Origin of the sequence: Streptomyces sp. CBMA291 (assembly GCF_014596525.1) — a bacterium.
Taxonomy (GTDB): Bacteria; Actinomycetota; Actinomycetes; order Streptomycetales; family Streptomycetaceae; genus Streptomyces.
Genome location: NZ_MSJP01000096.1, coordinates 1 through 57,671 on the forward strand (window position 1 = coordinate 1; position 57,671 = coordinate 57,671).

The following is a 57,671-nucleotide window of genomic DNA, read 5'->3' on the forward strand; positions in this document are numbered from 1 at the left end:
GATCGCCCAGGCCCAGGCGTCGAGCGTCCCGCGCGGCACGCGCACGCCCTGGTGCACCACGGCCGTCTCCTCGGGGCGGCCGGGCAGCGGTCCGGTGACGAGGGGCAGCGGCGGCAGCGCCCGGGGCCGGACACCGGGTCCCGCGCGGCCCACGTCCTTCGCCTCCCGAGGCCACAGCGGTCCGTCGGGGTCCCGGTCCAGCTCGGTCAGGCAGCGACGCAGGTCCGCGGCGATCCCGCGCACGGTGGCCGTGTCGAACAGGGCGATGGCGAAGTCGAGGGCGAGCGTCGGGCCCCCGGGCCGCTCCCGGAGGTCGAGGGTCAGCTCGTACTTGGTGTGCGCGTGGCCGGACGGCAGTGGGCCGCAGACCAGTCCGGGGCCCAGATCGGGCAGGGCGGGCTCGCCTTCTCCCACGCTGATCTGCACCGGGGTCAGCGGCGGTCGGCTCAGGTCGCGCCCGGGGTGGAGGGCGGAGACCAGCGCGTCGAAGGGGACTCCCGCGTCCCGGAAGGCCGTGAGGGACGCGGCGCGGACCCGGCGCAGGAGTTCCCGCCAGGACCCGGCACCGGTGGTGTCGACGCGGACGACGACGGTGTCGATCAGCATGGCCACCTGGCCGGCCGTGGCGGCGTCCCGGCCGCCCCAGGGGGTGGCGAACAGGAAGTCCCGCTGTCCTGAGCGGCGGCCGAGGGCGACCGCGAGGACCGCGGCGGCGGCCATGAAGGCGGTGACCCCTTCGGAGCGTGCGAGCGTGCGCAGCAGCCCGGGGTCGATCCCCTCCAGCGGGACGGGGCAGGTGGCGCCCGAGGTGTCCTGCACCGGCCCGCGCGGCCGGTCGTGCGGGAGCAGGACGTCGACGGGGGCGCCGCGCAGACGCTCGGTGGCGGCGCGAACCGCCTCCGCCGTACGGTCGGACGCGGTCTCCGCCCACTGGTCCGCACCCGGCGGGACCGGGTCCGGGAGCCCGCCGGTCCCGCCTTCGGCTCCGGCCCGGTACGCCTCGCCGAGTTCGCCGACGAGGACCGCCAGCGACTGGGCGTCCACGGCGATGTGATGGGCGCACAGGACGATGACGGCGCCCTCGTCGGTGGCGATCACCTCGGCTCGTACGGGAGCTTCCTCGGCGAGGTCGAACGGGGCCCGGCACAGGGCGGCCGTGCGTTCGGCCACGGTCGGCGCCCGCTCCGGCAGCGCCGCCGTCCGCAGGTCGAGCCGGGTGACGACGGGTCCCGGCAGCCCGGTCGAACACATCACGTCGCCGCTCTCCGCGTCGAGGAAGAACCGGGCGCGCAGCCCCGGGTGCCGGTCCAGGACGCTCTGGAGCGCCTGGGCGAGCAGGTCCCGGTCGAGTGCGCCGCCACGTACGGAGAAGACGAGGGGCACGAGGTACGCGGAGCGCAGTTCGGGAACCTGGTCGAGGAACCAGAGGCGACGCTCGACGGGACGGGCGGGACGCGGCCCGTCCCCGGGTTCCCCGCCGGAGCCGCCGGAGCCGCCGGAGCCGCCGGTGCCGTCGGCGGCCGTCCCCGGTGCGGGCGCCGCGAGGAGGCGGGCGAGCCCGGCGGCCGAGGGGTCGGCGAGGAAGTCGCGCAGCGCGGGCTGACCTGCCCGCTCGCGGGAGGCGTCCGCGATGAGCCGCGCGGCGGCCATGGACGCCCCGCCGAGCATGAAGAAGTCGGCGTCGGGGGCGAGCCGGGGGTCGTCGGGCGGCTCGGGCAGATGGGCGAGGAACAGCCGCACGGCCTGAGCGAGTCCGTCCTCCGGCGCGTCCGCCGCGCCGTCGCCGCCCGGCAGCGGGCGCCGGTCGGCGTCCCGCAGAGCGTGCGTGTCGACCTTGCCGTTGCCGTTCAGGGGCAGGGCGTCCACGAGCCACAGTGCGGCCGGCAGGACGGCGGCGGGCAGCCACTGGCGCAGCTCGGCGAGGACGGCGGAGCGTACGGGCGCCGCGCCCGGCTCCGGTTCGAGGTAGCCGACCAGTCGGTCGGGGCCCTCCAGGACGACGGCGGCGGTGCGTACGCCGGGACAGCGCTCCAGCAGGGCACGGACCTCGCCGGTCTCCACGCGGTTGCCGCGGATCTTCACCTGCTGGTCGTCGCGTCCCAGGAAGACGAGACCGCCGTCGGGTCGCCGCGCCCCGCGGTCGCCGGTGCGGTACATCCGGGCCCCGGGCTCGTGCGGCCACGGGTCCGGCAGGAAGCGGCGGGCGCTCAGGCCGGGACGCCCGAGGTAGCCGGTGCCGACTCCGGCGCCGGCGATGAAGAGTTCGCCGGGCGCGCCGTCCGGCACGGGTTCGAGGTCGGCGTCCAGGACGTAGACCCGGGTGCCGGGCAGTGCCAGGCCGATGCCCGGTTCGGCCGGACTGTCGGGGTCGACCCGGGCGAAGGTGGTGGTGGCCGGGCACTCGGCGACGCCCCAGACGTGGCGGACGTCGCAGCCGAGGGCGCGCCGGGTCTCGGCGGCGAGTTCCCGGGTGAGCGCCTCACCGCCGCAGGAGACGGTCCGCAGCCGGGTGGCCGTGCCGGGGGCGAGAGCCGAGAGGGCGGCCCTGAGCGCGCTGGGGGTCATGAGGGCGACGTCGGCGCCGGTCAGGTCGGGGCCGAGCAGGGCGGGATCGCGGCGCTGCGCGTCCGTGGCGAGGATCAGCCGGGCCCCGGTGATCAGGGTGGTGGCGACGATCATGGTGGCGGCGTCGAAGGCCACGGAGACGGCGCACAGCACCCGGTCGTCCGGGGTGAGCTGGTCGTACCAGGACCAGCGCAGGGCGCTGTGCAGCAGGGCGTCGTGGTCGACGAGTACGCCCTTGGGGCGGCCGGTGCTGCCGGAGGTGTACAGGACGCAGGCCGTGTCGCGTCCGCCGGGCGCGGCGTCGAACGGCTCGGCGACGGTGCCGCGCAGCGCGTCGACGTCGATCAGCGGCAGCCCGGCGCCGAGGCCGCGCGCGGTGGCGAGGCCGCCCGCGTCGACCAGCGCGGTGCGGGCGGCGGTGTCCTCGCCGAGGAAGGCCACCCGCCCGGCGGGCAGGTCGATGTCGACGGGCAGATAGGCGGCCCCGGAGCGCAGCACGCCGAGCCAGGCCGCCACCAGACCGGGGCCCCGGGAGGTGACGACGGGGACGATGTCGCCGCGGCCGACGCCGTCGGCGCGCAGCCGGGCGGCCACGGCCCAGGCCCAGCGGTCGATCTCCGGCCAGGCGGTGCGGGTGTCGCCGCAGTGGACGCCGTGCCCGTCGGGCGCCGCGCCGAGGCGCTCGTCGACGAGGCCGAGGAAGGTGACGGCGCTCATCCGCGGCGGCCCTCCGGGGTGCCGGACACGGCTCCGTCCGCGTGGTCCGGGCCGTCCGTACGGTTCCTCCGGGCGGCCGTGAACAGCTCGCGGGTGGCCGTGACGGAGGCGCGGACGAGTTCGTAGGCGCGCTCGGGTTCGTTGAAGGGCCCGACCTCGACCGCGAGGAGGGCGTCGCGGGAGGCTACGTCGGAGACGAGTTCCCCGGCGAAGGCGGCCAGGTCCGCGACGCCCGCGCCGGGCGGCAGGTGTTCGTGGAACTTCCCGTTGGAGTCGGAGAAGTCGATGCTGTCGATCCGGCCGGCCAGCCGTGCGAGTTCGGCGGCCGGGGTGCCGCGGACTGCCATGTGCGAGGTGTCCACATTGGCGAGCAGGGCCGGCGATCCGACGTCGGCGAGCATCCGGTCCAGGCTGTGGGGGTCGTTGACGAAGGAGTTCCCCAGCGGTTCGAGCTCGATGCTCAGCACGACCTCGCGGCGTTCGGCGTACGCGCACAGGCGCCGCAGCGTGTCCACTTCGAGCTGCCATTGCAGGGCGTTGGGCCACATGCCGCGCCAGATCCACTCGCCGAGGAGGATCTTCATGCGTCGGGCACCCCATTCGACCGTGAGGTCGAGCTGCTTCTTCGCCCATTCCAGGTTGAATTCCCGCACGGCGTCGCGGGGATCGCTCAGCCCGAATGCGTGACAGCCGGTGATGAGGATCGGCGTGCCCGCCTTCTCGGCGTCCTCGGCCAGTTGTCTTCGCCGTTCCCCGGGCATTCCGTGGGCCTCTTCGGTGACGCTGATCCAGGAGGCTCCGGCTTCGGCGGCGGCCCGCCACGCGTCGACGCCCTTCCAGCGGCTTCCGCTGAACGCCTGGTTGGCCAGCAGCCCGATGCTCGGGGTCCACGCCCTGTCGGTGTCCGTCATCGAGCTCTCACTTCCCTGCCGTGGGTGTGGTGCGCCTGAGGTGATCCGCGACGAGGTCGATCGGGGGTGCCGCCGGGCCGGCCGGTTCCGCGCCGGGCAGCCGCAGCCGCGCGAGGACGGCGCCGGGGGCGTCGAGGGCGGCGGACAGCAGGCCGAGGAAGGTGTCGCGGACACCTTCGGCGGTGGTGCGGTCGTAGAGGGCGGTGGCGTAGCCGAGAGTGCCGGTGAAGCGTCCGCCGGAGTCCTCCAGGACGACCGCGAGTTCGAGGGCGGCCGCCTGGGTGGGCAACGCGAGGGAGGACACCGGCAGTTGTCTGCCGCCGACGCGGGGCGGGGTGTTGAGCATGACGAATCCGACCTGGACGAGCGGGTTGCCGGTGCGGTCGGAGGCGCCGAGGGCCGTGGCGAGCCGGCCCAGCGGCACGTCCGCGTGCCGGAGCAGTTCGCGGAACTCGGCGCGGGTCGCGGCCCACGCCTCCGTGACGGTGCGGCCGGGCGGGACGTCGCAGCGCAGCGGCACGGTGTTGACGAAGAAGCCCGCGGTGCCGTCGAGGCGCGGGTCGGGCCGGTTGACCAGGATGGTGCCCAGCATGAAGCGGTGCTCGCCGCTCCAGCGCCGTACGGTCTCCTGGAACACGGTGAGGAGGAGAACGTACGGGGTGATGCGGGCCTCTCTGGCCCGTTGCCGCACGAGGGCCCCGAGGGCGTCGTCCAGAACGAACGTGAGTTCCTCCCCGCTGCCTTCGTCGCTCTCCTCGCGTACGGCCGGGGGGACGCCGAGGCGCAGGACGGTGGGCAGGGCGCCGAGCCGTCGGGCGCGCGCGGCGACCCGCTCGCGGTGCTCCGGGGTGGCGTGGAGTTCGCGCTCCCAGTGGGCGAAGTCGGTGTACGGGAGCCCTGGTTCGGGGAGTTCGGGGTCCCGGCCGGCGCGGAAGGCGTCGTAGGCGGTCCACAGCTCGTCAAAGAGCAGGGCGAGCGACCAGCCGTCGACGGCGATGTGATGCAGGCAGACGAGGAGCAGGTCGCCGTCGGGCAGTCCCTGCCAGAGCGCGACCCGCAGGGGGCGCTCCCGGTCGAGCGCGAACGGTTCGGCCGCCGCGGCCCGCGCTTCCCGGCGGGCCCGCCCGGTCGCGTCGGAGGCGCCGGACAGGTCGGTGACGGCGACGGGCACGGTCGTGGCCGGGGTGACGGCCTGGACGGGCGCTCCGTCGCGTACCGGGTAGTGGGTGCGCAGGATCGGATGGCGCGCCACCAGGGTGTCCACGGCGTACTGGAGAGCCGGGCGTTCCAGCGGTTCGGGGCAGGGCACCAGCAGGGGTACGTGGTACGCGGCGGAGCCGGGCTGGGCCTGGTGGAGGAACCAGAGGCCCTCCTGGGCGCTGGACAGGGGCGCTTCGGCGGCGCCTCGGTGCACCAGCGCGGGCGGCGTCCCGGTACCGGTGCTCATCGGGAGCCGTCCGCGGCACCGGCCGTGGCACCGGTCGCGGGGGCGTCCAGTTCGGCGAGAGTCTCGGCGAAGAGCAGGTCGGCCGGGTTGAGGTCGGCTCCGCAGCGGGCGCGGAGCCGGGAAGTGGCCTGGAGGGCGAGGATCGAGTTGCCGCCCAGCTCCAGGAAGTTGTCGTCCGGGCCGATCCCGTTCATGCCGAGGAGGTCGGCGAGGACGGCGTACAGCTCGGTGAGCACACCCCCCGCGCTGTCCGACGCGCCGTCGGATCCGGAGGACGCGTCGGCGGTTCCCGGGCCGGTCGCGGTGCGCGGGTTCTCTTCGGCGAGGGCAAGGAGACGGGCGCGGTCGGTCTTGCCGTTGGCGGTGAGCGGGACGGCGGACAGGGTGAGCCAGCGGGTGGGCACCATGTAGCCGGGCAGCCGTTCCCCCAGCAGGCGGGCCAGGCGGGCAGGCAGGTCGTCGGCGCCGCCGGGGCCGGTCGGCAGCACGAAGGCCACGAGGGCTCCGGCGGCGGCCTCGCCGGTCTTCTCGACGACGGCGGCGGACACCAGACCGGTGCCGAGCAGGGCCCGCTCCACCTCCTCCGGTTCGATGCGGAAGCCTCTGAGCTTCACCTGGCGGTCGGTACGGCCCGCGAACTCCAGTTCGCCGTCGGGGAGCAGCCGGACCCGGTCGCCGCTGCGGTAGGCGCGCTCGCCGTCGGGGAGCACGAGGAAGCGCTCGTCCGTCAGTCCGGGCGCGTCGAGGTAGCCGGCCGCGAGCTGCGGCCCGGAGATGTACAGCTCGCCGGTCTCTCCGGGAGCGACCTCGTTCCGCTCCTCGTCGAGGACGCGCAGCCGGGTCTGCTGTACGGGCGGGCCGAGCGGTACACGGGCGCGGCCGGCGAGGTTCTCGGCGGTACAGAGACGCGCGGTGGCGAAGGTGGTGGTCTCGGTGGGCCCGTAGACGTGGATCAGGTGCCGCGGTGGTTTGTGGTCGAGGACGCGGCGGACCCGTTCGATGTCCAGGGCCTCGCCGCCGACCAGCACGTTGTCCAGGCCGTGGAAGGCGTCGGGGGCCTCGCGGGCGATGCTGTCGAAGAGCGAGGTGGTCAGGAACATGGTGCCGATGGAGCGGTCGGAGAGCAGGTCCGCCCACTCCTGAATAGGCAGGTTCATGACATCTGACAGCACGACGGCGGTGGCTCCGGCGGCGAGGGTGTTCCACACCTCGAACGTGGTGGCGTCGAAGGCGGGGCTGGCGAGGGCGGCGACCCGGTCGCCGGGCCCCAGCCGACAGTAGGCGGGCTCATGGGTGAAGGAGCGCACGGCCCCGTGGGTGATCACGGCGCCCTTGGGCCGACCGGTGGAGCCGGAGGTGTATCCCACGTAGAGCGGCATGTCCGCCTCGACGCGCGCCATGTCCGGGACCGGCGCGTCCGGGGCGGTGTCCGGGACGGGGACGCGCGGCGGCCCCACGGGGAGCGCCCCGGCCGCCTCCTCGTCGGCGACCACGACGGCGGGGCGGGCCTCCTCGGCGATCAGAGCGAGACGGGAGGCGGGAGCCTGGACGTCGAGGGGCACATACGCGGCGCCCAGCCGGGCCACCCCGAGCAGAGCCGTCACGAGCCGGGCGGAACGCGGCAGGGCGACGGCCACCCGGTCGCCGGACCCGACGCCCCGGTCCGCCAAAGCCGCCGCCAGCCAGCCTGAGCGCTCCCAAAGCTCCTCGTAGGTCAGGGACGTGCCGTCCGCGTCGATCACGGCGAGGTCCGCCGACCGCTGCGAAGCATGTGCGAGAACAGCCTCGTGAACAGAGAAAAATGGCACGTCAATGCGTTGGTCCATGACTCCCTTTCCGACCGCCGTCGAACTGTCATACGGGCTCGTTGATCATTCTCATCACAGCCACGGAGCCGGAGTCAACGGACGTTTTCCGGCCAGGAATTCGATCATGAATTTCTCTGATCGATAATCGATTGGTCGGCGTCACGGGGACGCCGATCCTGTGGCCAGGCCCCATATTCGATGGTGGCGGTGGGTGGCTTCGAAGACGCCGACACCACATGAGGAATGCGAACAAGCCCGTAGGCGTGGCTTCTTCGAGGCATTGCTCACTGATGCCGAAGGATTGGGCGAGAGAGATGACCGAATCCCGGCGTGGGCACGGACTCCTCGGCATCGCTACCTGCTCGGTGACCCTCGGGGGGGCGGGCGTCGGCACTTGATACGGATCCTCGAATTCCGTGCCGGATGGTCGACGGGCAGGCGGAGCCGTGGGGCGCGGGGTCGGCTGCGGCGCCGTGAAACAGAAGTGCCCCCGGACCGAAGGGCGGCCGGGGGCACTTCTCATGGTCCGGTTACGGAGTGGGTGCGGTGAATCCGGCGAGGTCGACCCAGTAGCCGTCGTCCTCCATCAAGCGCTGTTCCTTGATGAAGGCGCCGAACGGCTGCATCGACTGGGTGTTCTGCCACGTCGACATCGAGGACCGACCACACGGCTCGTTCCACGTCGGTGCCGTGGCATCCGGGCGCAGGCGAAGCGACATGGTGCCGTCGGCGTTGCGCTTGACATACGTCTGTATGCACTCCGCGCCGCTGTAAGTGACCGGGTTGGGGCCCGCCGAGTTTCCGGCGCTCTGGGCGGCGTTGGCGAACACGAACTCGTCACAGCTCTTGCCGTCGGTCTGCGGCTTGCCTGAATCCAGGCTCCACAGGTCGCTGAAGTCACCGGTGCCGTTGTAGGCCTTCCACTTCCTGCTACAGATGAGCTGACGGTTGCGATCCGACTGGATCTTGCCCGAGCCGTCGACGGACATCTTGTTGCCCAGGTAGGTGAGCGACTTGCCGCTGCTGCGCTGACCCCACTTGATGTTGGTCTTGCGCCACATCATGTCGATGTGTGCCGCGGCCCCGGGGAACTTCTTGGAGTTCATGACATAGGTCGGCTTGTAGCCGGGGAACACACAGCCGGCGCTCGCCCCGGGGACCTCGCTGTCACAGCGGATGATCAACTGGCCACTCTCGAATTCGGTCGGATTCACGACCGAAGTGTTGTTGACCTTACCGCCGAGAGACAGGTACGGGGTGATCGAGTTCCTGGTGGAGGCGCTGGGCGACCACTTGAACCGCGTCGTGACCGTCCGTCGGACCGTGTCGCCCTTGGCGAAGGTCTTCGACCCGTTCCAGTCGACGCTGGTGATGTCGCAGTAACCGCGGCACTTGGCCGCGTAGTCGAAGGTGGCGGAGTTCACCGAGCCGTCCATCGACTTCAGCCGGATCGTGGCGACCTGGAAGAACTCGGCACTCTTCGGGTCGAGGTAGTACGTGATGTCGACGTCGAAACCCGCGCTTCCGAGCGGGACGACCGGCACGGTGTTCGAGTACTCCGTCATCCCGTAGTCGCTGTGGATACAGGCGGTGGTGCGCTTGCGGCTGAGGGAGTGGTTGACCGTCGAGCATGACGCGGTGCCCAGGGATGCCATCGGCGCCACCGTGGCGGAATTCGCCGAGGAGCCGCGGGCCGCGGAGAAGAGGCCGTTGGTGACGTCCTCGTCCGGCTCGACCGGCGACGGATCCGGAGCGGTCGGGTCGGCCGTCATGTTGCCGGTCAGCGCCTGACCTTCGTACGTGCCCGGCACGAACGCCACCGCGTCGAAGGCGATGTCCGCCGACCCGTTGCCGCCGTTGAAGTTGTCGAGCCGCACCTCGGGGATCTGGTCGCCGAATTCATAGGCGCCCAGGTCCACCCACTTGTTGGACTGGTTCGCCGTCTGCGAGATCGGCACCTCCTCTTCCCCGTCGGGCGTCTGGATCCGGTACACGGCGTTGGTGGTCTGCGCCCCGTGGTCGGGTATGTGCACGAAGATCTGCGCCTGGCGCGTGGTGTTGGTCAGCGGAGCGTTCAGCTTCCACGTACCGGTCACCTTCAGACGCTCGGCGTCGGCCGGATTCGCCTCGGGCGAGCGGGTGTGCGTGAACCAGAAGTGGTTGCCGTAGCCCGCGCCGATCTGATGCGTGTCGATCTTGCCCGGATACGTGGTGACGGTGGTCGGGTTGTCCGTACCGTCGTTGGTGAGATCCATCTGGGTGTCCCACGGGACATACGTGAAGCCGAACGTGCCGCTCGACTTCACCGCCCCGCATCCCCGCTTGGCGTCCACACCGGCGGGGATGGTCCCGTCCGCCAGATCGTCGACCACCAGGGCGTTGGCGGGCAGAGACGTGGTGGAGCAGTTCGGCGGGTAGGACCCGGCATCCGGCTGCTCGCCGTAGGACGTCGTGAAGCGGTGCACACCGTTGCCGCACTTGGCCCCCGTGGTGCAGTTCTTCCACTGCGCCTCGGTGACCGGCTGGTTCCACCAGCAGTGCAGCCAGTGCGGGTTGGTCTTGCTGTCGCCCGCGTCCAGGGTGCAGGCACCCATGCCCTGGTCGTTGGAGTCGTTGTCGCCGATCTTGGCCGGGTTGCAGTTGTTCGACGCGTTGCAGAACAGGTCGATCGGAGGCTTGGCGCTCGCGCGGTCCGCGTTGGTGGTCCACCATGCGGCGCGATAGCCCGCCTGGAAGTCACCCGGGGCGAACATCGCCGAGATCGGGCGCGCCGCCCAGCCGATCACCTTCTCCTCGTACGGCCAGTCCTGCGGGTGCGCGGCGTGGCTGTAGTCGTCCTTGGAGGAGTCGGTGGCGTGCTGAAGGAACGGCACCCGGTTGGCCTTCCACAGGGGGTTGGCCGGGTTGTTCGTCCAGCCCACGCCCGAGTGTCCCGCGGAGTCGGCGGTGCCGTAGAAGCCGGAGTTGTACGCCCAGAGGGCGAAGAACCAGCTCTCGATCCACTTGGGGTGGCCGCCGTTGATCTTCATGCCGGCGTTGTACGTCTGGTTCCACTTCTCCGACAGGATCCGCACGCCGGCCGCGATGTTCGCGGTGTAGTCCAGCGCGACCGCTTCCTGGGCGACCGTGGACAGGGCGGTCTCGCCCGGCTTGGTCTTGCCCGCCAGACGCATGCCGTCGGTGGCCTGGGTGATGCCGTAACCACAGTCGGCATCGGCCCAGTTGACGCGCCACGGGTCGAGCTGCTCGCCGGAGGCGGCGTGGCCGACGCCGTAGTAGTTGCCGATCAGCGAGTTGGCGGTGACACCGGGCACGGCGAAGCGGGTGGCCTGCCACATGTTGGATTCCTGCGCGGTGATGCCCAGCATCACCTGTGCCGGAATGTGCCACTTGTCGGTGACGTCGGGGTCCTCGTTGTCGAGCGTGCCGTTGGGGTCACCCGCGAGGACGGTCGGCGGGAAGAGGCCCTGGGGCTGATAGCCGCCGGCGATGCCGGTGTTCTTCCAGTTGCTGGCGCGGTAGAAGTTCAGCTGGCCGACGACGGCCTGGTCCACGGCCCATTCGACCTGGCGCGGTGTGGGCTGGAACGCCTGCTTCTTCACGTCGTTGCGGGCCACCGCGCAGTACCGTTCCCCGCTGTCTTCGCTGGGGCTGTCGGCCTGTGCGGTCAGGGCCTGGGTGCGCGCGGTCTGCGTGGACAGGCCGACGGTGCGCTTCCCGCCCGTGTCCGGGCCGGAACCGACCGGGCCGCCGGTGCGGAGAGCGGGGGACAGGGCGTGGCCCTGTGCCTCGTCGCCCACGCGGTGCGCGCCGGGGCGCAGGTCCAGGGTCACGGACTTGCCCGAGTCCAGCATGCGCAGGGCCGTACGGGCGGAGCGCGGCTTGGCGGCGTCCTCCGGGTTGACCAGGGTGGTCTTCCCATCGGACCACGTGGTGGTCAGGGCCGCCTGGGCGTGGCTGGAGATCGCCGCGCCCTTGGGGAGCTTGCCGGGGTTGTGCACCCGCTTGGGCAGGGCCTTGGACGTGGCGTCACCGGTGACGAACACCTCGCCGCGTGCCGAGCGGGTCAGGTCCCAGGCGTGCAGCCCGCCGGAGGCGACGGTGACGGGCTCGGTCTTCTTGCCCACCTTCACCTTCGTACGGTCCAGGTGCTTGGCCCAGGCGACCGGCTTGTCGGACGCCTTCTTGTCCAACTCGCGGTCGATGAAGGTGATACCGCCGTCGGCGTCGGCGGTGACCTGGAACGGCACCGTGGTGGTGGATGCCAGGGTCTTCTCGGCCGTGCCGTTGATCCGTACCAGCTTGTTGCCGTGGGCGGCGACGATGCCCGCGTCGGTGGGGATCGCCGAGGTGACCTGGCCAGCGAGCGTGACCGGCTTCGACTCCTTGCCGGTGGCCGCGTCGACGGTGATCAGACGGGTCTGCTGCTTTTCGTCACCGTCATGGGTGAGCTGGGTGAACACCGCCTGATCACCCTGGCCGCAGCCGGGCGAGAAGTAGGCGAGCGACGACTGGAACGGCAGCTTGGTGACCTCGCCCGAGGTCAGGTCGACCACCGCGGTGAAGGCACCGCGCACCATCAGCTCGGGCTTGTTGGTGAACATCCGCGGCGCGTACGAGACGGCCGCGTACCTGCCGGACTCGGTGACGCAGTGGTTGCCGATCCAGGTGTCCGAGGCGAAACCGTCCTCGAACAGACTGGCCACCGTACGGAGTTGATAGCCGTCCTTCTCCTTGCCCGCAAGGAGGTGGAAGCCGGTGCCGTCACCGGTCGTGGTGACGGCGGCGTCCGCGGATTTCTCGTAGCCCTTGCCGAGCAAGTCGGCGCGGTCCTTCACGGGGATCGCGGAGGGCTCCGGGGATGACATCTTCTGTTGCTGGGTGGTGTCGCTCCACCCCTGCGCCGCGCCCTTGGGCGGCTTCGGTTGCTCGGCCTGCGCGGGCAGGGTCAGCGGTAGCGCCAGCGCGGTGGTCACCGCAAGGGTGATCGGCACGCGCAGACGCGTACGTATCTGTCTCAACTGGGTTCCTTCTCTTGTTACTTGACGGCCTTCGCGGCCGCAAGGACCTCGCCCATGCGCTTCTTGATGGCGGCAAGCTGGTCCTTGTTCTCCTCGATCAGCCGCTTCTGGACGGCCGACTCCTCCTTGAACCAGACCTCGATCAGACGGGTCTGCTCCTTGCAGTCGATGTCGTCCAGCGCAAGCTCGATCGCGTTCTTGGTGGTGCCGTCGCCGTTGCCGTCGGCGTAGCCCTGCTCCATCGCCCGGTACGGATCGGCGGCTTTGCGGCCCTTGTCCTTCATGCAGGCCGACCAGCTCTTGAGGGCCTTCTCGACCGGCTTCAGCGGTCGGGACTCGGAGAGGCTTGTCGAGGCGAGCCCGGAGACAAAGCCCGCATCCCCTTCGTTCACCTTGAGCCGCCGCTTCGACCAGCCGGCGCAGCCGCCCTCGTGCAGCTTCTTTCCGTTGTGCTCGGCGCGTGCGGGCTCCGGGACCCCGCCGAAATGGCCGTCGGCGCCCTTGGCACCCGTGGCGCCCGCGGGCGGGGCGAACTCGGGCTTCTTCCTCCCGGTCAGGACCTCCACCTCGATGTCCGAAAGCCCCTCCTCGGCGGATTCGAGGCTCCGGGTCAGCTCCTTCGGCAGCCCGTACCCGTACTTCTGTGCCTGTGCGCGGTCACTGAGGCCGTAACGCCGTTCGATCGAGACGGCGTTGCTGTAGGGCGGCGGGTTCGCGCCGGGACGCGGAAGATCGACGGTCAGCCCGTACTCGGACATGCACCGCGTCTGAAGGGTGCGCAGCGCGGTGTCGACGGCGACCTGATCCGCATAGGAGGACAGGTAGGACTCAAGCGGCAGCTCCAGGCCCTTGACCAACCCGGACGTGGGCTTCTCCGCAGGCCAGTTGGCCTGGTCGATCGGCGCCTTTTCCTTCGCCGAGTCGGAGGCCGGTCCGGACGTGGAGCAGGCACCGAGCGAAATTGCCGCGAGCATGACAGTGGTGGCGACGGTCGTTCGCCTGAGGACGTGCATGGGGTTTTCCTTCTCTACGTGACGTGAGGTGGTCCACGTGCGTGGCGCATGCCGGCCGCGCTCCTTGCGCTCGGCGGCGCAGCGCCTCCACCGGCGTGATGCGGGAAGCTCTCCAGGCCGGATACAGGCCGGCCGGCAGACCAGTCGCCAGGCCGATGGCGGGCGCGGTTGTCACCGTCACGGAATGGATGCCGGGCGCCCCGTCCCGGGCGATCGCGACTCCAACAACAGTCAGCGTGCCAAGGGAGGCACCAACGAGGCCCCCGGGACCCCAAGGTCGCGGATTTCGTGAGGAACTGAGTGGTGATGCGCCGACCGCGTGCTCCCAGCGCACGCCGCAGCCCGATCTCACTCGTGCGTTCCAGCACTGCCACGAGTGTGGTTCCGGCGATGCCGACGGCTCCTACGGCGAGGCAGATCGCCGCAAGGAGGAGAATAAGACCGTCGGCTGAGTCTCGACGGTTGAGATACCGACCTGGGCAGCGGCCCCTGCCTCAACGACTGCCGCACGCCGGCGGATTCTGTCGTGCGCGACAGAAGGATTCCTGCCCTGGGCCATCGCGGGACCGGCGGCATCAAGGGCGCCTGAGGAGGCGGCAACGACTTGGATGTCCTGCCCACCGCGTGAGAATCCGACGGGTGCCGAACCCACGGAGTCGCCGTCCTGCGACCGAACGGGCCAGTACACCCCGGCATGTTCCACGCCGTTGAGGCGCCCTGCCTGCTGTTCCCCATCAGTCGGGAATGCGAGATCCACAAACTCGTCGTGGTCTTTTGTAAAGCCCTCGAAGGTCACTTCCGTCGTGCTCAGGGCGCTGAAACGCTCGCCGATCCGCGACGAGGCCGTTGATGTCAATCCCAGGAGGACCGCGAAGGCACCCACTCCCAGAACCGTCCCCACGGACGTGACCAATGAGCGTGCGGGACGTTGCAGCATGCCGTAACTCGTCTCCGCCCTTACGTCTCGTACGGAGAATCGCGTGACGGGTATGGACCGAGCGTTGTGGCGACCTCGGCGCAGTCGCACCCTTGGCATGAGTCTGCGCCTCACTCCCTACCTCCTCCGTGAGTCGTCCGCCGCGGGTAGTGATCGTTCGTTCGCCTTGCTGGGCCACTGTTCAGATCGTGCGTAATGAAAAGAATGGCCATGCCAGTCCCGTGCAAACGTGCGACAACTCCACAATGGAGGTGGAAGTTGAGGTATCGAGATTGCCGGTTGGTTCATGGCAAAATAGGTACCGCCTGCATCGGGTCAACCCCAAAGGCAGGCAGACGGCTTTCTTTGATTTCACCCAAGCCGAGGGGGATCGTGCGCATCTGAGCGATAGCTGCACGGCGAGCGTCAACACTCGCATGAGTTGCGATACAGGTCGCACGAGCCCCCCCGGACCTGCTGAAATCCATGTGGATCACCCTACACTCCGGGGCGGCCAATTCAAGATCCATAAAGCTGACCTGTCGTGCGATCAGGGGCATACGGGATGACTGCCGCTCTGCGGCGTCGCCCTGATGGGCCCTCAACCATGGAATTCCGAACTCGCGCAATTCCGATCTGTCCTTGCCGAAACAGGGCACCACTACGTCATCCCGACTTGTCGTAGCAGTCCGGCGCAGATTGCCCATATCGAGCCATGGGGAAGATTCGGATGCGCGAGTTTCATAACGTGGTACCCCTGTGCGGCTACTGCCATGACCTTGAGAAGGCGGGCCAGATCGACAGGAAGCCGCTCAGGCGGTACAAGTCGAACCCCGGGCTCTTGAACTCTCGCCAACTCTCGCTATGGGGACTACGAGCAAAGGGTGTTGACCGTGTTCGGGGCCGATCAGGGCGACATCGACACCTTCACTGATGGACCGTATGTCGTCCTGCCTCAAGGGCGTGAACCGGATCTCTGGTGCCTCATCCACGACCGGATGACCGAGGCGGTAGTGAAGCAGGGCGATGACTGCGGCAGAGGGATTGTTGCTGGTGACGTGACCTTTCGATTTGCGGAGGATGGCCACGATCTGGCCAGAAGTCTGCGGGACGCGCACCCAATTGACTGACTAGCTCGTGCACGGTAAGTCGCAAGACGCCGAGCCGCAGGTGGTCGATCACGGTTGGATGGTGGGAATCGTGACTCGCACAGCGATCGTGATCAGTCGTCGGATCACGGGTCTATCGGCCGACGTGATCGCTGAACGTGTCGCGGATCTGGGCCCGTCAGGTCATGAGCGTCACCAGACAAGGCTGACCTCTCCGCCGCGGAAGCGGGCTGTGGGTGCTGACCTAGGCACCGGCTAGTGTTCATCGACCGGCTCCTGGCCACGCTCTTCCCTCTCCTTCACGGAGTCACTCATGACGTGCTGGCCTGCTGGTTCGGCGTGAACCGTTCCACCATCACCCGTGCCATCGGCGAAGTGCGGCTGTTACTCGCCGGGCGGGGGTGCCGAGCTGCCGTCACGCGCGCTCCGCGCGCCATCCGAACCGCTCGGGGCCCTCCAGCTACACCGGCGTGAGGGCGTCATAGACCTCGCGTATCTTCATGCCGAGCTGTTGGGTCGAGCTGCTTCCGACGCGGTCTGTACGTATCGCGGTGATCGTGTCGCGGCCGACGCGGAGAGCAGCGTCGTACCGGGCGCTGAAGACGCTGTAAGCGTCTCGACGGGCCTGTCGCCGCCACTGCGCCCGCTGTGCCCGACCAGTGAAGTGAGCGGCACCGGCTGTTCCGAGGATCCCGATCGCGGCGCCCGCAAGTGCCGCGATGCCCTGCTCCATGCGCACATTGGAGCGCGACAGGGATCGCGGGGCCGTGGCGTTCCGGAATTTCGGAACGGCACGCTGTATGCCAGCACACGGCGACGTTCGTTCAGGAGCCCGTGGTGTCTCGATGACGTCCTGGCGGTCTGCGCGTTCCCTGAGAGTGGCGGCGAGCCGACGGGGGGGGCGCCCGGCCCTCCTCGCTCGGTCCAGATGCGGATCATCTCCCAGAAGGCCGCCTCACGGCGGCGGGCGCCGCATTGCGACCCGGCGGCCAGGGGAAGTGGGCAGCGTGCCGACGCAGCATGGTGAACGCGGGCGTCGCTCCGGGAGGCCTGCAGGCCGCAGGAGGTTCCTGGCCCCCTCCGTCGCCCCCTGTACGTCATCCTTCGTCTGCCTCGCGGGCCGGTTGCCCTCTCGCCATAGACCAGTGGGTTGGAAAAACAGATTCAGTGGGCGGACCTGCGGAGTCGTCAGGCCGGTACGAGCATGACCACCTTTCCAAAGTGAGTTTGCTTTCCCAACTCACATCTCTATAGTGAGTCCTGTTTTCCAACTATCTGGATCGGGCAGTCCCCTTGGCTCGATCGAACGAGGAGACCGGAATGAGGACTTCACCACCCGACAGCGCGTGTGTCACCGATGAGGCGGTGACACGGATCGACCCCCCATGGAGGTCCCGGGCGGGCACCCACGGGGGCCGTGTCGCGGCGGCGGCGCTCACGGCCGTGCGGGAACAGGCTGTCGGGCAAGGCCGCCCGCTCCGCGCCCTGACCGGAGACTTCCGCGCCCCTGTCGACATCCGTCCGCTCCGCCTGTCCCTCACCGGTCCCCGAGCGGGGCATCGGGCCTCGACCTGCCCGCCAGGCTCGTGGTCTTCGCCCGGCAGGTGGAGGTGCGGCCCGTCACCGAGACGCTGCCCCTCACCGGAGGTGAGCTGGTCGAGCGGTTGGCCTGCGTACGGTTCACCGCCGGGCGGTCGCTGGACGACGCCGCGGTTGTCAACCTCACCGATGTCCTCCCGCCCTCCCTGTTCACGCGCTGGCGCACCCCGCACCCCGCGTCCGGTGCCGACCGCCGAGCCGACCATCGACTTCGCCGACACCGTGGACTTCGAAGCGCCCGCAGACTGGGCCCTCGTACGGGTCCGTACCGAGCAGGCCGACGACGGCTGGGCAGTCGACGGCAGCGAGGCGTGGTCGACCGACGGCCGGATGCCGACCCTCGCGTGGCAGGCCCACGTCGTCCAGGACGCCCCTGCGAAGGACGCGCCCTCGGCTACGGCGGCCCTCCAGGGGACTTCGTGAACACCTGCGGTGCCAGCGCACTCGTCACGGGAGCAATCGGCGGACCGGGCCGCGCCTTCGCCCTCGGCCTGCCGACGCGCGACGCGCGCACCTTGTACGCGGCAGCACGTGGCCCGAAGGCAGTGACCGGCCCCGGGCTGACACCCCTCCCCCGCCGCATCACCGACCCGGCCCCCGTGCCCACAGCCGACGAGCGCTGCCCGGCCACCACCCTGGTGGTCGACAACACGAGGATCGCGCGCGACGGTTCGCCGCTCTCTGCGGAGTACCTCGACGGAGCATGCGACCAACCGGAGACCGACCTGTTCGGCCCTCTCGCCATGTGCCGCGCCTCTGCCCCCGTCCTCGGAAAGAGCGACAGCGGGGCACTGGTCAACGTGCTCTCCGTACTCTCCTGGCACACGCTGCCGCAGATCGGCTCGCCCAAGGCGACCGCCTGGTCGATGACCAGATCGGTACGCGAGAGTCCGCGCGCGCAAGACCCCTTCACGATCGCCGGGCACACGGCGTTCATCGACACTGGTACGGCCACCCACGGCGGCCAGACCAAGATCAGCCCTGCTGACCTGGCCGGCCTGGCCGACCGCGAGGAAGCCCTCACGATCGACGTCACCCGCCAGGCCAGGAGCACGCTGTCCCGAGGAGCGAACCATGACCACTGATCTGCGCGACGCAACAGCCGAGGAGCGCGACGACGCCCACGGCAGTCGCCCGGGGCCGGTCCTCGTCGCCGCGTGCCTGGGACTGTTCACGGTGTTCCTCCAGACCACCCAGACCATCGGCACGCTCGGCGCCGTCCAGGCCGATCTGCGCCTCGCCGCAGCCGACATGGTGTGGGTGCCGAGCATGTACACCCTGGTCGTGGCATCCTGCGTACTCGGCGCGGGCGCCCTGGCCGACCGGTGGGGGCGCAGGCGTGTCTTCCTGATCGGGACCGCCGCGATGGCCGCAGGCGCTCTGGTGCTGCTCCTCGCCGACAATCTGGCCACCCTCCTCACCGGCCAGGCGATCGCCGGCCTGGGCGGCGCCCTGATCACCCCCAGCTCCCTCGCGCTGATCACCCACGCCGTCCGCGACCCGCGCCGCCGCGCCGGGGCGATCGCCGCATGGGCGGCCGCCTCCGGACTCGGTCTGGCCGTCGGCCCCCTCGTCGCGGGCCTCGCACTGCGCTGGTGGACCTGGCACGCGGCCTTCTGGCTCAACCTCGTCGTGGCGGGCCTCGCGGCGATCGTCGCGCTCCGCCGGGTCACCGAGTCCCGTAACCCTGCTCAGCGCCTGGACTGGGCGGGACAGCTCACCGCGATCGCAGGTCTCGCGCTCCTGGTCTTCTGGCTGATCGACGGCGGTCACCACGGTTACGCCTCCGCACGGGCCCTGGCCGCCATCGTGGCAGCGGTCCTTCTGCTGGCCGCCTTCACCCTGGTCGAACTGCGCCGTACCGCCCCCATGGTCGACCTGCGGCTGATGCGCGATCCCTCCTACAGCGTCTCCCTTCTGCTGGCCGGGACCGTCCTGTTCGGCTTCGTCGGCATCTGCCTTCTCCAAGTGCTGTGGCTCCAGCAGGTACGGGGGCTGACCGCCCTACAGGTGGGCGTCCAACTCCTCACGGAATTCGGCGCGTTCATCGCCGCCTCGGTCCTGGCCGGCATACTGGTGCGCCGACTCGGCCCGCGTGCCCTGATCACGGCGGGCCTGCTGCTCGCGGCCGTCGGTGCCGTACTCTTCGCGCAGGTCGGACCGGACACCGCGTTCGCCGGGTACGCCGCCGCCTTTGTCATCTTCGGATTCGGCTGCGGTCTCGCCAACGCCCCGTCCACCGCCCTCGCCGTTAGCCACGTCCCGCACGGTCGCGAGGGCGAAGCGGGCGGCGCTGTCAACGCCGCCCGCCAGATCGGCGCCGTCCTCGGCACCAGCATCCTCGGCACACGGGTCACCACACGCTTCGAGGACCGCGTCGCCCACGTCCGTGACCCGCGCATCGCCTTCACCGACGCGGTCACTCACGCCACGTGGGTCGCGGTCGCGGTCCTCGGCGTCGGCACCGTACTGGCACTCGGGCTGTCCGCCTGGTCCCGCCGCAGGGCGACCGCCAGGTGACCGCGCCGGACGAGGCGCTGGAGGGCGCCGGGCGTCACCCCTTGCCCGGCGACGCCGCCCCTTGCGGCCAGGGCGCGGGGTGGCGGCGGAGACGGCGATTCGCGGCATGCCGTCGCGATGCCCGGTTCCACGGTAGCGGGGACCAGTGGCACCGGGCAGCTTCGCTGTGGCTTTCGGCCCCCGCGTACGGGCTCACGGGATAGGGCTAACAGGCGGCCTTCGGCTGCCGGGAGGTGCCCGGAGCGGCCCCGGACCACCACCATGAACGCGGGCTCCTGCACCTCGGCCGACCGGGGCATCAGGGCCGTGCGCGGCTGCTTCCGGGGTGCGTGGTGCCGTGGGGCGCGGATGCCCCGGAACCCGGAGAGCACAGGGGCAGCCAGCCTCCCTGGACCATCCTTCGCGGCATCCACCCGACGGCGTTTGCCGAAGAACTCCATGAGCGGCTTGGTGCTACCCGAGAAGGCCGGACAGACGGATGACGTGGCGGGACTCGCGGCATGGACGCCGCTCGTCCCCCCGCCAATGTCGCTCGTCCCCCGCCAGCCGCCAGCATGCTCGAAGCCGGGGCCGAGGCAGACGAGAGGTGTCCGTCCCGGTCGCTCCAACCACAGGATCCGGGCCTCGGCATGGGCCCGGCCTTCCGGTCCGCCGCGATAACCGATGGGGGATTTCCCTCTCCGTCAGCGCCGAGGCCGCTGCGCGGTCAGGGGTTTGGCCAGGGCCACGAGGGCTGCTCCCAGCACCGCGCCGAGCACCGGAGCGAGCAGATAGATCCACAGGTGGGTGGTGTCCCGGGCCAGGAGCGCCGGGCCGAACTGTCGTGCCGGGTCGGCCGATCCGCCGCTGAGGGGGCCGAGGGTGGCGATGATGACCGCAGTGGCGAGGCCCACCGCGCAGGCGAGCAGTCCCCGGCCGGCCGGGTGCGCCAGAAGCACGGAGAGCATCATGGTCAGCAAGACGAGGACTCCGGTCTCCGGTCTCCGGTCTCCGGTCTCCGGTCTCCGCCGTGAGGATCGCGGTAGCGTTCCATGCCGGGTCGGCGTGGACGGTCGCGTAACCGACGGGGACACGGGAGACCGCCTGCCCCGGTCGCGTAACCGACGGGGACGCGGGAGACCGCCTGCCCCCAGACAAGTCGGCCGAGCATCGTTCCCACGACGGAGTCCGCCACTTCGGTGTCGACGCCGAGTCCATCGTCGTACGCACCCTGCGCACGCTCGCCGCCCGCGGCGACGTGAAGCCCGACGTTCCCACCGCCGCCGCCCAACGCTACGGCCTGACCGAGAAGGAGTGGACACCACCATGTCAGTCTCCGTATTCCTGCCCGCCCTTGGCGAGTCGGTCACCGAGGGCGCCGTCACGCGCTGGCTGAAGGCCGTCGGCGACGAGGCCGCCGAGGACGAGGGCACGGTCCCCCACGTCGACTCCGAGAACGTCGGTAGCGCCGTGGACTCGGGGAAGGGCCTGATGACCCCGGTCGTCAAGGGCGTGGGCGATCTCACAATCGCGGACATCGCCAAGCGGACCGCCGAGCTGGCCGACGAGGTCCGTACGAACAAGATCACCCCGGACGATCTGACCGGCGCCACCTTCACGATCTCCCACAACGGGTCGCGCGGGGCACTGTTCGACACGGTCATCGTCCCGCCGGACCAGGTCGCCATCCTGGGCATCGGCGCCACGGTCAAGCGTCCGGTCGTCGTCTCCGACCCGGAGTTCGGTGAGACGATCGCCGTGCGTGACATGACCTACCTGACACTCTCCTACGACCACCGTCTGGTGGACGGCGCCGACGCTGCCCGCTACCTGACGACGGTCAAGCGGATCCTGGAGGCGGGCGAGTTCGCCGCCGAACTGGGCCTGTAGCCCCTGGGAGCGCCTCAGATGCTCAAGGCATGGGCATGTCCGGCCTGAGCGACGGACGGACCAGCGCTCCGGCGGGCCGTGCGTGGACCAGCCGCCTGTAGCTCGGGCCGAATCATGGCCGTTTCCGCTGAGCCGGTGGGGCTGGTGGGGCCGGTGGCACTGCCACCGGCCCCACCTCTGTCAGAAGCGCGGCTCGACGGCCTCCAGGCCCGCGCGGCTCAGGTCCGCAGGCGACTCAGGTCTACCTGCGGCTTGGCCCTCTGCGAGCGACCCCTCGTGTCCCCGGCCGAGGACTTCTCCGACCCCACTGCGCTCCGCTGGAGCTGCCCGGATCCCCGGAGGTCGGCCCACGGCCACGTGGAAACCGTCGGCCATCGGCCACTCACCGCCGGTGACGACCGCTGGGAGGATAGGGTGCGGCGCAAACAGCGGGCAGGCGACCGGCCCGGGGCGGAACGGGGGACGGCAGGTGGGATGGCGCGAGGAGATCGCCTCGGCACTCGGTGAATGGATCGCCGTCGAAGGGGGCACGGGCAGACAGCCGCGCTGGCAACTCGTCGGGCGGGCGGCCCGAAGCGCCGATCCGGGCCAGTACGTGGTCGACCTGAGAGGTTCCGACATCGGACCGGAGCAACTGGACTCCCTGAGACTGGCCGGACCGGAGAGCGACGGTATCGAGACCAAGGGCTTCGCGGTCTCCGGAACCGTACAGACCGGCTCCCTGCTCACCGTGCTGGTACCGGAGTTCGCCGAGATCTCCGACCCTCATCTGTGGATGCTGAAGCAGCCGCCCACCTTCCTGATAGAGGCCCTGCGTGACGGCATAGCGGCGTTGGGCGAGCATCCCCTCGCCACCGCTCTCGCGACCGCGACGATCGGCGGCGCCTCTCTCCATGCCGTCGACCCGCCGGGCTTCCACCCTGCCCAGGCGGACGCCTACCGTGCCTGCCTCGGCGAAGGCGTCCACCTGGTGTGGGGGCCACCCGGGACGGGGAAGACCACCGTCCTCAAGCGGGCCATTGGCGACCTGATCGCCCAGGGCAGGCGTGTGCTGCTGGTGTCCGCGACGAACATCGCCGTGGACAACGCCCTGCTGGGGGTGGTGCGGGAGAAGCGTCACGGGACCGGTGACATCGTCCGAGTGGGGCCGCCGCACTTGCGCGAGGTGGCCGAAGACCCTTCCGTGTCGCTGCCCCTGATGGTCCAGTCCCGCCTGACGGAGGCGGCGGCCCGGCGCTCGGCGCTGGAGACCGAACTCGTCGCCGTCAGGGACCGGGCCCGGCAGTTGGCGGTACTGGAAGCCGACCTCGTGGGATTCGACGCCCCGTCGTACTTCGCGGCGCTGAAGCTCATACGGACGCCGGGACAGGACGTGGCGACGGCGCAAGCCCGGGTGGCCGAAGCGGAAGGGCGGCTCGACAAGGCGGTCCAACATCTGCGTCGCCTCGAAGAGAGCCTCGGAACGGCACACGCACGGCAGAAGGCCGCCGACGCGGCGAAGGAACGCTGGCGTGAGGTCGACGACCTTTCGGAGGAGATCACCCGTGTGCGGGAAGCGGCCGGGAACCGCGAAGCCGACGCCCTGCTCGCGGACGACCACCGTCGCACCCTGGAGCTGAGGCTGAAGGAGCTCGAAGCGAAGGGGGCCGTCGCCAGGTGGCGCCAGCGCGACACCATCACAGCCCTCCAGGAGGAGCTGGCGGAGGCCCGGCGAGCAGCCACCGACGCTCGTACGGCAGCCCAGGAGGCCCGCGCCACCGCGACCGCGCACATCGCCCGTATCGACGCCCGCGTCAACGCACTGGCCGAGACCATCCCGCTCAGCCGGGATCAGATCTCCCAGCTGGAGGCCGACCGCGTGTCACTCGTGGCTGAGGGCAAGCGGGCCGAGCAACAGGCGCTCGCCCTTGAGAAAGAGGCGGTCCGGGCCTCGGAATCAGCGGCCCGTGCCCGGCAGGCCCATGCCCTGGCCGAACAGGCAGCCGGACGAAACTGGCCTGCCCGGCACGACCGGGCCGAACGGCTGCGTCCCGCCGTGTCCGCCGACCGTGCTCGCCGCCCGGACCTGGAAAAGCAGTACGAGCTGGCGCAGGAAGGGTACGAGCGGCTCGCCCGCAACGCCCAGAGCGAGATCATCAAGTCCGCCAAACTGGTTGCCACGACCCTGGCACGGTTCCGCACCAACCGGACGGTCCTCGAAGGGCCGTACGACGTGGTCCTCGTCGACGAGGCGGGGGCCGCGACCCTCCCCGAGGTCCTGCTCGCGACCGGCAAGGCAGACCGGGCCGCCGTCCTGCTCGGCGACTTCATGCAGTTGGGGCCGGTCATACCGCCGGCCCTCGGCAACAGCGAACGCCCCGACATCAAGCGATGGTTGCACCCGGACGTCTTCCAGCACTGCGGCATCCACGAACCTTCGGACGCCGAGGCGCATCCGTCCTGCCTCACGCTCACCGAACAGCACCGTTTCGGCCCCGCCGTCATGCGCCTGGCCAACGAACTCGCGTACGGCGGTGTCCTCACAGGCGGTCCCCAGGCATTGCGGGAAAGGCCGGACAACGATCCGGAAATCGTCCTCATCGACACCGACGGCCTGGACGAACTGGCCCGCGCCCACCTGACCGGCAGCCGCAAAGGGTGGTGGCCCGCCGGGTCGCTCATCGCTCGGGCCCTGGTGGAGCTCCACCGCGAGCAGGGTGAGGAGGCCGGCATCGTCACGCCGTACGGTGTCCAGGCCGAGGCCACCCTGGAGGCGCTGCGCGACGTCGAGAGCGCGGGGCGCCCGCTCGCGGAAGTCGGTACGGCCCACCGGTTCCAGGGCCGGGAGTTCGACGTCGTCGTCTTCGACACGGTGGAGGGCAGCGGCTACAGCCGCGAGCTGTGGATGGCCCTCGCTCACCGTGAGCCGGGGGCCGGCGCCTGGCACCGCAACGGGATCCGTCTGTTCAATGTGGCGGTGACCCGGACGAAGACCCGGCTGTACGTCGTCGCCGGCGGAGCCCGCGTCAGGAACGCCAAGCCTGGAACGGCCCTGGCCCGGCTCGCCGCGCTGATCGGATCCCCCGGTGTGCGAGTCCTGAAGGCCAAGCACCTCATCGCCCCGCCGACGGCCCCCGTCCCGTTCCTCGGCGAGTTCGGCACGGCTCTGACAGAGGTGCTGAGCCGGCACGTGAAGGTGACCGACGTCCACGACGAGACGACCTTCTACGCCACCTTCTCCGAGGAGATCGACCAGGCACGGCACTCTCTGTGGCTCTGGGCGCCGTGGGTCGCGAAACGGCTCCGCTCCCTGTTGCCCGCCCTCGCGGCCGCAGCCGACCGAGGCGTCCGGATCACCGTGTTCATCCGCGACGACACCGACCAGTTGCAGCGCAAGCCCGCGAACCAGGCACTGATCGCCGACCTTCGTACCGTGGCCCACACGGTGATCCCCATGAACGTCATGCACCAGAAGATCGCGGTCTTCGACGAGCAGACCGTGTTGCTGGGCAGCCTCAACGCTCTGTCCCAGAGCTGGACGCGGGAAGTGATGGTCGTGATGCGCGGCGCGTACTTCGCCCGCAAGCTGCTCGCGCACGAGCATGCGGAGACCTTCGCCCGGCCGCCGAAGTGCGGCCGGTGCCAGGGCACGGAGATCGAGATTCGGCGGCGGAAGAACGGCGACTGGTACTGGCGCTGCTACGCCACCACGTGCAAGACGACCCCTTCCGGACGTTCCGACGCCTGGACCCAGGACATACGTCTTCGGGACAGGCGCTCAGCGGCGAAGCCCACGGAGCCCCACCGATCCTGATTTACTTCAGCCTTCGCGGGTGGGGGCATGGAATGTGGCAGAAGAGCATACGGACGGCGGTACTCGGCGCAGTCCTGATGGGCCTCGCCGGTTGCGGCTCCCAGCACGTCGAGACCGCCGGGAAAACGCCGGGGACGGCCACGGCCGGAACCTGGACGCTCGCCGAACCGATCCGCATCGACAACGTCCGTACCGGCGACGGCGGCCGGTCGCTGATGGTCGGTGCCACCGTGCCCGACGGCGGGGTCGACTGCGTGCGCGGTCTGCGCGGTGAGCCGGCGACGGTGGAGCACGGCACGGTCTACGTGAGGGTCACACTTGAGTCCCGTTCCCAGGACCTGGAGTCCGGCTGTACCGGGACGCGGCAGGTCGAGGTGCCGGTGAAGCTGGACGAGCCCCTGGGCTCCCGCAGGGTCATGGTGAACAGCCTGGACGTGTACACCCCCGCCGGAGCCACCCCGCCCTTCCTGCGGAAGTGCGACGAGAACGGCTGTGACCCCACGCCCCCGCGGTGCACCTCGCCCTCGTACCGGCAGGCGGTCGCCGATACGGACGTCCCGAAGCACACGAGCTGGGAGGAACGCGGCTGCGACGGCACCTGGCTGGTGCTGGACCTGTCGACCCGGATGGGACCGGTCTGCGGTGACGTCGGCGACGGCTGTTCCTCGCGTCTCGCCCAGCGCTGGTTCTACCGGGCCGAGACCTCGGGTTGGCAGATGGTCACCATGTCCGGCGCCGCGGGTTGCTCGGGCATCCACAAGGTCGTACCGGAGTTCCCCACGTCCCTCTGCGCGCGGCTGCCACGGCTCGACCGGGGCTGATCCGCCGTGCCGTCGTCCGGGGGGGGGCGACGGGCGCGGAGCCACTCCGCCGAAGCACGTCTTCCATGCCGTACGAGGAAGGCGCGCGACCCGACCCGACCTGCGGGAACGGCGACCACTCAAGGGGACCGAGTGACGAAAAGTTCACGTCCGAAACCTTGTTACGCCATGTTCTACGCGCGTATCTTCACCTTCTGGATCCTCGCGGAACGCCCTCAGGCGTCCCCCGCCACGACTTTGACGACCCCTCACCACCCCTGACGCCGGTGCGGCGATCAGGGCTGTGTCCTGCGATGAAGGAGTGCCGCAACGGTGCCCAGTTCCCTTCCCATCCGCCGCACCCTGCTGCGTGCCACCCTGCCCGCCGCGGTCACCGCCTCGCTGGTGCTCGTCCCGCTGCCCGGCGCGGTCGCCACCCCGTCCGCGGGACCGGTCATATCCGAGGTGTACGGCGGTGGCGGCAACTCGGGCGCGACGCTGAAGAACGACTTCATCGAGCTGGCCAACCCGTCCGGTGCCGCCTTCGGTCTGGCCGGCCACAGCCTTCAGTACCTGCCGGGCAGCCCCACCTCCGCCAGCAAGTGGGGGGTCACCCCGCTGAGCGGCGCGGTCGCGGCCGGTGGCCGTTATCTGGTCGCCGAGGCGCCGGGCACGGGCGGCACGGTGGACCTGCCGACCGCCGACGCCACCGGCAGCCTGGCCCTGTCCGCCACCACGGGCACCGTCGCCCTCGTCAAGGGCACCGACGCCCTGACCTGCAAGACAGCCGCGGACTGCGCCGCCGACCCGCGCGTGGTCGACCTGGTCGGCTTCGGTACGGCCGTGGTCCACGAGGGTTCCGGCGCCGCCGCCGGTGCGTCCAACAGTGCCTCGGTGGCCCGCGCCGCGTCCCTCGCCGACACCGACGACAACGCCGCCGACTTCCAGGCGGGCGCGCCCACTCCGGTGAACGGCAAGGGCGAGTCCACCCCCGGCGGGGGCGAGACCGGCCCGACCGAGCCCGGTACGGTGCGCGTCCACGACATCCAGGGCGCCACCCGTGTCTCGCCGCTCGCGGGCACGACGGTCACGGGCGTCCCCGGCATCGTGACCGGCGTGCGCACGTACGGCACCAAGGGCTTCTGGATCCAGGACCCGAGCCCGGACGCGGACCCCGCCACCAGTGAGGGCGTCTTCGTCTACACCGGCGGCACCGGCCCGGTCGTCAAGGTCGGCGACTCGGTCCTGGTCACGGCCAAGGTGACCGAGTACTACCCGAACAGCGCGGGTGGTTCGCAGTCCCTCACCGAGTTGTCCAACCCCAAGGTCACCGTGGTCTCCTCGGACAACCCGGTGCCCGCCCCGGTCGTGCTCGACGGCTCGGCCGTCCCGGCGGCGTACGCCCCGGACGCGGCGGGCGGCTCGATCGAGCCCCTCACCCTGCGGCCCGACGTCTACGCGCTCGATCTGTACGAGTCGCTGGAGGGCATGAACGTCGAGGTCCGCGACGTGCCGGTGACGCAGGCCAGCAACTCGTACCACGAGCTGTGGGTGAACGCCCGCGAGCAGGACCCGCGCTCGGCTCGTGGCGGTTCCGTGTACCTCGGCTACGACCGGCAGAACTCCGGCCGGCTCATGGTCCAGTCGCTGGGCGCGGTCGCCGACTTCCCGGTCGCCGATGTCGGCGACCGGCTCGCCGGTGCCACCGGGGGCCCGCTTGACTACACCAGCTTCGGCGGCTACGCGGTGCAGGCCACCCGGCTCGGCGCCCTCCAGTCGGGCGGGTTGCGGCGCGAGGTCACCGAGCGCGGTCTGCCGAGCGAGCTGACGATCGCCACGTACAACGTCGAGAACCTCGACCCGGGCGACCCTGACGAGAAGTTCGCCGAGCTGGCGGCGGGTGTCGTCACCAACCTGCGTTCGCCCGACATCCTGGCTCTGGAAGAGGTCCAGGACGACAACGGCCCGGTCAACGACGGCACGGTCACGGCCGGTGTCACCGTCGCCAAGTTCGTCGCGGCGATCAAGGCGGCCGGTGGGCCCGCCTACGACTGGCGTTCCGTCGACCCGGTGAACGGCAAGGACGGCGGCGAGCCCGGCGGCAACATCCGTCAGGTGTTCCTGTTCAACCCCGACCGGGTCTCCTTCACGGACATCCCCGGCGGCGGCTCCACCACCGCCGTGGACGTGACGGGCACCGGCAAGCGCACCGCGCTGACCGCCTCCCCCGGCCGGATCGACCCGGCCAACGAGGCCTGGAACAGCAGCCGCAAGCCGCTGGTCGGCCAGTTCTCCTTCCACAACAAGCCGGTCTTCGTGATCGCCAACCACTTCAACAGCAAGGGCGGCGACCAGGGTCTCGACAGCCGCTTCCAGGCCCCGACCCGCAGCTCCGAGGTGCAGCGCGCCAAGCAGGCGGAGGCCGAGCACGCCTTCGTCGCCAAGCTCCTGGCCGCCGACCCCGGCGCCCGGGTGGTCTCCCTCGGCGACTTCAACGACTACCAGTTCTCGCCCGCGCTCCAGACGCTCACGCAGGGCGGTGTCCTGCGCGACCTGGTGAACGAGCTGCCCGCGTCCGAGCGCTACTCGTACGTCTACCAGGGCAACTCGCAGGTGCTCGACCACATCCTGGTCAGCCCCGCGTTCAAGCGTCAGCAGACCCGCTACGACGTCGTCCACATCAACAGCGAGTTCGCCACCCAGGCCTCCGACCACGACCCGCAGGTGGTCCGCGTCAAGCCCTGACCCGGCTCCCCCTCCGTCACGCCTTCCTCCTCGCGCCTCCTCCGTCCGGTTCCCCGCCGGGCGGGGGAGGCGTTCGGCGTACGCGGGGAGACGGCGTGCCCACGGGGTCGTCGCCTTCCGTCCGTACGGCCCGGGGCTCCCGCCCCTCCCGGACGCCCCTCGATGGAGCCCCACATTCCAACCAGGTTAGGTTAGGCATACCTAAGTAACCCTTTTCGGAGGTGGACCATGTCCCCTGCCCTCCAGGCCCCCTCGGCGCCCACCCGGCGCACCGCCCTGCGCGGCATCGGCGCCGGTGCCTTCGCGCTCGCCGGAGCCGGTACCCTCGGCGCCTGCTCCTCCCGTGACGTCGCGGACGGCGCGACCGGAGCCGCCCCGGACGCCGGCTTCACCATCACGGACCAGCGCGGCAAGCGGGTGGCGTTCGACAGACCGGTGGAGCGGATCGCCACCGCGATCATCCCGTCACCGTCGATGATCGCGGCCGTCGACGGCTCCCACGCCCGTATCGTCGGCATCAACGAGTCCACCCTCCAGGCCAACAAGGACGGCATCTTCGGCACGGTCTTCCCCGAGTCGAAGAAGACCGCCACCATCGCCGGAGCCGACTTCATCCCGAACGTGGAGACCGCGCTCTCGCTCAAGCCCGACGTGGTCATCCAGTGGGGCGACCAGGGAGACGAGGTCATCGCTCCCCTGGAGAACGCCGGTTTCAAGGTCATCGGCCTCACCTACGGCACCCAGGAGAAGCTGGAGACGTGGATCGACGTCTTCGGCACGCTCGTCGGCAAGAAGGAGCGGGCCACGAGCCTGGTCCAGTGGATGCACGACGAGGACAAGGCGATCCGCGCGCTCGTCACCCCCGAGGTGAGGAACCGCACCACGGTGCTCTATCTGAGGACCGCCGCCGACGGCTGGACCACCGTCAACAAGTCGCACTACATGAACCACTGGGCCGACATCGCCGGAGGCGTCAACGTCGCACGCGACGAGGCCACCGGCACCCCGCAGGTCTCCGTCGAACAGCTCCTCCGCTGGGACCCGGAGGTGATCCTCCTGTCCGGCTTCGACGCCACCACCCCCGCCGACCTCTACGCCGACAGGAAGCTGGCGAGCCTGCGGGCCGTACGCGCCCGACGCGTCTACAAGATCCCGCTGGGCGGCTACCGCTGGGACCCGCCGTGCTGCGAGTCGCCGCTGATGTGGCGCTGGGTCGCCCAGATCCTCCACCCCCGGCTGGCGACCCGCATCGGTCTGCGCACGCGCATCGAGCAGACCTTCGATCACCTGTACGGCTACGCGATCTCGCGCGATCAGGTCGACGGCGTCCTGCGCCTCGGGATGAACGGCGGGAGTTCCGGCTATGACGGCTTCGGCGCCTGAGAGCACGGCGGCACGCGACTCTCGGAAGCCGCAGACCTCTCTCGGCTCACAGGCCCCGCAGGCCCCGCAGGACTCACCAAGCCCGCGGGACTCCCCCGACTCGCAGAGCCCGCGCCGCCGGTTCCTCGGTGTTCCGCTGCTCGCCGTCCTCACCGTACTGATCGCCCTCTCCGCCCTCGCTTTCGGCCGCTATGTGGTGCCGCTCAACGAGGTCGTACGGCTGCTCGCCGGGCAGTTCCTCCCCGTCGACCGCACCTGGACCGGCACCGAGGAGACGGTCGTGCTCGACGTCCGGCTGCCCCGGGTCCTGCTGTCCCTGCTGGTCGGCGGGGGACTCGCGCTCGCGGGCGCCGCCCTGCAAGGTGTCTTCCGCAATCCGCTGGTCAGCCCCGACGCCCTCGGGGTGGCCTCCGGAGCCTCCTTCGGCGGAGTCCTCGCCATGCTGCTCGGGACCGGCGCGTTCGGCGTGGTGGGCGGTGCCTTCGGGTTCGGGCTCGTGGCCCTCGCGATCGTCATGCTGATCGGACGGCTGGGCGGGGGAAACCAGATCCTGATGATCGTTCTTGGCGGCACCGTCACCGCCGCCTTCTTCAGCGCCCTGGTCTCCTTCGGCAAGTACGTGGCCGACCCGGAGTCCGAACTGCCCTCGATCGTCTTCTGGCTCCTGGGCTCCCTGTCCACCGCCACCTATCCGAAGGTCGTCACGGCGGCGGTCCCGGTGCTGCTCGGCGCCGCCGTGGTGTTCGCCCTGCGCTGGCGCCTGAACGTCCTCTCGCTCGGCGACGAGGACGCCACCGCGCTCGGTGTGCCGCCGCGGCTGACCCGCGGAGTGTTCCTGTGCGCCGTCGCCCTGATGACGGCCGGCTCGGTCGCCGTCGCCGGTCTGGTCGGCTGGGTCGGTCTCGTCGTCCCCCATCTGGCCCGTCTGGTGACCGGCAGCGACCATCGGCTGCTGCTGCCCGCGGCGTTCCTCATCGGCGGCTCCTACCTCACCGTCATCGACACCCTCTCCCGGACGCTGACCGCCTCGGAGATGCCGCTCGGCATCCTCACCGCGATCATCGGCGCCCCGTTCTTCATCGCCCTGCTCGCCAGGTCGCGCAACCGGATGTGGTCCCCGTGAGCCGAACCCGGCCGACCGGCACCGCCGTTGCGAAGGACCGCGCCCAGGCCGGCCGCCCCTCCGCCGCCGCGCCCGGCCCGGTCATCGAGGCCCACGCGCTCGGACACCGCTACACGAAGGACCGATGGGTCTTCCGGGGCGTCGACGTCTCCGCCCACCGGGGCCGGGTGCTCGGGGTCCTCGGCCCCAACGGCCGGGGCAAGTCGACGCTTCTGCGGCTGCTCGCCGGACTGGCCCGGCCCACGGAGGGAAGCGTCACCACCCACGCGCCCGTCGCGTACGTCCCGCAGTCCCACGCCGCCCCGTTCGCCTACTCGGTCACGGACATGGTGCTGATGGGCCGATCCCGGCACATCAAGGCGTACACCACACCCGGTCGCCGCGATCGGGCCCTCGCCGCCGAGGCCCTTGAGCGCGTCGGCATCGCGCACATGGCCGACCGCTCGTACACCGAACTGTCCGGTGGAGAGCGCCAGATGACGCTGATCGCGCGGGCGCTCGCCGCCGAGTGCCAGGTGATGGTCCTCGACGAACCGGTCTCCGCGCTGGACCTGCGCAACCAGGCCCGGGTGCTGACCCTTCTCCAGGAACTCGCCGGGTCCGGTCTCGGCATCGTCCTGACCACCCATCACCCGGACCACGCCCTGCACCTCGCCGACGACGCCGTGCTCGTACTGGGCCCGGACGACGTCCGTACCGGTCCGGCCGCCGAACTCCTCGACGCGGCGGCGCTGTCCGAGCTGTACGGCCTCCCCGTCACCACCGTCCGGGTCGAGGGCCCTCGCGGCCCCCGGACCAGCGTCGTCCCCGACCTCGGTCCCACCCGTACCGCCCCGCTCCCCTCTCCTCAGGAGGCTCCCGTATGAGTTCCGTCCGTGTCGTCACCATGGGGCTCCCCATGGGTCCGCCCGCCGGGCTGCCCGCCGAACCGCTCGATGTGTACGACCTGTCCGAGGAGCTGCTCCTGAGCGGCGGGATCAAGGGCCTGTCGCTTGTGAACACGGTTGACCAGATTTTCCTCGAACGGCAGGCACCACTGCTTGAGCGCTTCGTGCGTGGTGGGGGCCGGATCCTGGTCAACGGGCACGTCGTACGCCCCTTCCTGCCCGGCCTTTCCCCGTGGCGGGCGCTGGATTACCACGGTCCGGACGATCTGCGGATCAGCCCGGTCACCCCGCATCCGGTCTTCGAGGGCGTCGACTACCTCGAACTCCTCTACCGCACGGGCGTGCCCGGCACCCCGACCGGCGACGACCTCGCGCGTCTGGGCGTGGCCGGGTTCTACGGCCGGGGGTACCACTCCCGCGTGCCCGAGGGCGGCACCGTACTCAACGGCATCGGCCCGCACGCACTGCCGATCGACGTCCTCTATCCGCTCGGCGAGGGCTTCGTCATGGCCCACGCCGGGAACGACCTGTCCCTGTTCAGCGACCCCGACCGTTCCACTCGGTCGCTCGGACCCCGTCTGCACGCCTGGCTGGAGGGCACCCTCTGATGTACCGAATCGGATTCCTGCACGGCGGCTCCTTCAGCCAGCTGACCACGCTCACCGACCCGGCGGTCCGGCTCTGGCGTCCCCGCGAGATCTATCTCCCGGACGCCACCCAGCGCGATTTCGCCGACCTGGACGTCCTCTTCGTCTCGGACCGGCTGCACGCCCGGCTCCTCGCCGGTGCGGTGCCCTGGATCCTCCAGGTCGCCGAACACGGCGGCACGGTCGTCGTCCTCGGCGAGAACGGCACCTGCGACTGGGTCCCCGGGCTGCGGGGGCTGCGGCCCGCCGAGACCAATTTCTGGTGGTGGCGCGCCCCCGGCGGCGACAACGGCGTCCGCAGGTCGGGCGAGGGGCACGAGGCCTGGGACCATCTCACCGAGCGGGCCGTCCGCTGGCACTACCACGGCCTCCTGGAACCCCCGGCCGGCGCCACCGTCCTGGCGTACACCGACCTGGAGCAGGAGGGCGACCCCGCCACCCGGCAGGTCCTCCTCTACGAGGACCGGGTCTCCACCCCCGGCCGACTGATCGTCACCACGATGGACCCGGTGTACCACCACGGCTCCCGCTTCATGCCGGGTGCGACCCAACTCCTCTACGGGCTCCTGCGCTGGACGGCCACGACGTCCGTTCCGGCGGCGGCCACGGGGTGACGGCACGGGCGCGGTGGGGGCGTGCGCAGCGGAGGCGTACGCGACGGGGGCCCGCCCGGTCACCGGGCCGGAGGCGCGGGTGTCGGTGCGGTGTGCCAGTGGGTGGTGGCGTCGATGTTGGCGGTGGCGCTCAGAGCCGCACGGTCGGCGTGGCCGCCGCGCAGTGCGACGAGGAGGTCTTCGTGGCCTCGGGGGTCCGCGCCGTCGAATCCCGGCTCCGCCCAGTGGGCCGCCATGGAGCGGCGCAGGGCAGGGCCGAGGCCGGTGTAGAGGTCGCCGAGCAGGGTGTTCCCGCTCGCTGCGGCGACAGCCTGGTGAAAGGCGTGGTCGGCTTCGATCCAGGCGTCCTGGTCCCGGCGCTCCCAGGCGGCGGCGCGCCGGGCGAGCAGTTCTCCGAGCACGGAGAGCCGGTCGGGGGTGATGCGGAGGGCGGCCAGGCGGGCGGCTTGCGCGTCCAGTGCCTGACGTACTTCGAGGACGTCGCTCAGTTCGCTGTCGAGGCGCTGGAGGGCGCCGGACAGTTCGCTGGTGGCCCGGACATAGGTGCCGTCGCCCTGGCGGACCTGGAGCAGCCCGGCGTGGGCGAGGGCGCGGACCGCCTCGCGCAGGGTGCCGCGCGCGACACCGAGCCGCTCGATCAGCGCGGGCTCGGGCGGGATGCGGGAGCCGACGGGCCAGCGTCCGGAGGTGATCTCGCCACGCAGACCCGCGATGACCTCGTCGACGAGCGCGGGGCGGCGGGCTGAGGCCAGGGCCATGGAGGCTCCCTCGGATACGTGGGGACGGTTTCGGATGCGGGGGAACCGTTCCGGATGCGGGGCGGGTGCCATCGGACGTGCGGAGGGCGCTTTCCAGGATAGCCACCTGATGATTGGACGTTAAAGGTCAGACGTCTTATGTTTGCCCGCATGCCACTGACCCATCGCTCCCCCGGGAGCACCCGTGCCCCGATGACCCGATCCCGTGCGACCTGGCTCGTCGGCGCCGGCATCGTGCTGATCGCCTTCAATCTGCGCCTGAGCGTGAGCAGCGCCTCGGCTCTGCTGGAGCCGCTGCGGGAGCGGATCGGCTTCGGCCCGGTGGTGGCCGCCCTGGTGCCCACCCTGCCGACCCTTTGCTTCGCGGTCATGGGAGCGTGCGGCGCTCTGCTGGCCCGGCGCGTGGGGACCGAGCGGGCCGTTCTGCTGGCCCTCGCGGCGTTGTGCGCGGGGGTGGCGGTGCGCGCGGTGCCCGGCACGGCGGCGCTGCTGACCGGGACGCTGCTCGGGTCGGCCGGGCTGGCCCTGTGCAACGTCCTGCTGCCTGCCGTGGTGCGTACGCATTTCTCCGACCGGGTCGCCCTGCTTACCGGGCTCTACACCACGACGATGGCCCTGGGCTCGGCGGTGGCCGCCGCCGCCGCGGTGCCGCTGGCCGACCTCGTCGGCGGTCCGTCGGCGGGGCTGGCCCTGTGGGCGTTGCCCGCGCTGCTCGCCCTGGTGGTGTGGAGCGGGGGCCGGAGGTCCTGGGCGGCTGCGGCGCCGGCGGCGGCGGAGCCGGGCGTCTCGGCCTGGAGCATGGGGCGGACCCGGTTCGGGCTCCTGGTCACGGCGTTCTTCGCGCTCCAGTCGCTGAACAGCTACGCGGTGATCGGCTGGCTGCCCAGCATGCTCTCCGACCAGGGGCTGGACAGCGGCCGGGCCGGGGCGCTGCTCGGTCTGATGCTGGCCGTGGGAGTCCCGTCGACCTTCGTCCTGATGCCGCTGACCCGGAGCCCGGGAAGGCTGCGGCTGGCGTTCGTCCTCGTGGGGGCGTCGCTCGTGGCCGGTTTCTGCGGTCTGCTGCTCGCGCCCCTCGCCCTGCCCGCGCTCTGGGCCGTCCTGACCGGTCTGGGACTCGGGGCGTTCCCGCTCGTCCTCGCCGTCATCGGCATGAGCGGTCGCGGCGCCCGGCAGACGGCGGCGCTGTCGACGTTCGCCCAGAGCACGGGCTATCTGGTGGCGTCGGCGGGCCCGTTCGGCGTGGGACTGCTGCGGTCGGCCACCGGCGGTTGGAGCCTTCCGCTGACCGTGCTGATCCTGCTCGCCCTGTTCCAAGTCCTGGTCGGGCTGGCTTTGACGAGGGCGCGGGCCGACGGGGCCGACGCGTAGGCCGCTCCTTCGGGACGGCCTCACAGGTGGTTCCCCGCGGGCCGGAGGCGACGAGGAGCCCGTCCGTGCACAGTTCCCGCAGGATCCGCCCGGCCTCCGCTTCCGGATCCTGGCCGTCTTCCCACGTGAAGCTGCGGAGAATGGTGCCCATGAGTCACGTTCAAGCCAAGGCTCCGGCCCCCGAAGCGACCACGTCGCGGGACGCCACAGGCTCCCGCGCTCTCCCCCTCCAAAACACCCATGGGCTCTCAAACTGGTGATCGACATCAGGGAAGTTATGGCTATGATCTTCCGCAGCAAGGCCGTAGCGCAGAGGTCGTCGCGCCCACGCATCGAGCTGGAGGACGTCGGTTCGAATCCGACCGGTCTTGCGCCTGCTTGCTGTCGACGTGGACGCCGGGCCCCGGCGGAGGACCCGGTGGAGTGGTGATGGACCAGCCGACAACGCCCGTACGCTGTCCCGCGATCGAGCATCCCGATCTGCCGCTCGCCGATCCCGCGCTGCTCTCGCCGCTCCTCGACCGGCTCGCCGACGCGCGGCCCGTCGCCGAGGACGAAACGTTTCCGCTCGGCACCCTGCGCGCCGACGGCCGGGTGGACCTGTGCAAGCAGGGGCTCGGTCCCGAGGGCGCCGCGCGTCTGCTGCCCGTGGCCGCCGCCTCCCCGCACGCCACGCATCTGCTGCTCGGCACCGACTCCCTCGGCGACGAGGGCGCCCGGCACGTGGCCGACGTCCTGGCCGCCGAGGCCGGACACGGCATCCGGACCCTGTACCTCGGCTGCAACCGCGTCGGCCCGGACGGCGTGACCGCCCTCGCCGGTGCGCTCGCCGAGGACACCACGGTGCGGGCCCTGTGGCTCAAGCGGAACCCGGTCACGGCGGCCGGCGCCCGTACCCTCGCCGCGCTCCTGCGCCGCAACGACACCCTCCGTACGCTCGACCTCGTCAACTCCGGCATCGGCCCCGAGGGCGTACGGGTCCTCCTGGACGCCCTCCTGGACCGCGAGGCCCCGCTCGAACGTCTCTTCCTCGGCGGCAACGGGCTGACCGCCGCCGACGCCCCGCTCCTCGCCGCCCTCGTCCGGGACGCCGGGGTCCGCGAGCTGTACGTGCCGGCCAACCACCTCGGCGACGAAGGCACCGCCGCCCTGGCCGCCGCCACCGACCCTGCCCGGCCCGTGCGGCTCGGCCTCGGCGGCAACGGCATCGGCCCCCGGGGCGCCCGCGCCCTCGCCGACGCCCTCGGCGGCATCGAGACCCTGGACCTCGGCCGGGCCATGTCCGAGCGCAGCCTCGGCTCGCCCGGCAACACCACCGGCGACGACGGCGCGCGGGCACTGGCCGCCGCCCTCCCCGGCAGCCCCCTGCGCCGCCTCGAACTGCGCCACACCGGCATCACCGGCCGAGGCGCCAGGAACCTGCTCGCCGCGCTCCCCGAAGGCCACCGTCTCGAATACGTGGGCCTCGGCCCCGGTACTCCGCGCCGCCTCAAGCGGTCCTTCGCCGAGAGGCTGCGGCCCGTTCGGCCGACCCACCCCGATCTGAAGGCCATCGGGAGCGTGTACCGGTGACCGCCCGTCCGGTACCGCCCGGCGGCCTCTCCCCCGAGGACGCTTCCGCCTGGGCCCGCATACGCCGTCACGCCGTTCCCCGCTGGATGATCGAACGGGCCACGGAGGCCCGGGAGTCCGGCGACTGGCGGGCGGCCTGCGCCGTGGCCGCCGTGGACGTGCCCGACGACCTCGATCCCGAGCGGACAGCCGACCGGTACGGCGCCGAGGTCGCCTCCCGTCTCGCCGACGACCTGCGGCACCTGGCGCCCGACCTGCTGCGCTGGCACCTTCCCCGGACGCTCGGCGGACACACCACCCTCGCCTGCTGCCGCCGTGTCGTCCTCGCCGCGTACGGCGCCGAAGGCCCGGTCCTGTCCCTGACGAACACCCCGATGCTGGCCGGACCGCAGCGGCTCGCACTGCGTTTCGGCCCGGCCACCGGGCCCGGGGAGGACATGCTCCACGGGCTCCCGTACGCCACCGAGGACTGGACCGCCGCCCGCCGCCTCTGGGACGCCCGCCACTCCGGCGAACTGCGCTGGAGCGCGGGCGCCGTCGACGCCCCCGGCTCGGGCTCCGGCGGCCGGTTGCCGTTCCTGCGCCCCGACGGCACGCCCCTGCACTCCGGCGAACTGCCGGACGAGGCCCCCGACGGCTCCGATCCGACCGTCCTCGCGGAATGGATCGCGGTCCTCCAGGCACGCGGCGAGCACACCGAGGCGTACGCCGCCGCCGGGATCGACCTCGACCTCACTCCGCCGCCGCAGGGCCCGCGCTCCTACCAGCGGATCGACGTCGCCTGGCTCGCCTCGTTCGTCGCCCCCGACCTCACCCGGCTGGCCCCGGAGATCCTGCGCCTCGCCCAGGCGGGACGCGGGTCGCGTTTCCGCATCCACCCGCAGTGGCGCAGCCATCTCCGTATCGAGTCCGACCCGGGCGCCCCCGGTGGAACCCCCCTGCGCGTCACCGGCCACGAGTACGGCCAGGAGGACGGTGTCCCGCTCCTGCCCACGTACGCCTGGCAGCGGCTGCCCGACATCGGGCTGCTGCGGGCGGGCCGGATCCGGCCCGAGGAACTGCACCCGCTGGTGGCCGCCGCCCTCTTCCCGGACGCCGGGGCCGTGACAGGACCGCCCGCCCCTCGTGCACCCGAACCCGTCAGGGTCCGCTGCGGCGGTTCCTGGCACGAGGTCGTGTCGCGCGACGGCGTCCTCCAGGGCCCGCACACCGAACAGGAACGGCAGCGCGAGCTGGCCCTGCGCGCCTTCGGCGGCTCCATCAGCGGCTGCTTCGCCACCCAGGCGGCGTGGGCCGACGGCGAACGGCTGCCACGGGGCCTGACGGAGCAGCGGAACGCGCTGTTCCTGCACGCCCAGCACGGTGACGCGCCCGCCGTCCTCGCCCTCCTCGACGCCGGTACGGACCCGTTCGTCCGCGACCGCAGGAAGCGGGGGCTGCTGCACGTCCTGCCGCTCCTCGACCACCGGGAACTGCTGCCGAGGCTGCTGGCCGCCGGACTCGACCTGGAGGCGAAGGACCGGTCGGACCACACCCCGCTCCAGTGCGCCGTCCACGAAGGCGGCTCCGCCGACCTGGTCGGGGACCTGCTGGCCGCAGGGGCAAGGATCGACGTCGTCGACGAGACGGAACTGTCCCTCGCCCAGGTGATCCGCCGCTACCAGCGGACCGACCTGATGTTCCTGCGCCGACGCGTCCTGAAGGAGCATCCGGGCATCGGCTCCGACTGGTTCGACTCCCACATGGACGAACGGGACTCCTCCGAGGGCTCCCCCGACGTCGACTGGGACGCGGAGGATCCGGCGGATGCGGGCCCCGAGAAGACACCCGCAGACGCCGAGGACACCCGCCCATGACCGGTTCCGCGCCCGCTCCCGCGTCCCTCGTGGCCGCCGACGCCCTCAACGCACGCCTGGACACCACGAGGACCGAACCGGTCGGCAACCCTCAACTGGAAGCCCTCACCCTCGCCGTGACGGCGAACCAGCCGGTCCTGCTGTGGGGCGAGCCCGGCATCGGCAAGTCCGCGGGCATGGAACAGCTCGCCGACGCCCTCGGGGTGCGTCTGGAGACCGTCGTCGCCAGCGTCCACGAACCGTCCGACTTCGCCGGGCTCCCGATCGTCGGCGACGACCCGGCCGCGTCGGGCGTGCCGATGGCGCCGCCGGACTGGGCCGTGCGGCTCGCCCGTACCGGCCACGGCCTCCTGTTCTTCGACGAGCTGTCCTCCGCGCCGCCCGCCGTGCAGGCGGCCCTGCTGCGGGTGGTCCTCGAACGCCGGGTCGGCAGCCTGGCGCTCCCCGCGTCGGTACGGATCGTGGCCGCCGCCAACCCGCCCTCCAGCGCCGCCGACGGCTGGCACCTCAGCCCGCCGCTCGCCAACCGCTTCGTCCACCTCGACTGGACGCACGACCCGCGCACGGTGGCCCGCGGCATGGCGGGCACCTGGCCCGAGACGGTGCTGCCCTCGGTGCGGCCGGAGCGGGTGTCCGGCGCCGTCGCCCGCGCCCGGGGTGTCATCAGCGGTTTCCTGACGGCCCGCCCGGGGCTCGTCCACCACATGCCCAAGGAGGCCGAGGGCCGTGGCCGCGCCTGGCCCTCCCCCCGCACCTGGGAGATGGCGCTGCGGCTCCTGGCCACGGGGTACGCGTCGGGCGCCGGGCACGAGGCGCGGGCCGCCGCACTGATGGGCGCCGTCGGCGAGGCCGCCGGCATCGAACTCCTCTCGTATCTGGAGAATCTGGACCTGCCCGACCCGGACCGGGTCCTCGCCGACCCCTCGGCCTTCGCCCTGCCCGAGCGCGGCGACCGTCAGCTGGCGTTCCTCATCGCCGTGGTCGCCGCCGTGCAGAGCGAGCCGACCCGCCCGCGCTGGGAGGCCGGCTGGGAGGTCCTGGCCAAGGCCGTGGACGCCGGGGTGCCCGACGTGGCAGCGCGAGCGGCCCGCGATCTGGCCGCGATGCGCGAACCGGAGTGGCCCATTCCGCCGGGCATCGACGCCTTCCTCGAACTGCTCCAGCTCGCCGGCGCGCTGCCGGGCGGGCGCTGACCGGCCGCCGCGCCATGCCCTCCACCAGACCCGTGCCGGGCGACCGGCTCGACCGCGCCAAGCTGCTGGCAGCGCGCTACAAGGCGGCGGAGGCACGCCCGTATCTCGCCTCCGCCTTGTACGCCCTGACCGTCGTCCCTTCGGAGCAGGTGCGGACGATGGCGGTGGACCGGTTCTGGCGCTGTTACGTGGCGCCCTCGTTCGTCGACGCGAACGGTGTCGAGGAGCTGGCCGGGGTGTGGATCCACGAGGCGGCCCATCTGCTGCGCGACCATCACGGACGCGCCGACCGGCTGCCCGCCGCCGACCAGCGCGACCGGCTGCGTGTCAACATCGCCCAGGACTGCGAGATCAACGACGACCTGGTCGCCGACGGACTGCGGCTGCCTCCGGGACTCATGGAGCCGCGCCTGTTCGGGCTGCCCGCCGGCCGGCTCTTCGAGGAGTACCTGCGGGGTGTCCCGGAGTCGACCGACCACCCGCTCGACTGCGGGTCGGGGGCGCACGGCGTGCCCGCGCCCTGGGACCTGGGCGAGCACGGCGGCTCCGGCACGGCCGGTCTCGGCCCCGTGGAGGCCGAGGCGCTGCGCCGTCAGACCGCCCAGGCCATACGGGCCCACAAGCGCTCCCGGGGAACGGTTCCGGGCGGCTGGCGACGCTGGGCGGAACAGGTCCTCGAACCCACCGTCGACTGGCGCAAGGCGCTCACCGGCGCGGTCCGCGAGGCCGTGGCATGGGCGGGCGGCGCGGTCGACTACACGTACCGGCGTCCCTCGCGCCGTACCTCGACCCTCGGCGGCCGGGTCGTGCTGCCCAGCCTGCGCCGGCCGCTGCCCCGGGTGGCCGTCGTCGTCGACACCTCGGGCTCGATGGGCGACGACGACCTCGCGGCGGCGCTCGCCGAGATCTCGGGGGTGCTGCGCGAGGTGGGCGTGGGCGGCAATCGGGTCGCCGTCCTCGCGTGCGACGCGGACGTGCAGGCCGTCGCCCGGGTGACCAGCGTCGACCAGGTCGAACTCGCGGGCGGCGGCGGTACGGACATGACCGTCGGCATCCACGAGGCACTCGCCGCCGCCGACCCGCCGAACATCGTCGTCGTCCTCACCGACGGCTGCACACCCTGGCCCGCGGAACCCGTCTCGGCCCGTCTGATCGCCGCCCTGATCGGCGAGGACCCGCCCGCGCCCCCGCCGTGGGCGGAGACGGTGCGGATCCCCACGGCGGGCTGACGGCGCGCGTCGGAGAACAGGACGGGCCTTGAGCGGTCCATACGGTCCGGTCCATACGGTCCGGTCCGTGCAGTCCCCCTTTTTCCGTCCCGGGTGAAAACCGTTTGGCGGGCCCTCGTGCGCCCTGGTAGGTTCCCCGAGGCCGTGCGAGAGAACAAGGAGGTGGTACCCGTGAACGCAGTATCGACATGGGTGCTCCCCTCCGGTGTCACGGTCGGACGATAGGTCGTCCGGGAGCGCCGTTCCCACGCACTCCCGAAAAGGCACGACCATGTATTTCACTTCCGAACAGCGGCTCGACGACGGCGTCCTCGAACGTGAGTTCCTCCTGGGCGAGATCCCCGGCGTCCTGTGGACCCCCGGTTCCGGAGCGTCCGGCCCGCTGATCCTCATCGGTCACCCCGGGGGCCTGCACAAGCGGCTTCCCTGGCTGGTCAAGCGGGCCCGTCACTACGCGGCCCGGTACGGCTTCACCGTGGCGGCCATCGACGCCCCCGGGTGCGGTGGCCGGCCCCGTTCCACCGAGGACGACACGCGTCGCGCCGCCTTCCGGCAGGCCCTTGAGTCCGGCGAACTCGTCGACGAGGTCATCGAGGCCTTCATCCGCCCGCTGGTCGACAGGGCGGTCCCCGAATGGCAGGCCACCCTCGACGCGCTTCTCGCGCTGCCCGGGATCGACGGCCCGGTGGGGTACGACGGGATGGTCGCCATCGGCATCCGCCTGGCGGTGGTCGACCCGCGCGTCGAGGCCGCCGCGTTCTTCGGTCAGACCTTCGTCCCCGAGAGTCTCCGCGAGGAGGCCCGGCGGGTCGCCGTTCCCGTGCAGTTCCTCATGCAGTGGGACGACGAGGGAATGGACCGGCAGCCGGTCCTGGACCTGTTCGACGTCCTCGGCACCAAGGAGAAGACGCTGCACGCCAATCTGGGCGGGCACACCGGCACCCCGTGGTTCGAGGTGGACGACGCGGCCCGGTTCTTCTCCCGGCACCTGACGTGAGGCCGGAAGGAGAACCGGGCCGCTGAGGAGCCCGAGACGGGTCCCCGCCGTTCGGGGCGGGGACCCGGCGTTTCGGGGATGAGGACCCGCCGTTTCGAGCGCGGGGCCCGTCTCGTGGCCCGCCGGGCCGCCCGCCTCATCGCCCCTCCCGGTGCCGGTCAGCCGAGCGGCAGTTCCAGGACGGCTTCCTCTCCGGCCGGGGAGCCGACGGTGAGGGTGCCGTCCTGCGTGCCGGTGAACGCGTACAGCTGGTCGAGGCTGTTGACGACCAGGGCGAGACGGTGGCCGTCGGCCAGGTCGTACGCGGCCGTCTGGAGCGGCCATTGGACGGTCCGGTCCTCACCGGGGCGCAGTTCGGTGGCGGTGTAGGGCTCGTGGGTGACGATCCGGGCGCTGCCGTCCGGGGCGAGGTCGAAGAGGTAGGCGACCAGGGAAGCGGCGTCGCCTACCTCGGTCCGGACGGCGAGCCGCACCTTGGCGTTGCCCCGGATGCGTCGGCCGCCGGTCAGTGCCTCGGTGGACCAGAGCAGCAGCCGGGTCCGCTCGAAGTCGTCCGGACGGTAGGGCTTGGGGTTGCCGAACCACTCCTTCTGCCCGGTCTCCATGATCGCGTCCATGGCGGTGGCGGCGGTCTCGTGCCCGGCGGTGAAGCTGCGGCTCCAGCCCGCTGACGGCTTGTCGGACAGTGTCCCGTCACCGTCATCGCCACCGCTCAGGTACCAGGTCTCGGTGCCGGTGGTGGCCTCGGACCAGGATCCGAGCGGCTCGCGTCGGGCCGGGGCGGTGATCCGTCGGCCGCCGCCGATGACCGGGGCGGTCGTGTAGGTGAACATGACCTGACTCTGGACCGTCGGCCACCCCGGCACCTCGTTGGCCTCGCCGAGCAGATGGTGGTCCAACCAGGCGTACGCCTCGCGCATCGGCGTCAGCAGACCGGGGAAGGCCACCCCGGACACGAGACCGGTGATCCCGGCACCTTCCGGGGCTCCGTGGTCGCCGATCCACAGGTTCAGGTGCTTGGGGACGGTGAGCTGCTCGAAGACGTCGATGGCCTCGCGGACGGGGAACAGGCTCTCGTGCCAGGTGTTCGAGTAGAAGGTCGGGATGCCCCGCTCGTTGGTGCGGTCGACGTAGGTCTCCGGGGAACGCTCGTTGCCCCAGTCCACCACGGCTTTCAGGTTCTGGCCGTCGCGGAAGTTCTTGAGGATGCCGCGTGTCTTCTCGTCGAACTTGTCCTTCTCCTCGCCTCCGGTGAACTCGATGAGCTTCTTGACCGCTTCGACGTGCCGGGTGCCGTTGTCGTAGAGGCTGGTGGCGAGATTGCCCCAGGTGCTCAGCGCGGCCACCGCGGCGACCCGGTCCTCCTCGTCGTGCGCGGCGACCAGTTGGCTGATCCCCGACCCGTAGGACAGTCCGAGGAATCCGACCTTGCTCGGTGTGAACAGCTCCTGCGCGTGGTCGATCAGCTTCGATCCGTCCGCCCAGTCGTTCGGCCCTGCGACGTCGATGAGCCCCTCGGAGGTGTACGGCAGTCCCGGCTTGCCGATGCCTCGCGGGGTGTACGCCAGTACGTGGTAGCCGCGCGCCGCCAGGGAGAGGTATCCGGCGATGAACGGCAGCCAGCCGTACGGGTTCCATCCCGCCGGCACGATGACGACCGGGCGCGGCTCCGGGGTGTTCTGCTTGATCGCGAAGGCGGAGAGGCTGATCTCCTCCGTCACGGGAACGCGCGGGAGGCTGATCCCGGACCGCTCCCGGACGCGGGCCACCAGGTCCCGCAGCTCCTCGGGGAGCGTGCCCGCAGGTGCGTTGCCCTGGACGGCGGCGAGCAGGGCCCGTGCCACGGCGAGCACCGACGGGTTGATGTCGAGACCCGCCCCGCGCCAGATGCCGTGGGTCGCGATGTCCTCAAGCGTCGCGTCCGTGACCGCCGCGATCGGCTCTCCATCTGCCGTAGTCATGTCAACCGCCCTTTCCTGGCAGTGCGGGGCGCCCGGGAGGGCGCCGCCCACGCGGATCTTGGACGGGGGCGGGGGCGGCGAAACGCGGGGGCGGGAGAGCCACCCGAACGAGCGGGAGCGCCGGGTGCGGGTGCGAGCCCACGGCGCACGCCCCCCGGGGGAGGGGCGCGAGCGGGCCCGCGTACCGTTTCGCCATGGTCTTCTACGTTCACGCGATTGACAGGCCCGGTGTCATCGACCGGCTGATCGAACTCGGCGAGGAACACTGGTCCTATATGGACCGGTTCGACAGTCGGCTGATACTCCGTGGGCCCACGCTGTCGGACGACGGGGAGGACCACACGGGGAGCGTCCACGTCGTCGACCTCGCCGACCGCGCGGCGGCGGAACGGTTCGCGACGGAGGAGCCGTACTGGAGTGCCGGTCTCTACGGCGACCTCACGGTGGCCCCGGCGGAGGTCCTGCTGCGCCGCGAACCGGACGCCTCGGCCCCGCACACCCTGGTCACCACCCGCTGGCCCGCGCGTCCCCGTCACGCCGGACAGTGGTTCCCGGGTGCGGAGCCGGACGGTCGGCTCGGCTTCGTGGCCGTCCTGGTCGACGACGAACAGGACGGGACGACCGGTCTGGTCGCGGCGGTCCGCGCGCTCCCGGACGAGGCGCGGAACCTGATCCGGCCCCTGGCGGACCTCCTCTCCGGCGGACCCACGCCCCTGACCGCCCAGCGCTGGCAGCGCGGCGGGCGCCACTGACCTGGAAGAATCTCGTCTCCGCGTACAACCGTTCGGGCCGGTCGCGAGTCTCCTTTTCGATCGCACGTTCACACAGTGATCGCGTCTACAAGGAGATCGTCATCACCGCCATCCGCAAGACCCTCACCGCTACCGCAGTCGTCGGCGCCGTCCTGGCGGGTTCGGCCGCCTGTGGCACGGTGGAGCAGGTGTCCGCCGGAAAGAAGCTCGACCAGGCTTTCGAGAAGCTCGGCAAGGAGAAGTCCCTCTCCTTCGAGCTGGACCTGGACGCCGACGCCGCGACGCTCAAGGCACTCGACGCCGCGTCCGACCCGGAGCCCGGCGAGGAGATCCCCGACGAGGCGGCGAAGCTGATCAGCGGCGCGAAGATCAGCGTCACCGTCGAGTCCAGGAAGCCGATCGCCGAGTCCGAGGAGAAGGACTTCGTCGGCACCGCCGTGAAGTTCAGCACACCCTCGGGCGACCTCGTCGAGTTCCGTTCGGTCGACGACTTCACCTACATCCGGGCCGACGTCAAGTCCCTCTCCAAGATGATGGGCGCGCCCCTTCCGGGCATGGACGACCTGCCTCCGGAGGCGGCGGACCTCAAGAAGGTCGTCGAGGGCGCGTGGGTGAAGTTCCGCACCGCCGAGATGGCGAAGTTCGGCGAGGACATCGGCGCCGAGGCGTCGGCCACGCCGTCGCCGGAGCCGACCCTCGACGCCAAGACGCAGAAGAAGCTCCTGGATTCCCTGCGCGAGGTCGTCGCCCGCAAGGTGGAGTTCTCCACCTCCGGCGGCAAGGGCGACACCGAGCACGTCACCGCCACCGCCCCCGTCCGTACGCTCCTCGGGGAACTCCTCACCGAGATCCGCCCGCTCGCCAAGAACCTCCCCCCGTCCTTCGAGCTGCCTTCGGACAAGGATCTGAAGGAGATTCCCGACACCAGGACCACGGCCGACTTCACGCTGAAGAACGGCGCGCTGACCGAGGTCTACGTCGACCTCGCCAAGCTCGCCGAGAACGCCAAGGTCAAGAAGTTCGGCCTCAGCCTGAAGATGAGCGCGGGCGTCAAGCCCACCGCCCCGGCCGGAGCCACCGAGCTGAACCCGGAGGAACTCATGGGCGGCCTGCTCGGCTTCATGATGCCGGCCGACGAGTTCGGCGAGTCCGACCTCTCCGACGAGGAAGACGCCGAGGGCACCGCCTGATCGTCGACACCTGTCCGGGCGTCCACCCGTCGTCGGCCGTGCCGTCGCGGTGGGCGCCCGGACCCGTCGAGTCCGTTGGGATGTCAAACTACGGACGCGTGCCCGAGCAGGGTCGTCAGCACCTGCTCGGCATGGGTCCAGAGCAGTGCTCCGCCCGCGTCCGGCACCAGATGCCGGACCGCCCCCGGGATACGCGCGGTCAGGCCCGCGCCCTGGTCGGGAGAGTGTCCGAAGTCCCGCTCTCCGTACCAGAGGTCCACCGGTACGGAGACACGGGAGAGGTCGATGTCCCAGCGGCCCATGGCGAGAGCCGTGTCCCTGGCGTACCCCGCGGCGGCCCCCTGCGCGAAGGCCTCGTCGAGGGCGCGGCGGTAGGCGGCGGCGAAGTCGGGCCGCCGGTAGACGGAGAGGTCGCACGCGGGGCTGCCCGACATGACCATGTCCCACATCGCCTGCGCGGTGAACCCGGCGAAGAGCGTCTCGGCGGCGGACGGGTCGGAGACCGCGAGATCGACGAGGCCCCGCAGTTCATCCGGAAGCACGTCGGAGAACCGGGGATCGGCCACCTCGTCCGCGCCGGAGACCACCGCGAGCCCGGCGACGACTCCGGCGGCGGCGCACGCGAGGGCGAAGGGCGCGCCCTGCGAGTTGCCGACCATCAGGGGCCGCTCCAGACCGCGCCGGGCGGCGAACGCGCGCAGGTCCTCGGCGGCATCGTCGAAGGTACGGCCGGGCAGGGGCGAGGAGGCTCCCAGACCGGGGCGGTCGACGGAGATCAGCCGGACGCCGAGCCGGTCCAGGACTCCGGCGCCGAACCCGAGGTGTCTGCTGGTGGCCGCGCCGGGTGACAGCAGCACCGGCACCCCGTCCACCGGTCCCCACTCGGCCCAGCCGAGGCCTCTTCCTCCCGGAGGCTCTTCCCTGCCGATACGAACCGGGGCGATCACGTGCACATCCATGGATCTCATCATGATCGGCCCCCTCCGAACCCGTCGAACGCCTTTCCGTCACAGCACGCCCGCCGGCGGCGGGCCCATGGCTTCAGGCGCACATGTGCTTGGGGGCAAGCGCGCCGGGCCGGGAGTGGAATCCGACCACGTGTCCGGCGTCGTCGGTGAAGACCGCCTCCGTTTCGGACGTCAAGGTCATCATGCCGAGCTGCGTCGGGTTGCCCCATCCCCGGGGCGGGTTTCCCCTGCCGTCGGAGAGTGGGGTCTCCGCTTCGAAGTACGTCGAGCCGATACGGGCCTCGTCTATTCCGCAGTGGGTGAGGAGTTCGAAGGGAATCGCCCGACCGGCCTGGGGCGTCCCCCCGCCGTCCGTTCCTCCGGCGGCGTGGGCGCAGCCCGTCAGTACCGCGGCGGTCAGCATGAGGGCGAGGGTGGTCTGTCCGGCTTTCCGAGTCATGGCCTTCCGACGCCCGGCCCACACCGCCGGTTCCCCTCTCCCCCGGTCTCCTGGTCCCCGGCGAGGCGCCCGGTTCCCCCTCGACGGGCGCGTCGGTTCAGCACAAGGGCCAGTCCCCCGCCTGGGCCAGGGGCGCCCAGGTGTAGCGGAGGCGTACGCCCTGCTCGCGGAGCCAGGAGGTCTCGCGGTGGCGCAGGTCGGGTGCGGATTCGGGGGCGATGGCGGTGGGCCAGCGGACGAGGACGTCGGCGACGGCGCCGGTCCGCGCGAGTTCCCTGACCCGCTGCCACCCGTGACGGCGGGCCGGGTCCGGCTCGCCGTACTCGTCGGTGACGACCTCGGCGATCGTCAGCCCGTGTTCCCGGGCGAAGGCCCTGCCCTCGTCGTGCGCGCGCCGGGCGGCCAGTCCGGGCACCAGTGTGCCCCGGTCGGCGCAGACGTACAGCACGGCCGGGACGTCCTGGTCCTGGGGGATCTGTGCACCGGTCATCGTGGCCCTCGTCGCGGAGAGAAGACGGCGCCCCGCCGCGTTCCGCGGGGAGCGGAACACGGCGGGGCCGTACACACCAGGTAACCGCCTCCCGGCGGCTCCCGTGCATGACGAAGTCGTTCGGGCGCGCTTCCCCACGACTGACGAATTGACCTGTTCTTTGCCTGCGGCGGACTGGCCTCACGCCCTACGGTGCCTGTCGTGGCGGAGAACAAGAACGAATCCCTGGCCGCCTGGATGGCCGCGCACCAGATGTCGGTTCCCGAACTGGCGGGCGCGGTCAACGAGGCCATCGGCGCTTTCACGGGGCGGATGGGCGCGACATCGGAACGCACGGTCTTCCGGTGGTTGTCCGGGGAGAACCAGTGGCCGCAGGAGCGGCAGCGCCGGGGCCTGGAGAGCGTCACCGGACTGACCGTGACCACCCTGGGGTTCACCCCTCGGGGGAAGACCTCGCTCATTCCGGAACAGCAGGAGGACTCCGGGGTGCTCCGGCGCAGGATCCTGGGTGCGGCCGTCGCCCTCCCCCTGTCGTCCTCGTCGTCCTCGGCCCGGCCTTCCCGGGTGGGGACCTGCGACGTGATCCGGCTGCGCGACGACGTCGAGCGCCTGGTCGCCCTCGACGCCGAGCACGGCGGGCACGGTCTGGAGCAGGCCGCCCTCGCCGGCGCCGCCGAGGCGCTCCGGCTACAGAAGGGCTCCGCCACCCTGCGCGTACGGCAGAGGCTGTACGCGCTCGCCGCCGACTACACCTCGACGGCGGCGTGGGCGCTGATCGATTCCGGGCGGCTCGACGGGGCCGACCACCGGCTGGACCGGGCCCTGGCCCTGGCGGGTCTGGCCCAGGACGCCGAGATAGTGCTGAAGGTGTGGAACCTGCGGGCGATGCTCGCCCGGCAGCGGCGCGACTACCCGGAGGCGATCGCGGCGGGGCGGGCCGCGCAGGCGGCGACGGCCGCCCGCCGTTCGCCGCTGCACGCCTCGCTCGCCCACGCGCGGACCGCCATCGGCCTCGCGCACGACGGGCAGTTCCGGGCCGCCGTACGGCATCTCGGGCGGGCCGAGGACGCTCTGGCGAAGGCCGATCCGGCCCGGCCCCGGTCCTCGTGGATCGCCTTCTACGGGCCCGCCGAGCTGCACTCCCTGACCGCGATCGTGCGGGACGTCGTGGGGCACCCCGCCCTCGCGGAGGCCGCCGCGCACCGGGCGCTGGCCGCGTTGCCCGCCGCCTACCGGCGCAACCGGGCGCACACCACACTGCGGCTCGCCCTCGCCCAGTTGCACCAGGGGGACGCCGAGCAGGCCTGCGTCACCAGCGGAAAGGTCTTCACCATCATGGGAAGCACGCCCTTGCCCGGACGGATCCGGCTGCTTCTGGGCGACTTCCAGCGCGATCTGATCGCCCACGCCCCCGCCGCCCTCGCCGACGCGTGGACGGACCGTCACAGGAACGAATGGAGCAGATCATGACCGCCGTCACCCTCCGCCGCTTCGCCCACGGGGACCTGCCGTCCATCCGGCAGACCCTGCTGGACGTCCACGCGGACGCCTACGCCGAGGAGATGGGCGACGAGTTCGTCCAGCGCTTCCCCTGGTTCGTCGACCACTGGGGCGGCCATCCCCGCTTCTCCTGCGTCGTCGGCTACGACGGGGACGAGCCGGTCGGCTTCGCGTACGGCGCTCCCGCCACGGCGGGCCGGGAGTGGTGGCGCGAGCACCTCGCCGAGCCCCCGGCCGACGACTCGACGTTCAGCGTCTCCGAACTGATGGTCCGCCACCGGTGGCGCAAGACCGGGACGGCCGAGCGGCTGCACGCCGCCCTTCTCGCCGACCGGCCCGAGGCTCTGGCCGTCCTCCTGGTCGACCCGGACCATCCCAAGGTCCAGTCCCTGTACGAGACGTGGGGCTACCGGAGGGTCGGCAGCCGTCGGCCGTTCGCCGACTCCCCCACCTTCGCCGTGATGCTCCGCGACATACGCGCCGCCGCCTCCGCCTGACACCTGAGGGCCGTACGGCGCTTCACCGCACGACATCGGCCGCCTCGGCGGCCCGAGGGTTCCCTCCGGGCCGCCGGGGCGCGTGTCGTGCGCGGGTTCTTCTCCGGTGGGGCGGGGTCAGTCGAGGGCGGGGCCCGGGGTGGAGTTCAGCCAGTACCAGTCGGACCAACGGGAGAACCCTGTCTGCCACTTGTGGTAGACGCCCGCGCGGCTGGCGCCGAAGACCTCCATGCGGCCGTCGGCGTTGGCCGTGGCGGTGATCTCGGTGCCGCCGGTTCCGAAGGGTTCCCACGAGCCGTAGGGGGCGTTGACGCCGGTCTGCCAGAGGTGCTGGGCGGCGGCGCCGTTGACGGCGAAGACCTCGACGCGCCCGTCCGCCGTGGGGTGGCTGGTCACCTGGGAGTCGGCGGGGCCGCCGGTCGCCTCCCAGCCTGACCAACTGGTGGGGTTCGTCTGATACTTGTGGAAGACACCGGCCGGGCCGGAGGCGAAGACTTCGAGACGCCCGTCCAGGTTGTGATCGACGGTCAGGTCACGGCCTCCGCCGCCGAAGTCCTCCCATGCCGACCAGCCGCCACCGGGAGACGTCTGGTACTGGTGCTGGAAGGTGCTTCCGTTCATGGCGAAGACTTCGAGACGCCCGTCCGGGGCCTTCTCCATCTCGACCACACCGCCGACCGGGCCTCCTCCGGTCGGTTCCCAGCCGGACCATCCGCCGTTGGGCGCGGTCTGATAGCGGTGGAAGACTCCGACCGGGCCGGAGGCGAACACTTCCAGGCGCCCGTCGCCGTTGGCGCCGACCGCGATGTCACGGCCCCCGCCACCGAAGTCCTCCCATCCCGACCAGGCTCCGGAGGGAGCCAGCTGATAGCGGTGTCGGAAGACGTCGCCGTCGAGGGCGAAGACTTCGAGCCGCCCGTCCGCGTTCGGGCCGACGGCCAGCTGCGCGCCGCCCGGCCCCCCGAGCGGCTCCCACTCCGACCAGGCCCCGTTCACCTCCGTCTGCCAGGCGTGATGCACCCCGTCGGCGCCCGCGGCGAAGACTTCCAGACGCCCGTCGGCCGATCTCGCCGACACCACCCGGCCGGACTCGGAAGGGTGGATGAGCGGAGCAGGAAGCGGGTCGCTGCCGGGGACGCACGGCATGCTGACGCCCCGCGCCGCGAGGTACGGGATCGGGTCGGTGCGGACGCTCGCTCCCGCGTCGCCCCAGACCCTCAGATGCAGGTGCGGCCCGGAGGACTGGCCCTCGCTGCCCATCAGGGCGATCCGCTGACCGGCCGTCACATGGTCGCCGACGGCCACGTCACGCCGGTACATGTGCCCGTACTCGGTGAGGGTGTCGTCCCGGTGGAGGATCCGGATCCACTGCCCGTAGCCGGGCTCGGTGCCCGAGACGGTGACCTCGCCGTCGCCGACGGCGAAGATGGGGGTGCCGTAGTCGTTGGCGATGTCGATGCCGTTGTGCTGCTGGCTGTGCCCCTGGGAGACAGGGCCACCGGCCGGGCACGAGGCGGCGAATCCGGCCGCCTCGGCGACGGGCCGTGCGTCGGCGGGTGCCACCGTCACGAGGGACGGGGCGAGGACGGCGGCCAGCGCGAGGAGGGCGTACAGGGCGCGCCGGGGAAAGGTGGGCGACACGGGCGACTCCCCTGTCAGGCCTTGCGGAGGCATTCGACGACGCCCCTGAGGTCCCGTTCCAGCAGGTCCCGGCGGACGAAGTGGCCGCCGGGCACCTCGTACGACTCGTGCCCGATGCCCACGCGGTCGAGGTTCGCCTTGAACTCGCGCTGGGTGTCGAGGACCACCGTCTCGTTGGCGTACCCCTGGATGTCCTCGGGGCTGGTGCCCGCGACCAGGAAGATCCGCTTGCCCCGGTAGCTTTCGAGGCGTTCGATCGGGTTGTCGGCGCTGACCCGTGCCTCGTTCCAGATCGGCATCCCGTAGATGCTGCCGCCGCCCAGTTCCACGGCGGCCGAGGACAGATTGGCCCAGTGGGTGACCGCGCCGCCGAAGCCGCGCAGGCTGGCCGGGCCCGAGTGGGCGCTGACGGAGGCGAAGTGCCCGTAGTACTTGGCGGTGTACTTCAGCGCGCCGAAGCCGCCCATGGAGAAGCCGGAGACGGCCCGGCCGTCGTACTCGGCGTACGTACGGAAGTTGGCGTCGATCCACGGAACCAGTTGCGCCAGGTGGAACTGCTCCCAGTCGCGAGGTCCGACGCCCGAGCCGACGGGGTTGGAGTACCAGCCGGCGCGTCCGCCGTCGGGCATCACCACGATGAGGCGCTTCCCGGCGGTCAGGCCCCGGATGTCGTGGTGGGCGTCGAAGGTGATGAAGTCCTCCAGGCCGCCGTGGAGCAGATAGAGGACGGGGTACCGGCGGCCGCTCGTGTGATAGTCGTCCGGCAGCAGGACGTTGACCGCCGGGTTCCAGCCGATGGCGGCGGTCTGGAAGCGGTAGTACCACATACGGGGGTCGCCCTCGTTGTGCTCGGCGATGTGCAGTCCGAAGCCGTCGCCCGCGGCCGAGGCCGTGGGAGCGGCGGCGAGGACCCCTCCGGCGCCGAGGGTCAGGGCGGCGGTGAGCCCGCCCGCGGACTTGAGGACGTTCCTGCGGGAGGGGTGCTGGGTGGTCAACGTGACCTCCTGATGAGGCAGACGGGGAGCCGAACCGGTCCTCGCGTGAGTGCGTGCCGGAAGGCGCGGACGCGGGGCGGCGCGGCACGGCCGGGGGCGGCGGGTGCCCGATGGGCCGCCGCTCGTCTTCGACGGGTGGGACGTCTGGCTTCCGCGAGTCTGGCACCTGTCAGGGGCATGACGGCGTTCGGATGCCAGAGAGCCACCGATACGAGTGAAGGACGTCATTGACGTTGACGGCTACTTCACGCCACGCCGTTCCGGCACCGGAGAGAGGGGGCCCGCATGCCCCACGCCGAGCCGGGCACTCGCCGGGCGCCACGGCCCCATTCTGGGCGCGCCTCGGGGCCTGCTCGGGCCTGTGCCCGGCGGCCAGGCGGAGTTCCTGCGGGTCCCGTTCGGCGACAGCCTGCCGATCACGGTCCCGGAGGGGCCGCCGGACGACCGGTTCGTCTATCCCTCCGACGTGCTGCCCACGGTGTGGCGGGCCGTCTCGTAGCGGAGATCCCGGAGGGCGGCTCGGTGGCCGTCCTGGGGCTCGGTCCGATCGGCGACATGGCCGCCCGTATCGCCCTGCTGCGCGGAGCCCGCGAGGTCATCGGCGTCGATCCCGTGCCCGAGAGGCGTGCCCGGTCGGCGGCCCGCGGGGTGCACGCGCTGGATCTGTCCGAGGACGGCGCGCTGGTCGACCAGGTGCGGGACCTCACCGACGGGCGGGGGGCGGACGCGGTCATCGACGCGGTCGGCAGGGAGGCTCACGGCGCCCCGGTCGCCAAGGGGATGCACACCGTGGTCGCCGCGCTGCCGGACGCTCTCGCCCAACGGCTGATGCGGAGCTTCGGCGTGGACCGGCTCTCGGCCCTCCACCCCGCGATCGAACTCGTCCGCAGGGGCGGCACCGTGTCCCTCAGCGGTGTGTACGGAGGCGCGGCGGACCCCATGCCGCTCCTCACGATGTTCGACAAGCGGCTACGGCTCCGCACGGGTCAGGCGAACGTCCTGCGCTGGGTCGACGACCTGCGGCCCCTGCTCACCGACGCCGACCGCTGGGCGGGGACGACTTCGCCACTCACCGTCTGCCGTTGGCCGCCGCACCGGAGGCGTACGAGATGTTCCAGGCGAAGCGCGACGGCGCCGTGAAGATCCTTTTCCGGCCGTAGGCGGACATGCCGGCCCTGGGCCCCGGGCTTCACTCCGTGGGCCTGGGGCTCAAGGGGGCGCGCCCGGGAGCCTCGGTGTCACGGCAGGGCGACGACGCGGACGGTGGCCAGAGTCGTGTCGGCGGCGTCGGGGACGTACATGCCTGCGGCGCCCCAGGTGCGCAGACAGGCGAGGACCGGTGCGGTGAGGCGTTCGCCGGGGAGGGCTGTGGGGATGCCGGGCGGGCAGGGGGTGAGCGTCTCGGCGGTCACCCGGCCCGCCGCCCGGTTCCAGGGGACGTCCTCGACGGGGCCGAAGTACGCGTCGCGGGGTGACATCGCCTGTTCGAGGCGCGGCTCCGCCGGGTCCGGCACCTCGACGGGGACGGACGGGAGGGGGAAGTCCCCGGCGCGGTCGGCCAACTCGATGAGGGCCGTGATCAGTGCGCGGGTGATGCCGGTGGTGCCAGTGGTGCCGGTGATGCCGGTGATGCCGGTGGTGTCGGTGGTGCCGGCATGGGTGAGCTGGGCGGCGATCCGCCGGTGGTCGGCGATGTGGGCGTTGAGCCGGTGGTGCTCCCGGATCCAGTCGGCGGCCTGGTAGCCGCTGATGCCGAGGGCGGTCCGGGTGGAACGGCGGCTGGGCGCCCCGGCCTCGTCGACGCTCAGCGGCACCCCGTGCTCGTGGCAGGCCTCCGCGATGCGCGTCAGATCCGTGCGGGTGCCGTACGGCGTGGGCAAGGTGACCAGGGCGTCTCTGGCCTCGGGGGGGGCGCGCCGGAGCGCGGCGGCCACGTCGGCGGCGCTCGGCGGGTGCGCGAGGTGCCTCCGGGGTCCCACGCGGGCTCCACCCACACGGGGCCGATCCCCGCGAGCACCAGCCCGGCGACCACCGGCTTGCGGGCGTCCCGGCCCACGACCAGCTGTTCGTCGGGCCTGGTCACGGCGCGCATCGCGCCTCGCGGACTTCACCGACAGGGAACTCCCGGCCCCGGCGGCCACGGCGGGCTCCGGTGTTTGCCCCGGCTCCCAGCGGGAACCCGCACGGCTGACCCTCTACTACCGACCGGACAAGGGAGGAGAGGTCATGATCATCCTTGGTGTGATCCTGCTGATCGTAGGCCTGCTCACCGGCCTGAACATCCTGTGGACGATCGGCATCGTCCTCGTGGTGATCGGACTCGTGCTCTGGGTCTTCGGCGCCGTGGGCCACGCCGTCGGCGGTCGCCGCCACTACTGGTAGCGCCGCGCCGTGCGCAGCCCGCACACCCGTCATGCGGCGGCGTCGGCGGTCCGATCCGCGGAGCCCCGGGCCGGGCGGTTCCCTTCGGTGGTGACCGTCCCCGGGGTCTACGCGCCCCAGGACGACACCCGACTGCTCGCCGCCGCGCTCGCCCGCGAGGACATCCGGCCCGGCGCCGAGGCGCTGGACCTGTGCACCGGCAGCGGAGTCCTGGCCGTCACGGCGGCCCGCCGAGGGGCGCGGGTGACGGCGGTCGACGTCTCCCGCCGGGCGGTGTGGAACGCCCGGCTCAACGCGCTGCTCGCCCGTCGGCGCATCCGGGTGCGCCGGGGCGATCTGACGGAGTCGCTGCCGCCCGAGGAACGCTTCGACCTCGTCGTCAGCAACCCGCCGTACGTCCCCGCGCCTCCGGGTGTGACGCCCGTGCCCGGTCCCGGGCGCGCCTGGGACGCCGGGGCGACCGGGCGGGAGCTGCTCGACCGGATCTGCGAGGACGTCCCGGACCTCCTCAAGCCGGGCGGGCTGCTCCTGCTCGTGCACTCGGCCCTCTGCGGACCGGACGAGACCTTGTCCCGGCTCGCCGGGGCCGGTCTTCTCGCGCGGGTCGACGCACGGGCCCGGATCCCCTTCGGCCCGGTGCTGCGCAGCCGCCTCGACCGGCTCCGCGCGTGCGGACTGCTCGACCCGTGGGACGAGAGCGAGGAACTGGTGATCATCCGTGCCTGGTGTCCCTGACCGCGCCCCGTGCCGCATCCGGGCGGTCCCCGGCGGTCCGCTGCTGATCGACGGACCGGTGGAGGTCGTCCTCGACGGGGGCGCCACGGTCGTCTCCCGCCGTCCCGTGGTGGCGGTGTGCATCTGTGGCCGCAGCCGGATCCGTCCCTGGTGCGACACCAGCCACCGCCGGCGCCCCCGGGGCGCGGCCGGGAGCGGGGATCCGTCGTGACCGGCCCCGACCTTCCGAGGGCCCGGGGGCCGGTGTCGGCGACGGTCCTCCGGCGGCTCGCCGGGGAGAGCCGGGAACTGCCCTCCGGGACCGAACTGGGCCGCTGCGCCCCTTACGGCGGTGATCTCCAACTGGCTCTCTACGTCCTGTACGAGCTGCACTACCGGGGCTTCCACGGCGTGGACGAGGGTCTGGAGTGGGACCCGGACCTGCTGCGCGTACGGGCCCGGCTCGAAGAGCGGTTCTCGGCCGCCCTGCGCGGCGACGCCCGGCCGGGCGGGAGCGCGGAGGAGGCGCTGGCCGAGCTGATGGACGAGCCTGCCGGGGGGCGGGGCGGCGTGAGCCACTTCCTGCTGCGGCACGGCGAGCGGTGGCAGCTGCGGGAGTACGCCGCCTTGCGCTCCCTCTACCACCTCAAGGAGGCCGACCCGCATCTCTGGGTGGTCCCCCGGCTCACCGGGCGAGCGAAGGCGGGCATGGTCGCGGTCGAGTACGACGAGTTCGGCGCCGGGCGCGCCGAGAACGTCCACGCCCGGCTCTACGCGGATCTGCTCGCCGATCTCCGGCTGTCCACCCGCTACGGGGCGTACCTGGACGCGGCGCCTTCGGCGATGCTGGCGGTGACGACCTTGATGTCCTTCTTCGGTCTGCACCGGGCCCTGCGGGGAGCGCTCGTGGGGCATTTCGCCGCCGTCGAGGTCACCTCCTCCCCCGCCTCGGCCCGGCTGGCCGACGCGCTGCGCCGCTGCGACGCCGGGCGGGCGGCCCAGCGCTTCTACGACGAGCACGTCGAGGCCGACGCCGTCCACGAGCAGTTGGTCCGCCGCGAGGTGATCGCCGGGCTCCTGGCGGAGGAACCGGAGCTGGATGACGAGGTCGTCTTCGGGATACGGGCCACCGAACTGGTGGAGAAGAGGCTCGCCACCCGGCTGCTCGCCGCCTGGGGCGAGGGCCGGAGCGCCCTGCTTTCCGCGGTGGGGGGCCCGGCCCGGTGAGGCCGGGTCCGCCGCTCGACCGTGCGTCCCGCGGAGCGGCGGATGCTCAGGCCCGACCGCGGGTCATCCGGTGCAGGAGCACGGGGAGGCCGCGGTGACGCGTACGTCGTCGATGACGGGGCCGTGGGCGGTGGGGCCGGTGCTCGCGAAGCCGAGGGTCGTCGTCGGCGCGTTGGCCACGAAGGTCACTTGGCGCTGTACGTAGCCCATGGCGGCGGCGGTCCTTCCGGTGGAGTCGAAGGAGAAGTCCTGGAAGTCCTGTCCGTCGATCAGGACCTTTCCGGTCTTCACGGCGGGGCCGCCCGCCGTGTTGGAGGCCAGCGCGTACGTCACCGTGTACGTGCGTCCCGCGACCGTGGTGAAGGTCTGTGCCACCGCGCCCGCCTGGGTGCCGTTGAGGTCGACGGACTGGTCCCCCTCGGCCGCCTGCCAGAATCCGGCGCCGATCAGGT

At 71.7% G+C, this 57,671-nt stretch carries 45 protein-coding genes and 4 pseudogenes (1 of these 49 running past the window's edge); 31 read left to right on the forward strand and 18 right to left on the reverse strand.

Annotation, left to right across the window (positions count from 1 at the left end; all coding sequences use genetic code 11):
* From BU197_RS22735 to BU197_RS31365, 7 genes are all read right to left on the reverse strand, one after another.
* On the reverse strand, positions 1–3,282 hold a 3,282-nt coding region (locus BU197_RS22735), incomplete at its 3' end, for a non-ribosomal peptide synthetase (protein WP_188270165.1).
* Positions 3,279–4,193 (reverse strand): sugar phosphate isomerase/epimerase family protein, encoded by a 915-nt coding sequence (locus BU197_RS22740; RefSeq protein WP_188270166.1) that lies wholly within the window; start codon positions 4,191–4,193, stop codon positions 3,279–3,281. The genes BU197_RS22735 and BU197_RS22740, both read right to left, overlap by 4 nt.
* Before the next feature lie 7 nt (positions 4,194–4,200).
* The gene (locus tag BU197_RS22745) at positions 4,201–5,640 is read right to left on the reverse strand and encodes a condensation domain-containing protein (RefSeq protein WP_188270167.1); all 1,440 of its coding nucleotides are present in this window, start codon (positions 5,638–5,640) and stop codon (positions 4,201–4,203) included.
* On the reverse strand, positions 5,637–7,466 hold the full coding sequence (locus tag BU197_RS22750) for a non-ribosomal peptide synthetase (protein WP_188270168.1): 1,830 nt from the start codon (positions 7,464–7,466) through the stop codon (positions 5,637–5,639). The genes BU197_RS22745 and BU197_RS22750 overlap by 4 nt, the downstream gene beginning before the upstream one ends.
* Positions 7,467–7,978: 512 nt before the next feature.
* Entirely contained in the window at positions 7,979–12,469 is a 4,491-nt protein-coding gene (locus BU197_RS22755; RefSeq protein ID WP_223182910.1) for a hypothetical protein, read from the reverse strand.
* Between the two features lie 17 nt (positions 12,470–12,486).
* Positions 12,487–13,482: a hypothetical protein gene (locus BU197_RS22760; RefSeq protein ID WP_223182911.1), complete on the reverse strand. Its 996-nt coding sequence runs from the start codon at positions 13,480–13,482 to the stop codon at positions 12,487–12,489.
* Between the two features lie 14 nt (positions 13,483–13,496).
* Positions 13,497–13,856: a hypothetical protein gene (locus tag BU197_RS31365; protein ID WP_317452102.1), complete on the reverse strand. Its 360-nt coding sequence runs from the start codon at positions 13,854–13,856 to the stop codon at positions 13,497–13,499.
* A gap of 1,426 nt (positions 13,857–15,282) precedes the next feature.
* Here BU197_RS31365 and BU197_RS22765 point away from each other — a divergent pair.
* Both BU197_RS22765 and BU197_RS31530 read left to right on the forward strand, forming a co-directional pair.
* Positions 15,283–15,528 carry a hypothetical protein gene (locus tag BU197_RS22765; RefSeq protein WP_188270169.1) on the forward strand — a complete coding sequence of 82 codons (246 nt, stop codon included), beginning with the start codon at positions 15,283–15,285 and terminating at the stop codon, positions 15,526–15,528.
* Between the two features lie 237 nt (positions 15,529–15,765).
* Positions 15,766–15,981 (forward strand): helix-turn-helix domain-containing protein, encoded by a 216-nt coding sequence (locus tag BU197_RS31530; RefSeq protein ID WP_411158521.1) that lies wholly within the window; start codon positions 15,766–15,768, stop codon positions 15,979–15,981.
* Here the strand turns inward: BU197_RS31530 and BU197_RS22775 are convergent.
* A complete protein-coding gene (locus tag BU197_RS22775; protein WP_188270170.1) occupies positions 15,968–16,240 on the reverse strand; it encodes a hypothetical protein in 273 nt (90 codons plus the stop codon). The genes BU197_RS31530 and BU197_RS22775 overlap by 14 nt on opposite strands.
* 587 nt (positions 16,241–16,827) lie before the next feature.
* Between BU197_RS22775 and BU197_RS31535 the strand changes: the two are divergent.
* The 4 genes and pseudogenes from BU197_RS31535 to BU197_RS22790 form a co-directional block, all read left to right on the forward strand.
* A pseudogene (locus BU197_RS31535) lies at positions 16,828–17,070 on the forward strand (acyl-CoA thioesterase domain-containing protein); the annotation flags it as partial.
* Between the two features lie 219 nt (positions 17,071–17,289).
* Positions 17,290–17,529, forward strand: a complete 240-nt coding sequence (locus tag BU197_RS30715; protein WP_223182912.1) for a hypothetical protein — start codon at positions 17,290–17,292, stop codon at positions 17,527–17,529.
* Entirely contained in the window at positions 17,526–18,191 is a 666-nt protein-coding gene (locus BU197_RS22785; protein ID WP_188270171.1) for a short-chain dehydrogenase, read from the forward strand. Before BU197_RS30715 ends, BU197_RS22785 begins: the two co-directional genes overlap by 4 nt.
* On the forward strand, positions 18,181–19,626 hold the full coding sequence (locus tag BU197_RS22790; protein ID WP_188270172.1) for an MFS transporter: 1,446 nt from the start codon (positions 18,181–18,183) through the stop codon (positions 19,624–19,626). The genes BU197_RS22785 and BU197_RS22790 overlap by 11 nt, the downstream gene beginning before the upstream one ends.
* Before the next feature lie 683 nt (positions 19,627–20,309).
* On the opposite strand, the gene BU197_RS30720 is transcribed toward BU197_RS22790, so the two are convergent.
* A complete protein-coding gene (locus tag BU197_RS30720) occupies positions 20,310–20,576 on the reverse strand; it encodes an aquaporin (protein ID WP_223182921.1) in 267 nt (88 codons plus the stop codon).
* A 448-nt stretch (positions 20,577–21,024) separates the two neighbouring features.
* On the opposite strand from BU197_RS30720, the pseudogene BU197_RS22800 reads away from it, so the two are divergent.
* The 9 genes and pseudogenes from BU197_RS22800 to BU197_RS22840 form a co-directional block, all read left to right on the forward strand.
* Positions 21,025–21,495, forward strand: a pseudogene (locus BU197_RS22800) (2-oxo acid dehydrogenase subunit E2); the annotation flags it as partial.
* A 469-nt stretch (positions 21,496–21,964) separates the two neighbouring features.
* A complete protein-coding gene (locus tag BU197_RS22805; protein ID WP_188270174.1) occupies positions 21,965–25,288 on the forward strand; it encodes an AAA domain-containing protein in 3,324 nt (1,107 codons plus the stop codon).
* Between the two features lie 32 nt (positions 25,289–25,320).
* Positions 25,321–26,109 carry a hypothetical protein gene (locus BU197_RS22810; protein ID WP_188270175.1) on the forward strand — a complete coding sequence of 263 codons (789 nt, stop codon included), beginning with the start codon at positions 25,321–25,323 and terminating at the stop codon, positions 26,107–26,109.
* Positions 26,110–26,421: 312 nt separating this feature from the next.
* Positions 26,422–28,833, forward strand: coding sequence for an endonuclease/exonuclease/phosphatase family protein (locus tag BU197_RS22815; RefSeq protein WP_317452103.1), 2,412 nt, complete (start codon positions 26,422–26,424; stop codon positions 28,831–28,833).
* Between the two features lie 228 nt (positions 28,834–29,061).
* Positions 29,062–30,216, forward strand: coding sequence for an ABC transporter substrate-binding protein (locus BU197_RS22820; protein ID WP_188270176.1), 1,155 nt, complete (start codon positions 29,062–29,064; stop codon positions 30,214–30,216).
* Positions 30,197–31,339: a FecCD family ABC transporter permease gene (locus BU197_RS22825; RefSeq protein WP_188270177.1), complete on the forward strand. Its 1,143-nt coding sequence runs from the start codon at positions 30,197–30,199 to the stop codon at positions 31,337–31,339. The genes BU197_RS22820 and BU197_RS22825 overlap by 20 nt, the downstream gene beginning before the upstream one ends.
* Positions 31,336–32,205, forward strand: a complete 870-nt coding sequence (locus BU197_RS22830; RefSeq protein ID WP_188270178.1) for an ABC transporter ATP-binding protein — start codon at positions 31,336–31,338, stop codon at positions 32,203–32,205. The genes BU197_RS22825 and BU197_RS22830 overlap by 4 nt, the downstream gene beginning before the upstream one ends.
* Entirely contained in the window at positions 32,202–32,834 is a 633-nt protein-coding gene (locus tag BU197_RS22835) for a hypothetical protein (RefSeq protein ID WP_223182913.1), read from the forward strand. Before BU197_RS22830 ends, BU197_RS22835 begins: the two co-directional genes overlap by 4 nt.
* Positions 32,834–33,487, forward strand: coding sequence for a hypothetical protein (locus tag BU197_RS22840; protein WP_188270179.1), 654 nt, complete (start codon positions 32,834–32,836; stop codon positions 33,485–33,487). Before BU197_RS22835 ends, BU197_RS22840 begins: the two co-directional genes overlap by 1 nt.
* Positions 33,488–33,546: 59 nt before the next feature.
* Here BU197_RS22840 and BU197_RS22845 read toward each other — a convergent pair whose 3' ends face one another.
* Entirely contained in the window at positions 33,547–34,245 is a 699-nt protein-coding gene (locus tag BU197_RS22845; protein WP_188270180.1) for a FadR/GntR family transcriptional regulator, read from the reverse strand.
* 192 nt (positions 34,246–34,437) lie between these two features.
* Here BU197_RS22845 and BU197_RS22850 point away from each other — a divergent pair, with 192 nt between their 5' ends.
* The 7 genes and pseudogenes from BU197_RS22850 to BU197_RS22880 all read left to right on the forward strand — a co-directional run bounded on the left by BU197_RS22850 (position 34,438) and on the right by BU197_RS22880 (position 42,463).
* Complete coding sequence (locus BU197_RS22850) at positions 34,438–35,616, forward strand: MFS transporter (RefSeq protein ID WP_188270181.1); 1,179 nt, start codon at positions 34,438–34,440, stop codon at positions 35,614–35,616.
* Between the two features lie 298 nt (positions 35,617–35,914).
* Positions 35,915–35,987: pseudogene (locus tag BU197_RS22855) on the forward strand.
* Positions 35,988–36,045: 58 nt separating this feature from the next.
* Entirely contained in the window at positions 36,046–37,188 is a 1,143-nt protein-coding gene (locus BU197_RS22860) for a gala protein (RefSeq protein WP_188270182.1), read from the forward strand.
* Positions 37,185–39,044: an ankyrin repeat domain-containing protein gene (locus tag BU197_RS22865; RefSeq protein WP_188270183.1), complete on the forward strand. Its 1,860-nt coding sequence runs from the start codon at positions 37,185–37,187 to the stop codon at positions 39,042–39,044. Before BU197_RS22860 ends, BU197_RS22865 begins: the two co-directional genes overlap by 4 nt.
* Positions 39,041–40,237: an AAA family ATPase gene (locus tag BU197_RS22870; RefSeq protein WP_188270184.1), complete on the forward strand. Its 1,197-nt coding sequence runs from the start codon at positions 39,041–39,043 to the stop codon at positions 40,235–40,237. The genes BU197_RS22865 and BU197_RS22870 overlap by 4 nt, the downstream gene beginning before the upstream one ends.
* Positions 40,238–40,251: 14 nt before the next feature.
* Positions 40,252–41,466, forward strand: a complete 1,215-nt coding sequence (locus BU197_RS22875) for a DUF2201 family putative metallopeptidase (protein WP_188270185.1) — start codon at positions 40,252–40,254, stop codon at positions 41,464–41,466.
* 271 nt (positions 41,467–41,737) lie between these two features.
* Positions 41,738–42,463: a dienelactone hydrolase family protein gene (locus tag BU197_RS22880; protein ID WP_188270186.1), complete on the forward strand. Its 726-nt coding sequence runs from the start codon at positions 41,738–41,740 to the stop codon at positions 42,461–42,463.
* A 158-nt stretch (positions 42,464–42,621) separates the two neighbouring features.
* Here BU197_RS22880 and BU197_RS22885 read toward each other — a convergent pair whose 3' ends face one another.
* The gene (locus tag BU197_RS22885) at positions 42,622–44,424 is read right to left on the reverse strand and encodes a CocE/NonD family hydrolase C-terminal non-catalytic domain-containing protein (RefSeq protein ID WP_188270187.1); all 1,803 of its coding nucleotides are present in this window, start codon (positions 44,422–44,424) and stop codon (positions 42,622–42,624) included.
* 194 nt (positions 44,425–44,618) lie between these two features.
* Here BU197_RS22885 and BU197_RS22890 point away from each other — a divergent pair, with 194 nt between their 5' ends.
* On the forward strand, positions 44,619–45,176 hold the full coding sequence (locus BU197_RS22890; RefSeq protein WP_188270188.1) for a YciI family protein: 558 nt from the start codon (positions 44,619–44,621) through the stop codon (positions 45,174–45,176).
* Positions 45,177–45,364: 188 nt separating this feature from the next.
* A complete protein-coding gene (locus BU197_RS22895; RefSeq protein ID WP_317452104.1) occupies positions 45,365–46,366 on the forward strand; it encodes a hypothetical protein in 1,002 nt (333 codons plus the stop codon).
* Between the two features lie 83 nt (positions 46,367–46,449).
* Here the strand turns inward: BU197_RS22895 and BU197_RS22900 are convergent, their stop codons facing one another.
* From BU197_RS22900 to BU197_RS22910, 3 genes are all read right to left on the reverse strand, one after another.
* On the reverse strand, positions 46,450–47,325 hold the full coding sequence (locus tag BU197_RS22900) for an alpha/beta fold hydrolase (protein ID WP_223182914.1): 876 nt from the start codon (positions 47,323–47,325) through the stop codon (positions 46,450–46,452).
* Positions 47,326–47,407: 82 nt separating this feature from the next.
* Positions 47,408–47,773, reverse strand: a complete 366-nt coding sequence (locus BU197_RS22905) for a hypothetical protein (protein ID WP_188270190.1) — start codon at positions 47,771–47,773, stop codon at positions 47,408–47,410.
* Positions 47,774–47,870: 97 nt separating this feature from the next.
* Positions 47,871–48,263 carry a hypothetical protein gene (locus BU197_RS22910; protein WP_223182915.1) on the reverse strand — a complete coding sequence of 131 codons (393 nt, stop codon included), beginning with the start codon at positions 48,261–48,263 and terminating at the stop codon, positions 47,871–47,873.
* A gap of 201 nt (positions 48,264–48,464) precedes the next feature.
* Here BU197_RS22910 and BU197_RS22915 point away from each other — a divergent pair, with 201 nt between their 5' ends.
* Together BU197_RS22915 and BU197_RS22920 are read left to right on the forward strand one after the other, a co-directional pair.
* Entirely contained in the window at positions 48,465–49,733 is a 1,269-nt protein-coding gene (locus tag BU197_RS22915; protein ID WP_317452105.1) for an XRE family transcriptional regulator, read from the forward strand.
* Positions 49,730–50,260 carry a GNAT family N-acetyltransferase gene (locus BU197_RS22920; protein WP_188270191.1) on the forward strand — a complete coding sequence of 177 codons (531 nt, stop codon included), beginning with the start codon at positions 49,730–49,732 and terminating at the stop codon, positions 50,258–50,260. Before BU197_RS22915 ends, BU197_RS22920 begins: the two co-directional genes overlap by 4 nt.
* A 117-nt stretch (positions 50,261–50,377) precedes the next feature.
* Here the strand turns inward: BU197_RS22920 and BU197_RS22925 are convergent, their stop codons facing one another.
* Together BU197_RS22925 and BU197_RS22930 are read right to left on the reverse strand one after the other, a co-directional pair.
* Positions 50,378–51,901 carry a peptidoglycan DD-metalloendopeptidase family protein gene (locus BU197_RS22925; protein WP_317452106.1) on the reverse strand — a complete coding sequence of 508 codons (1,524 nt, stop codon included), beginning with the start codon at positions 51,899–51,901 and terminating at the stop codon, positions 50,378–50,380.
* Positions 51,902–51,915: 14 nt separating this feature from the next.
* Positions 51,916–52,896, reverse strand: a complete 981-nt coding sequence (locus BU197_RS22930; RefSeq protein WP_223182916.1) for an alpha/beta hydrolase — start codon at positions 52,894–52,896, stop codon at positions 51,916–51,918.
* A gap of 349 nt (positions 52,897–53,245) precedes the next feature.
* Between BU197_RS22930 and BU197_RS22935 the strand changes: the two are divergent.
* Positions 53,246–54,056 (forward strand): annotated as a pseudogene (locus BU197_RS22935) (zinc-binding dehydrogenase); the annotation flags it as partial.
* A 78-nt stretch (positions 54,057–54,134) separates the two neighbouring features.
* Here the strand turns inward: BU197_RS22935 and BU197_RS22940 are convergent.
* Positions 54,135–54,875 (reverse strand): hypothetical protein, encoded by a 741-nt coding sequence (locus BU197_RS22940; protein ID WP_411158522.1) that lies wholly within the window; start codon positions 54,873–54,875, stop codon positions 54,135–54,137.
* A gap of 247 nt (positions 54,876–55,122) precedes the next feature.
* On the opposite strand from BU197_RS22940, the gene BU197_RS22945 reads away from it, so the two are divergent.
* From BU197_RS22945 to BU197_RS22960, 4 genes are all read left to right on the forward strand, one after another.
* Positions 55,123–55,278, forward strand: a complete 156-nt coding sequence (locus BU197_RS22945) for a DUF6131 family protein (protein WP_188270194.1) — start codon at positions 55,123–55,125, stop codon at positions 55,276–55,278.
* An 87-nt stretch (positions 55,279–55,365) separates the two neighbouring features.
* Entirely contained in the window at positions 55,366–56,013 is a 648-nt protein-coding gene (locus tag BU197_RS22950) for a HemK2/MTQ2 family protein methyltransferase (RefSeq protein WP_317452107.1), read from the forward strand.
* A complete protein-coding gene (locus BU197_RS22955; RefSeq protein WP_188270196.1) occupies positions 55,997–56,224 on the forward strand; it encodes a CDGSH iron-sulfur domain-containing protein in 228 nt (75 codons plus the stop codon). Before BU197_RS22950 ends, BU197_RS22955 begins: the two co-directional genes overlap by 17 nt.
* Positions 56,221–57,219: an iron-containing redox enzyme family protein gene (locus BU197_RS22960; RefSeq protein WP_188270197.1), complete on the forward strand. Its 999-nt coding sequence runs from the start codon at positions 56,221–56,223 to the stop codon at positions 57,217–57,219. Before BU197_RS22955 ends, BU197_RS22960 begins: the two co-directional genes overlap by 4 nt.
* A gap of 63 nt (positions 57,220–57,282) precedes the next feature.
* Here the strand turns inward: BU197_RS22960 and BU197_RS22965 are convergent, their stop codons facing one another.
* Positions 57,283–57,671, reverse strand: the 3' portion of a protein-coding gene (locus BU197_RS22965) for a choice-of-anchor C family protein (protein WP_188270198.1). Its footprint extends 208 nt past the window's final position; 389 of the gene's 597 nt are visible here — the last part of the coding sequence; its start codon lies off the right edge, out of view; its stop codon occupies positions 57,283–57,285.

Bases quoted from the DNA above. Each gene is read 5' to 3' on its own strand.
- BU197_RS22740 (WP_188270166.1), bottom strand. From the start codon at position 4,193: ATGACGGACACCGACAGGGCGTGGACCCCGAGCATCGGGCTGCTGGCC.
- BU197_RS22745 (WP_188270167.1), bottom strand. From the start codon at position 5,640: ATGAGCACCGGTACCGGGACGCCGCCCGCGCTGGTGCACCGAGGCGCC.
- BU197_RS22750 (WP_188270168.1), bottom strand. From the start codon at position 7,466: ATGGACCAACGCATTGACGTGCCATTTTTCTCTGTTCACGAGGCTGTT.
- BU197_RS22760 (WP_223182911.1), bottom strand. From the start codon at position 13,482: ATGCACGTCCTCAGGCGAACGACCGTCGCCACCACTGTCATGCTCGCG.
- BU197_RS22775 (WP_188270170.1), bottom strand. From the start codon at position 16,240: ATGGAGCAGGGCATCGCGGCACTTGCGGGCGCCGCGATCGGGATCCTC.
- BU197_RS22790 (WP_188270172.1), top strand. From the start codon at position 18,181: ATGACCACTGATCTGCGCGACGCAACAGCCGAGGAGCGCGACGACGCC.
- BU197_RS30720 (WP_223182921.1), bottom strand. From the start codon at position 20,576: ATGATGCTCTCCGTGCTTCTGGCGCACCCGGCCGGCCGGGGACTGCTC.
- BU197_RS22810 (WP_188270175.1), top strand. From the start codon at position 25,321: ATGTGGCAGAAGAGCATACGGACGGCGGTACTCGGCGCAGTCCTGATG.
- BU197_RS22820 (WP_188270176.1), top strand. From the start codon at position 29,062: ATGTCCCCTGCCCTCCAGGCCCCCTCGGCGCCCACCCGGCGCACCGCC.
- BU197_RS22825 (WP_188270177.1), top strand. From the start codon at position 30,197: ATGACGGCTTCGGCGCCTGAGAGCACGGCGGCACGCGACTCTCGGAAG.
- BU197_RS22835 (WP_223182913.1), top strand. From the start codon at position 32,202: ATGAGTTCCGTCCGTGTCGTCACCATGGGGCTCCCCATGGGTCCGCCC.
- BU197_RS22840 (WP_188270179.1), top strand. From the start codon at position 32,834: ATGTACCGAATCGGATTCCTGCACGGCGGCTCCTTCAGCCAGCTGACC.
- BU197_RS22845 (WP_188270180.1), bottom strand. From the start codon at position 34,245: ATGGCCCTGGCCTCAGCCCGCCGCCCCGCGCTCGTCGACGAGGTCATC.
- BU197_RS22850 (WP_188270181.1), top strand. From the start codon at position 34,438: ATGACCCGATCCCGTGCGACCTGGCTCGTCGGCGCCGGCATCGTGCTG.
- BU197_RS22860 (WP_188270182.1), top strand. From the start codon at position 36,046: ATGGACCAGCCGACAACGCCCGTACGCTGTCCCGCGATCGAGCATCCC.
- BU197_RS22870 (WP_188270184.1), top strand. From the start codon at position 39,041: ATGACCGGTTCCGCGCCCGCTCCCGCGTCCCTCGTGGCCGCCGACGCC.
- BU197_RS22875 (WP_188270185.1), top strand. From the start codon at position 40,252: ATGCCCTCCACCAGACCCGTGCCGGGCGACCGGCTCGACCGCGCCAAG.
- BU197_RS22880 (WP_188270186.1), top strand. From the start codon at position 41,738: ATGTATTTCACTTCCGAACAGCGGCTCGACGACGGCGTCCTCGAACGT.
- BU197_RS22885 (WP_188270187.1), bottom strand. From the start codon at position 44,424: ATGACTACGGCAGATGGAGAGCCGATCGCGGCGGTCACGGACGCGACG.
- BU197_RS22890 (WP_188270188.1), top strand. From the start codon at position 44,619: ATGGTCTTCTACGTTCACGCGATTGACAGGCCCGGTGTCATCGACCGG.
- BU197_RS22900 (WP_223182914.1), bottom strand. From the start codon at position 47,325: ATGGATGTGCACGTGATCGCCCCGGTTCGTATCGGCAGGGAAGAGCCT.
- BU197_RS22905 (WP_188270190.1), bottom strand. From the start codon at position 47,773: ATGACTCGGAAAGCCGGACAGACCACCCTCGCCCTCATGCTGACCGCC.
- BU197_RS22910 (WP_223182915.1), bottom strand. From the start codon at position 48,263: ATGACCGGTGCACAGATCCCCCAGGACCAGGACGTCCCGGCCGTGCTG.
- BU197_RS22920 (WP_188270191.1), top strand. From the start codon at position 49,730: ATGACCGCCGTCACCCTCCGCCGCTTCGCCCACGGGGACCTGCCGTCC.
- BU197_RS22945 (WP_188270194.1), top strand. From the start codon at position 55,123: ATGATCATCCTTGGTGTGATCCTGCTGATCGTAGGCCTGCTCACCGGC.